Origin of the sequence: Caballeronia choica, from assembly GCF_001544535.1 — a bacterium.
GTDB classification, from domain to species: domain Bacteria; phylum Pseudomonadota; class Gammaproteobacteria; order Burkholderiales; family Burkholderiaceae; genus Caballeronia; species Caballeronia choica.
In genome coordinates this window covers 1-49,602 of record NZ_FCON02000055.1, presented here as the reverse complement: position 1 = coordinate 49,602, position 49,602 = coordinate 1, and the positions used below count along the sequence as shown (strand labels likewise).

The 49,602-nt window shown below is 64.6% G+C and carries 45 protein-coding genes; 18 read left to right on the top strand and 27 right to left on the bottom strand.

Annotated elements, in window-relative coordinates; genetic code table 11:
• Nucleotides 1-185: 185 nt before the first annotated feature.
• The 6 genes from AWB68_RS22910 to AWB68_RS22885 all read right to left on the bottom strand — a co-directional run bounded on the left by AWB68_RS22910 (nucleotide 186) and on the right by AWB68_RS22885 (nucleotide 5,892).
• Entirely contained in the window at nucleotides 186-590 is a 405-nt protein-coding gene (locus AWB68_RS22910) for a VOC family protein (protein WP_087646630.1), read from the bottom strand.
• Between the two features lie 153 nt (nucleotides 591-743).
• Entirely contained in the window at nucleotides 744-1,697 is a 954-nt protein-coding gene (tal, locus tag AWB68_RS22905; protein ID WP_087646629.1) for a transaldolase, read from the bottom strand.
• A gap of 217 nt (nucleotides 1,698-1,914) precedes the next feature.
• Entirely contained in the window at nucleotides 1,915-3,123 is a 1,209-nt protein-coding gene (locus tag AWB68_RS22900; protein WP_087646628.1) for a benzoate/H(+) symporter BenE family transporter, read from the bottom strand.
• A 95-nt stretch (nucleotides 3,124-3,218) separates the two neighbouring features.
• Complete coding sequence (locus tag AWB68_RS22895) at nucleotides 3,219-4,394, bottom strand: vWA domain-containing protein (protein WP_087646627.1); 1,176 nt, start codon at nucleotides 4,392-4,394, stop codon at nucleotides 3,219-3,221.
• 10 nt (nucleotides 4,395-4,404) lie between these two features.
• Nucleotides 4,405-4,995, bottom strand: coding sequence for a GNAT family N-acetyltransferase (locus AWB68_RS22890; protein ID WP_087646626.1), 591 nt, complete (start codon nucleotides 4,993-4,995; stop codon nucleotides 4,405-4,407).
• Nucleotides 4,996-5,049: 54 nt separating this feature from the next.
• Nucleotides 5,050-5,892, bottom strand: a complete 843-nt coding sequence (locus AWB68_RS22885; protein WP_087646625.1) for an AAA family ATPase — start codon at nucleotides 5,890-5,892, stop codon at nucleotides 5,050-5,052.
• A gap of 334 nt (nucleotides 5,893-6,226) precedes the next feature.
• On the opposite strand from AWB68_RS22885, the gene AWB68_RS22880 reads away from it, so the two are divergent.
• Together AWB68_RS22880 and AWB68_RS22875 are read left to right on the top strand one after the other, a co-directional pair.
• Nucleotides 6,227-6,592, top strand: coding sequence for a c-type cytochrome (locus tag AWB68_RS22880; protein WP_062636767.1), 366 nt, complete (start codon nucleotides 6,227-6,229; stop codon nucleotides 6,590-6,592).
• A gap of 84 nt (nucleotides 6,593-6,676) precedes the next feature.
• On the top strand, nucleotides 6,677-7,054 hold the full coding sequence (locus AWB68_RS22875; RefSeq protein WP_087646624.1) for a c-type cytochrome: 378 nt from the start codon (nucleotides 6,677-6,679) through the stop codon (nucleotides 7,052-7,054).
• Nucleotides 7,055-7,190: 136 nt separating this feature from the next.
• Here AWB68_RS22875 and AWB68_RS22870 read toward each other — a convergent pair whose 3' ends face one another.
• Genes AWB68_RS22870 through rsxB form a run of 3 tightly spaced genes read right to left on the bottom strand, consistent with a single transcriptional unit; the run spans nucleotide 7,191 to nucleotide 9,175 of the window.
• Complete coding sequence (locus tag AWB68_RS22870) at nucleotides 7,191-7,622, bottom strand: DUF1841 family protein (RefSeq protein ID WP_087646623.1); 432 nt, start codon at nucleotides 7,620-7,622, stop codon at nucleotides 7,191-7,193.
• 58 nt (nucleotides 7,623-7,680) lie between these two features.
• Nucleotides 7,681-8,325, bottom strand: coding sequence for an endonuclease III (gene nth / locus AWB68_RS22865; RefSeq protein WP_087646622.1), 645 nt, complete (start codon nucleotides 8,323-8,325; stop codon nucleotides 7,681-7,683).
• Between the two features lie 13 nt (nucleotides 8,326-8,338).
• Nucleotides 8,339-9,175, bottom strand: coding sequence for an electron transport complex subunit RsxB (rsxB, locus tag AWB68_RS22860; protein WP_200828767.1), 837 nt, complete (start codon nucleotides 9,173-9,175; stop codon nucleotides 8,339-8,341).
• 323 nt (nucleotides 9,176-9,498) lie between these two features.
• Between rsxB and AWB68_RS22855 the strand changes: the two genes are divergently transcribed.
• Nucleotides 9,499-10,131, top strand: coding sequence for a TetR/AcrR family transcriptional regulator (locus tag AWB68_RS22855; protein WP_087646620.1), 633 nt, complete (start codon nucleotides 9,499-9,501; stop codon nucleotides 10,129-10,131).
• A gap of 98 nt (nucleotides 10,132-10,229) precedes the next feature.
• Here the strand turns inward: AWB68_RS22855 and AWB68_RS22850 are convergent, their stop codons facing one another.
• Complete coding sequence (locus AWB68_RS22850) at nucleotides 10,230-11,501, bottom strand: polyhydroxyalkanoate depolymerase (protein ID WP_087646619.1); 1,272 nt, start codon at nucleotides 11,499-11,501, stop codon at nucleotides 10,230-10,232.
• Between the two features lie 323 nt (nucleotides 11,502-11,824).
• The gene (locus tag AWB68_RS22845) at nucleotides 11,825-13,690 is read right to left on the bottom strand and encodes a glycoside hydrolase family 15 protein (protein WP_087646636.1); all 1,866 of its coding nucleotides are present in this window, start codon (nucleotides 13,688-13,690) and stop codon (nucleotides 11,825-11,827) included.
• Nucleotides 13,691-14,151: 461 nt separating this feature from the next.
• Between AWB68_RS22845 and AWB68_RS22840 the strand changes: the two genes are divergently transcribed.
• Entirely contained in the window at nucleotides 14,152-14,400 is a 249-nt protein-coding gene (locus AWB68_RS22840) for a hypothetical protein (protein ID WP_087646618.1), read from the top strand.
• A 185-nt stretch (nucleotides 14,401-14,585) separates the two neighbouring features.
• On the opposite strand, the gene AWB68_RS22835 is transcribed toward AWB68_RS22840, so the two are convergent.
• Entirely contained in the window at nucleotides 14,586-14,738 is a 153-nt protein-coding gene (locus AWB68_RS22835; RefSeq protein ID WP_087646617.1) for a DUF3096 domain-containing protein, read from the bottom strand.
• 306 nt (nucleotides 14,739-15,044) lie between these two features.
• Between AWB68_RS22835 and AWB68_RS22830 the strand changes: the two genes are divergently transcribed.
• Nucleotides 15,045-16,235 carry a lactonase family protein gene (locus AWB68_RS22830; protein WP_235028457.1) on the top strand — a complete coding sequence of 397 codons (1,191 nt, stop codon included), beginning with the start codon at nucleotides 15,045-15,047 and terminating at the stop codon, nucleotides 16,233-16,235.
• A 91-nt stretch (nucleotides 16,236-16,326) separates the two neighbouring features.
• The gene (locus AWB68_RS22825; RefSeq protein ID WP_235028455.1) at nucleotides 16,327-17,391 is read left to right on the top strand and encodes a transporter; all 1,065 of its coding nucleotides are present in this window, start codon (nucleotides 16,327-16,329) and stop codon (nucleotides 17,389-17,391) included.
• A 37-nt stretch (nucleotides 17,392-17,428) separates the two neighbouring features.
• Here the strand turns inward: AWB68_RS22825 and AWB68_RS51885 are convergent, their stop codons facing one another.
• Complete coding sequence (locus tag AWB68_RS51885; protein ID WP_087646615.1) at nucleotides 17,429-20,947, bottom strand: DNA translocase FtsK; 3,519 nt, start codon at nucleotides 20,945-20,947, stop codon at nucleotides 17,429-17,431.
• A 177-nt stretch (nucleotides 20,948-21,124) separates the two neighbouring features.
• The gene (locus tag AWB68_RS22815; RefSeq protein WP_087646614.1) at nucleotides 21,125-21,709 is read right to left on the bottom strand and encodes an META domain-containing protein; all 585 of its coding nucleotides are present in this window, start codon (nucleotides 21,707-21,709) and stop codon (nucleotides 21,125-21,127) included.
• Between the two features lie 212 nt (nucleotides 21,710-21,921).
• Here AWB68_RS22815 and purT point away from each other — a divergent pair, with 212 nt between their 5' ends.
• The 4 genes from purT (at nucleotide 21,922) to AWB68_RS22800 (ending at nucleotide 25,726) form a co-directional block, all read left to right on the top strand.
• Entirely contained in the window at nucleotides 21,922-23,148 is a 1,227-nt protein-coding gene (purT, locus tag AWB68_RS22810; RefSeq protein ID WP_087646613.1) for a formate-dependent phosphoribosylglycinamide formyltransferase, read from the top strand.
• Nucleotides 23,149-23,192: 44 nt separating this feature from the next.
• Nucleotides 23,193-23,360: a DUF6726 family protein gene (locus AWB68_RS48900; RefSeq protein ID WP_200828764.1), complete on the top strand. Its 168-nt coding sequence runs from the start codon at nucleotides 23,193-23,195 to the stop codon at nucleotides 23,358-23,360.
• 28 nt (nucleotides 23,361-23,388) lie between these two features.
• Nucleotides 23,389-23,760, top strand: coding sequence for an MliC family protein (locus AWB68_RS22805; protein ID WP_200828763.1), 372 nt, complete (start codon nucleotides 23,389-23,391; stop codon nucleotides 23,758-23,760).
• A 451-nt stretch (nucleotides 23,761-24,211) separates the two neighbouring features.
• The gene (locus tag AWB68_RS22800) at nucleotides 24,212-25,726 is read left to right on the top strand and encodes a DEAD/DEAH box helicase (RefSeq protein WP_200828762.1); all 1,515 of its coding nucleotides are present in this window, start codon (nucleotides 24,212-24,214) and stop codon (nucleotides 25,724-25,726) included.
• A gap of 46 nt (nucleotides 25,727-25,772) precedes the next feature.
• Here the strand turns inward: AWB68_RS22800 and gluQRS are convergent, their stop codons facing one another.
• Both gluQRS and AWB68_RS22790 read right to left on the bottom strand, forming a co-directional pair.
• The gene (gene gluQRS / locus AWB68_RS22795; protein ID WP_087646612.1) at nucleotides 25,773-26,648 is read right to left on the bottom strand and encodes a tRNA glutamyl-Q(34) synthetase GluQRS; all 876 of its coding nucleotides are present in this window, start codon (nucleotides 26,646-26,648) and stop codon (nucleotides 25,773-25,775) included.
• Nucleotides 26,645-27,511: a sulfurtransferase gene (locus AWB68_RS22790; protein ID WP_087646611.1), complete on the bottom strand. Its 867-nt coding sequence runs from the start codon at nucleotides 27,509-27,511 to the stop codon at nucleotides 26,645-26,647. The genes gluQRS and AWB68_RS22790 overlap by 4 nt, the downstream gene beginning before the upstream one ends.
• Nucleotides 27,512-27,728: 217 nt before the next feature.
• Between AWB68_RS22790 and dnaE the strand changes: the two genes are divergently transcribed.
• Together dnaE and AWB68_RS22780 are read left to right on the top strand one after the other, a co-directional pair.
• Nucleotides 27,729-31,283 carry a DNA polymerase III subunit alpha gene (gene dnaE, locus AWB68_RS22785; protein ID WP_200828766.1) on the top strand — a complete coding sequence of 1,185 codons (3,555 nt, stop codon included), beginning with the start codon at nucleotides 27,729-27,731 and terminating at the stop codon, nucleotides 31,281-31,283.
• Nucleotides 31,283-32,353, top strand: coding sequence for a glycosyltransferase (locus tag AWB68_RS22780; RefSeq protein ID WP_087646609.1), 1,071 nt, complete (start codon nucleotides 31,283-31,285; stop codon nucleotides 32,351-32,353). The genes dnaE and AWB68_RS22780 overlap by 1 nt, the downstream gene beginning before the upstream one ends.
• A 3-nt stretch (nucleotides 32,354-32,356) precedes the next feature.
• Here the strand turns inward: AWB68_RS22780 and AWB68_RS22775 are convergent, their stop codons facing one another.
• Both AWB68_RS22775 and AWB68_RS22770 read right to left on the bottom strand, forming a co-directional pair.
• Nucleotides 32,357-33,118 carry a glycosyltransferase family 2 protein gene (locus AWB68_RS22775; protein WP_087646632.1) on the bottom strand — a complete coding sequence of 254 codons (762 nt, stop codon included), beginning with the start codon at nucleotides 33,116-33,118 and terminating at the stop codon, nucleotides 32,357-32,359.
• A gap of 103 nt (nucleotides 33,119-33,221) precedes the next feature.
• Entirely contained in the window at nucleotides 33,222-34,217 is a 996-nt protein-coding gene (locus tag AWB68_RS22770) for a glycosyltransferase family 2 protein (RefSeq protein WP_235028454.1), read from the bottom strand.
• A 151-nt stretch (nucleotides 34,218-34,368) separates the two neighbouring features.
• Between AWB68_RS22770 and AWB68_RS22765 the strand changes: the two genes are divergently transcribed.
• From AWB68_RS22765 to waaC, 3 genes are all read left to right on the top strand, one after another.
• Entirely contained in the window at nucleotides 34,369-35,643 is a 1,275-nt protein-coding gene (locus AWB68_RS22765; RefSeq protein ID WP_235028453.1) for an O-antigen ligase family protein, read from the top strand.
• A 170-nt stretch (nucleotides 35,644-35,813) separates the two neighbouring features.
• On the top strand, nucleotides 35,814-37,532 hold the full coding sequence (msbA, locus tag AWB68_RS22760; protein WP_200828765.1) for a lipid A export permease/ATP-binding protein MsbA: 1,719 nt from the start codon (nucleotides 35,814-35,816) through the stop codon (nucleotides 37,530-37,532).
• Nucleotides 37,533-37,647: 115 nt separating this feature from the next.
• On the top strand, nucleotides 37,648-38,616 hold the full coding sequence (gene waaC, locus AWB68_RS22755; protein WP_087646606.1) for a lipopolysaccharide heptosyltransferase I: 969 nt from the start codon (nucleotides 37,648-37,650) through the stop codon (nucleotides 38,614-38,616).
• Nucleotides 38,617-38,643: 27 nt separating this feature from the next.
• On the opposite strand, the gene rng is transcribed toward waaC, so the two are convergent.
• The 9 genes from rng to upp all read right to left on the bottom strand — a co-directional run bounded on the left by rng (nucleotide 38,644) and on the right by upp (nucleotide 46,818).
• Entirely contained in the window at nucleotides 38,644-40,113 is a 1,470-nt protein-coding gene (rng, locus tag AWB68_RS22750; protein ID WP_087646605.1) for a ribonuclease G, read from the bottom strand.
• A 7-nt stretch (nucleotides 40,114-40,120) separates the two neighbouring features.
• Nucleotides 40,121-40,750, bottom strand: coding sequence for a Maf family protein (locus tag AWB68_RS22745; RefSeq protein ID WP_087646604.1), 630 nt, complete (start codon nucleotides 40,748-40,750; stop codon nucleotides 40,121-40,123).
• 56 nt (nucleotides 40,751-40,806) lie between these two features.
• Complete coding sequence (gene rlmH / locus AWB68_RS22740; RefSeq protein ID WP_087646603.1) at nucleotides 40,807-41,277, bottom strand: 23S rRNA (pseudouridine(1915)-N(3))-methyltransferase RlmH; 471 nt, start codon at nucleotides 41,275-41,277, stop codon at nucleotides 40,807-40,809.
• 25 nt (nucleotides 41,278-41,302) lie between these two features.
• On the bottom strand, nucleotides 41,303-41,755 hold the full coding sequence (gene rsfS / locus AWB68_RS22735; protein WP_087646602.1) for a ribosome silencing factor: 453 nt from the start codon (nucleotides 41,753-41,755) through the stop codon (nucleotides 41,303-41,305).
• Nucleotides 41,756-41,757: 2 nt separating this feature from the next.
• Nucleotides 41,758-42,450 carry a nicotinate-nucleotide adenylyltransferase gene (locus AWB68_RS22730; RefSeq protein ID WP_235028456.1) on the bottom strand — a complete coding sequence of 231 codons (693 nt, stop codon included), beginning with the start codon at nucleotides 42,448-42,450 and terminating at the stop codon, nucleotides 41,758-41,760.
• Nucleotides 42,451-42,484: 34 nt separating this feature from the next.
• The gene (gene hemF / locus AWB68_RS22725; protein ID WP_087646600.1) at nucleotides 42,485-43,408 is read right to left on the bottom strand and encodes an oxygen-dependent coproporphyrinogen oxidase; all 924 of its coding nucleotides are present in this window, start codon (nucleotides 43,406-43,408) and stop codon (nucleotides 42,485-42,487) included.
• A 116-nt stretch (nucleotides 43,409-43,524) separates the two neighbouring features.
• A complete protein-coding gene (gene purD, locus AWB68_RS22720) occupies nucleotides 43,525-44,814 on the bottom strand; it encodes a phosphoribosylamine--glycine ligase (protein ID WP_087646599.1) in 1,290 nt (429 codons plus the stop codon).
• Between the two features lie 242 nt (nucleotides 44,815-45,056).
• A complete protein-coding gene (locus AWB68_RS22715) occupies nucleotides 45,057-45,785 on the bottom strand; it encodes a YebC/PmpR family DNA-binding transcriptional regulator (RefSeq protein WP_087646598.1) in 729 nt (242 codons plus the stop codon).
• Between the two features lie 379 nt (nucleotides 45,786-46,164).
• A complete protein-coding gene (upp, locus tag AWB68_RS22710) occupies nucleotides 46,165-46,818 on the bottom strand; it encodes a uracil phosphoribosyltransferase (protein WP_087646597.1) in 654 nt (217 codons plus the stop codon).
• Nucleotides 46,819-47,096: 278 nt separating this feature from the next.
• Here upp and AWB68_RS22705 point away from each other — a divergent pair, with 278 nt between their 5' ends.
• Genes AWB68_RS22705 through AWB68_RS22695 form a run of 3 tightly spaced genes read left to right on the top strand, consistent with a single transcriptional unit; the run spans nucleotide 47,097 to nucleotide 49,326 of the window.
• Nucleotides 47,097-47,876, top strand: a complete 780-nt coding sequence (locus tag AWB68_RS22705) for an SDR family oxidoreductase (RefSeq protein ID WP_087646596.1) — start codon at nucleotides 47,097-47,099, stop codon at nucleotides 47,874-47,876.
• 53 nt (nucleotides 47,877-47,929) lie between these two features.
• A complete protein-coding gene (locus AWB68_RS22700) occupies nucleotides 47,930-48,319 on the top strand; it encodes a methylglyoxal synthase (protein ID WP_087646595.1) in 390 nt (129 codons plus the stop codon).
• Between the two features lie 32 nt (nucleotides 48,320-48,351).
• The gene (locus tag AWB68_RS22695) at nucleotides 48,352-49,326 is read left to right on the top strand and encodes a quinone oxidoreductase family protein (protein ID WP_087646594.1); all 975 of its coding nucleotides are present in this window, start codon (nucleotides 48,352-48,354) and stop codon (nucleotides 49,324-49,326) included.
• Nucleotides 49,327-49,602 lie beyond the last annotated feature (276 nt).

The window sequence follows — 49,602 nt, the reverse complement described above, 5'->3', positions numbered from 1 at the left end:
CTAGCGGCGCATGGCAAGGATTGGCGTTGGAAAGCTGCTTTCTTTGCTTACTTTCTTTGCAGCAGCAAAGAAAGTGAGTCCCGCCCCGGACAGGGGCAGAGCAAATAAACCAAAACCAATACAAATTCCATAGAAGCCTGAGCGCATCAAACGGCGTAAACCCCACACCCCCCAAGCGCCAGCGATCACCCCACGCTGACCATCCACGGCACGCCGAAGCGGTCGGTGAGCATGCCGTAGCCTTTCGTCCAGAACGTGGCCTGCCAGGGAATCAACGCCTGACCGCCTGCGCTCAAGGCGGTGAATAGCTTCTCGCCGGCTGCGAAATCGTCGACCGCCAGCGACAGGCTGAAGCCCGCGAAGCCCTTCGGCTTCGCGCCCGCCATACCGTCGGAGGCCATGAGCTCGCGGTCGCCGACGCGAAACGTCGCGTGCATGACCTTGTCCTGCCAGTCGGACGGCGTGTCGGCGGCTTCGGCCGAGTCCTTGAAGCGCAGCAGGAACAGCGTTTCGGCGCCAATCGACTCGCGATAGAACTCAAGCGCCGCTTCGCACTGGCCGTTGAAGAAAAGATAAGTTTCGAGACGCATCACAGACTCCTTTGCGGCGGACCGGCCGCCAGTGCGGGAAGTCTAGTGCAGCGCCGGTGCGCTCGGCACGCGCCGAATCATCAACAAATGTAAAACGGCTCCGAAACGATGAAGTCTCGGAGCCGCTTTCCGGAGCCGGTGAAGCCGCGCGGTTTACTGCAGCGCCGCGATCACCTTTTCGAGTTTGATCGCATCGGCGGCGAAGGTGCGGATGCCTTCGGCGAGCTTTTCGGTCGCCATGGCATCGTCGTTGACGGCGAAGCGGAAGCTCGGTTCATCGACGGCGATCTTTTCGACCGCACCGTTCACGACCGCGTCCGGCGAGAGCTTGCGCTCGATCTTGTCGTTGCTGTCGGCGAGCTTCTTCAGCAAGTCCGGGCTGATCGTGAGCAGGTCGCAGCCGGCGAGTTCCGTGATCTGGCTCACCGTGCGGAAGCTCGCGCCCATGACTTCGGTCTTGTAGCCGAACTTCTTGTAGTACGCGTAGATCTTGCGCACCGACTGCACGCCCGGATCGTTCGCGCCGCCGTTTTTCACTTCGTCCCACTCGGCGCCCGCCGACTTCTTGTACCAGTCGTAGATGCGGCCGACGAACGGCGAGATCAGTTGCGCGCCCGCATCGGCCGCCGCGGCCGCCTGGGCGAGCGAGAACAGCAGGGTCATGTTGCAGTGGATGCCTTCCTTCTGCAGCACTTCGGCCGCGCGCACGCCTTCCCAGGTGGAAGCGAGCTTGATCAGCACGCGCTCGCGTCCGATGCCGGCATCTTCGTACAGCTTGATGAGTTCGTGACCCTTCGCAATCGACGCCTTGGTGTCGAACGAGAGGCGCGCATCGACTTCGGTCGACACGCGGCCCGGGATGATCTTGAGGATTTCCGTGCCGAACGCGATCAGCAGGCGGTCGATGACTTGGTCCACCGGCTTGCCCGCGTGTTCCTTCACGGTTTTTTCGAGCAACGGCTTGTAGTCGTCCTTCTGCACGGCTTTCAGGATCAGCGACGGATTGGTCGTCGCGTCGCGCGGCTTGAATTGCTCGAGTTGCTGGAAGTCGCCCGTATCGGCGACGACGATGGTGTATTGCTTGAGCTGGTCGAGAGCGGTAGTCATGTCGAGTCGTCGGCGCGGTGGCGCCTTGTCAAATGCGGATGCCCGCGTTGAACCTCAGTCGCGACGCCGTCTGGTGTTTTCCACCGGCGGCTCGCCCCTCGCTGTCATTCTATTCCTGCGCGCGCGGTTCGCGCAGATACCCGTGGCGCGGGCATCGGTTCGACCTGCGGTGTCAGCATGCGTGCGCCGTGTGAAGATTCGGCGACAGGGCGTGCTTTCAGGCGCGGCGGGCGTTCAGCACGACCTGCGTGACCACGCCCGCGACCAGTCCCCAGAACGCCGGGCCGATCGAAAGCAGCGTGAGGCCCGACGCCGTCACCATGAACGTGACGAGCGCGGCTTCCCGCTGGCGGATGTCCTGCATCGCGTTGGCGAGTCCGCTCATGATCGAGCCGAACAGCGCGAGCGCAGCCACCGACACCACCAGCGCCTTCGGAAAGGCCGCGAACAAAGCGGCAATCGTGGCGCCGAACACGCCCGCGAGCAGATAAAAGATGCCGCACCAGACCGCCGCCATATACCGCTTCGAGCGGTCATGGTGCGCTTCGGCGCCGGTACAGATCGCCGCCGTGATCGCCGCGAGATTCACGCCGTGCGAGCCGAACGGCGCGAGCACGAGCGACGCGAGCCCGGTTGTCGCGATCAGCGGCGCCGAGGGCGTGGTGTAGCCGTCCGCGCGCAGGACGGCGACGCCCGGCACGTTCTGCGACGCCATCGCGACGACGAAAAGCGGAATGCCGATGCTGATCGTTGCCGCGACGGAAAAAACGGGCATCGTGAAGACGGGCTGCGCGAGCGCGACGTGAAAGCGGCTGAAATCGAGCAGCCCGAGCGCGCCCGCGACCGCGATGCCGACGGCGAGCGTCGCGGGAATTGCGTAGCGCGGCACGAGCCGCTTGGCGAACAGGTAGGTGAAGAACATCGCGAGGACGAGCGCCGTCTGGAACTGCGCGGCGCGGAAGATCTCGATGCCGATTTCGAACAGGATGCCCGCGAGCAATGCGGCGGCGATGCCGCCGGGGATCTTTCTCATCAGCGTGTCGAAGAGACCGGAGAGGCCGACGACGGTCAGGAGCACCGCGCAGACGACGAACGCGCCGATCGCCTCCCCGTACGCGACGTTCGGCAGCGACGTGACGAGCAGCGCCGCCCCGGGCGTCGACCACGCGATGACGATCGGCGCGCGAAAGCGCAGCGAAAGGCCGATCGTGCAGACCGCCATGCCGATCGAAAGGGCCCAGATCCACGAGGAAATCTGCGCGTCGGTGAGATGCGCCGCGCGGCCGGCCTGGAACATCAGCACGAGCGAGCTCGTGTAGCCCGTCATCATCGCGACGAAGCCCGCGACGAACGCGGAGACCGAGGTATCGGAGAACGGGCGCAGCGGCTGCGGCGAGAGGGCGGGGGAGGTCGACGGCGGGTTCATGCTACAGATCGGCTCAAAGGAAGCGCGAATGTTACGCGCTCGCCGCAAGCGTTCGCAATATGAACGCGATTAACGTGAACTGAACGCAAGCCCGCCTACTTCGACAGCGCTCGCATCGCGCTTTCGAGCCCGGCCATCGTGAGCCCGTACATGCGGTTGCCGAGCACCTGCCGGATCACCGAAATCGACTGCCGGTATTCCCACAGCCGCTCCGGCTCCGGATTGAGCCACGCGTGATGCGGAAACTGGTCGGCGAGGCGCCGCAACCACACCGCGCCCGCCTCGGCGTTGTTGTACTCCACCGAGCCGCCCGGCTGCAGCACTTCGTACGGGCTCATCGTCGCATCGCCGACGAAGATCAGCTTGTAGTCGGGCGTGAACTTGTGCAGTACGTCGAACGTGGGCGTGCGCTCGCCGTGGCGCCGCCGGTTGTTCTTCCACAGATAGTCGTAGACGCAATTGTGGAAATAGAAGAACTCCAGGTGCTTGAACTCGGCCTTCGCCGCCGAAAACAGTTCCTCGACGCGCTTGATGTGATCGTCCATCGATCCGCCGACATCCAGCAGCATCAGCACCTTCACGTTGTTGTGCCGCTCGGGCACCATCTTCAGGTCGAGCCAGCCGGCATTCGCGGCGGTGCTGCGGATCGTGTCGGGCAAATCGAGCTCTTCGGCCGCGCCTTCGCGCGCGAAGCGGCGCAGGCGCCGGAGCGCAATCTTGATGTTGCGCGTGCCGATCTCGACCTGATCGTCGTAGTCGCGGTACGCACGCTCGTCCCACACCTTCACCGCCGTGCGATTGCCCGACGACTCGCCGCCGATGCGAATCCCTTCCGGGTTATAGCCGCCATGCCCGAACGGCGACGTGCCGCCCGTGCCGATCCACTTGCTGCCGCCTTCGTGGCGCCCGGTCTGTTCGTCGAAGAGTTCCTTTAGGCGCTCCATCAGCTTGTCGAGGCCGCCGAGCGCTTCGATCTGCTTCTTCTCCTCGGGCGTGAAATCGCGCTCCATACGCTTCTTCAGCCAGTCGAGCGGGATGTCGAACGCGGCTTCGTCGAGCTTCGCCACGCCGTGGAAGTACGCGCCGAACGCCTGGTCGAACTTGTCGAAGTACTTCTCGTCCTTGACGAGCGTCATGCGCGCGAGGAAGTAGAACTCGTCGAGCGACGGCGCGATCACCTGCGCCTTCAGCGCTTCGAGAAGCGTCAGGTATTCCTTCACCGAAATCGGCAGCTTCGCGCCGCGCAACGAGTAGAAGAAGTCGATCAGCATGGTTCGAGTCTCAGCCTTCCAGCCGGTGCTTGAGATGCGCGCGCACGGCCGGCCATTCCGATTCGATGATCGAGAACACGACGGTGTCGCGATACGCGCCGTCCTTCCCGATCTGGTGATTGCGCAGGATGCCGTCCTGCTTCGCGCCGAGCCGCGCGATTGCCGCGCGCGACTGGTGGTTCATGAAATGCGTCCGGAACTCGACGGCGATCGCTTTCAGATTCTCGAACGCGTGCGAGAGCAGCAGGAGCTTGGCTTCGGTGTTGAGCGCGGTGCGCTGCACGCGTTTCGCGTACCACGTATGCCCGATCTCCAGCCGCCGATGCGCCGCCTCGACATTGAAATACCGTGTCGACCCGACGACTTCGCCCGTCTTCGGATCGATCACGGCGAACGGATGCGCGCCGAGGTTGTCGCGCATGGCGAGCGCGGCGTCGATCCAGGCGCGCGTTGCGCCGGGCGCGGGCACGCTCGTGTACCAGAGCTTCCAGAGTTCGCCGTCGGCGGCTGCGGCGGCGATCGGCGCTTCGTGTTCAACGGAAAGTGGGACGAGCTTCACGTGTTGTCCGGACAGCGTGACGGGTTCGATCCAGCGGCTCATGCGTTCGATTCCTTCGGGTTGGCGATCCAGCGATCAACGTTCAGCGATCAACGATCAACGGTTGCTGCGGTTCATGAAGAGCAGCCGCTCGAACAGGTGCAGGTCCTGTTCGTTCTTCAGCAACGCGCCGTGCAGCGGCGGCACGATCTGCTTCTGGTCCGACGAGCGCAGCGCTTCCGGCGGAATGTCCTCGGCGAGCAGCAGCTTCAGCCAGTCGAGCAGTTCGGACGTCGACGGCTTCTTCTTCAGCCCCGACACGTTGCGCAATTCGAAGAAGCTCTGCATCGCGGCGGCGAGCAGTTCCTGCTTGATGCCCGGAAAGTGCACCTCGACGATTTCCTTCATCGTCGACGGCTCCGGGAACTTGATGTAGTGGAAGAAGCAGCGGCGCAGGAACGCATCCGGCAGTTCCTTCTCGTTGTTCGACGTGATGATGACGAGCGGCCGGTGCTTCGCCTTCACGAGCTCATGCGTCTCGTAGACATAGAACTCCATGCGGTCGAGTTCGCGCAGCAGGTCGTTCGGGAATTCGATGTCGGCCTTGTCGATTTCGTCGATCAGGAGCACGGTCTGCTCGTCGGCCTCGAACGCCTGCCACAGCACGCCCTTCACGATGTAATTGCGGATGTCCTTGACGCGCTCGTCGCCGAGTTGCGAGTCGCGCAGGCGCGAGACCGCGTCGTATTCGTAGAGACCCTGCTGCGCCTTCGTCGTCGACTTGATGTGCCATTGCAGAAGCGGCATGCCCAGCGCGGCCGCCACTTCCTCGGCGAGCATCGTCTTGCCGGTGCCGGGTTCGCCCTTGATGAGGAGCGGGCGCTGAAGCGTCATCGCGGCGTTGACTGCGAGCTTGAGATCGTCGGTGGCGACGTATTGCGATGAGCCTTCGAAACGCATGGCAAGGAGTCCGGTGGGGAAAAAATTCCAGTATAAGTCAGATGGGCTATTGTCTTCAGCGCGCGGCGCGTATCGTGTGAACCGGCTCGCCGCGCCCGCCGGACCGCCCGGCGGGCACGGCGCGCACGCCCGCCCGGTGGACGGAGGGTAGGTCGCGCGGTACAATTAGCGCGATTTTTTTGGCCTGCGTGGCTAGAGCAAAAGAGACAGTCGACAGACGAAGCGTCCGGCGACGAGAGTCCCGAGAAGGTTGTGACGAACTCGGCGCGGGCCGTGGCCTTTGGGTCGGACATCGGGCGCGCCGGATTTCCCCTCATGCTAGGTTAGAGAAGCTATGAACAAATTCATCGGCAAATGTGCCGTGATCGCAGCGCTGTCGGGCCTCGCCGGCTTCGCGACCCAGGCGTCGGCCGATGTCGTCGGCAACGCGAAGGCGGCCGAGGGCAAGGTGGCGATGTGTATCGGTTGCCACGGCATTCCGGGGTACCGCACGGCGTATCCCGAGGTCTATAACGTTCCGATGCTTGGCGGCCAGAACGCCAAGTACATCGAAAACGCGCTGCACGCGTACAAGAAGGGCGACCGCCACTTCGACACGATGCGCGCCATCGCCACGACGCTGACCGATCAGGACATCGCCGACATCGCAGCGTACTACGCCGCGCAAACCCCCTCTTCGAAGAACAATCCCGACAAGTGATCCGCGCCCGGATTCAATTCGGCAGCGTGCGGCGCGTCAGCCGCGAATCACTCGGCAATCAAATTTCGCGGGATAGGAGAATTCATGAAGCCCTCTCAGGCACTCCACACAGTGTTCAAGGCAACGTGCGCGGCGGCGCTGGTCGGCCTTGCGTCGATGAATGCGGCGCACGCCGCCGATGCCGGCAACGGCAAGGCGCTGTCCGAAAGCCACAACTGCGCGGCCTGCCACGGCCCGAACCTCAATAACCCGGTGAGCGGGGAATATCCGAAGCTCGCGGGCCAGCATGCGACGTACGTGTACTGGGCGCTGCGCCAGTATCAAATGGGCAACGGCAACCCGAACTTCGGCCGCAGCAACGCGATCATGGCCGCGCAGGTGCAGAACCTGTCGCAAGGCGATCTGAAGGACATCGCGGCTTATATCGAATCGCTGAACGGCAGTCTGGTGCTCAAGAAATAACGCCGGCTTTCGTCGTTCGTCAGGTTCAACGACTACACCCCGCTCGCGCGGGGTGTAGTCGTTTACGGGCTGTGTGAGATGTGGCGCGACGCTAACTTTGCCAAAGGCGGACGGGAACATCGTCCACAAGCCTGATTCAATCCCGCGAAGCGCGCCGTTCGATCAGCGCGAGATAGGCATCGGTGTCGGGCGGCGTGTTGGTGCGCTGTGCGTCCCAGATGATCTGGCCGAGGCATTCCATGATCGCGTGCTGCGCGTCGTGGGTCGAGCCGAGCCGCGCCACGAGTTTGTCGTGGGCGCGTCGAATGCCCGGCGGCTGGTCGATCGACAACTGCTCGCTGATCGCGAGATGCATCGACAGATGCAGGAACGGATTGCTCTGGCCGCGCTCCGGCGAGTAGTCGGCCTGTTTCGCGTCGGGATCGGCGAGTTCACGCTGATATTCCGGATGCTCGCCGATCCAGTCGGCGGCGATGCTTTCCAGCGGCGTCAGGATTTCGCCCGCGCGCTGCTTGCGCCAGGTGTCGGTGAAGAATTGACGAACTTCGTCGCGGCTGGGATTGAACATGCGGCGGGTTTCCAGGGATTGCAGACCGCCATTTTAAGGCGCGGGGCGCGTTCTCCGCTCACAGCACCGGCGCCGGCGTCTTCGGCTTGTACTCGCAGAGCGGCTCGATCGCGCAATGCCAGCACTCCGGCCTGCGCGCCTTGCACACATAGCGGCCATGCAGGATCAGCCAGTGATGGGCGTCGTGCAGGAACTCTTCGGGGATGAATTTCTCCAGCGCCGCTTCGACCGCGCGCACATCCTTGCCGGGCGCGAGCCCCGTGCGATTCGCAACGCGGAAGATATGCGTGTCGACGGCGATCGTCGGATGGCCGAACGCCGTGTTGAGGATCACGTTGGCGGTCTTGCGTCCGACGCCCGGCAGCGATTCGAGCGCCTCGCGGTCGTCGGGCACTTCGCCGCCGTACTGGTCGACGAGCAGGCGGCACGTCGCGATCACATTCTTCGCCTTCGTGCGATAAAGCCCGATCGTTCGGATGTAGTCGGCCACGCCTTCCTCACCGAGCGCGAGCACTTTCGCGGGCGTATTCGCGACGGGGAACATCCGGCGCATCGCCTTGTTGACCGAGACATCGGTGGCTTGCGCGGAGAGCAGCACCGCGATCAGCAACTCGAATGGCGAGGTGTACTCCAGCTCGGTTGTCGGATGCGGGTTGAGACTCTGCAGCGTCTCGAAGATGGCGCGGCGCTTCTTTGGATTCATCGGACGCTTGGGGTCAGTGGTCGGAGTCGTTCTTCTCGGGCGCATCGCCGCGCTTCAGGCCAAGGCGGCGGCGCCGTTCTTCGGCAGCGTCGATTTGCGCCTGCACGTCGGCGCTTACGCGCTCGGTGTTCTTCGGCTCCGCGCCGAGCTTCGCCAGTTCTTCCTTCTTCTTGCGCGCACGTTCGAGCGCAGCCTGAATGATGGCGCGTTTCTTCGCATCGGCGTTATCGGTGGCATCGTCGGTGGCGGGCGCGACCGTGGACGCTTGCACGTTGCTGGCCTCAGTCGGCTGCCGTCCCGCCTGCCGTGCGGCGGCGCGCGCTTCCGCCGCCTCGCGCTCGCTCGCAAGACGCGCTAGGCGCCGGTCATGCCGATCGCGCGCGGCGTCGGCGTCATGCTGGGTCCACGCTTCCCAGCCGGTCTTGTCGCCGGTCACGGGGATCATCGCGATGCAGTCGACGGGGCAGGGCGGCACGCACAAGTCACAGCCGGTGCACAACTCGGGAATGATCGTGTGCATCTGCTTGGCCGCGCCGACGATCGCGTCGACGGGACACGCCTGCATGCACAGCGTGCAGCCGATGCACACGCTCTCGTCGATCACGGCGAGCGGGCGCGGGCGCTCGACGCCGTTCTCCGGATTGAGCGGAATCACGGGCTTGCCGAGCAGGCGGGCGAGCCGCGCGACGCCTTCGATCCCGCCGGGCGGGCACTGGTTATGGCTTGCAACGCCTGCCGCGATGGCTTCGGCGTAGGGGCGGCACGCGGGATACCCGCACTTGGTGCACTGCGTCTGGGGCAGCAGATCTTCGATGCGGTCTGCGAGCGTCTTCGGAGCGGTTGCGGTCACGTTCACGGCTTGAGGTGGCGGCATCGTAGGTCATGCGACCGCCAGGGGGCGACGACCAGGCATCGACGCGCTCATGTTTCGACACCGCGGGGAGCGGCGCGGGTTATGCTCCCGCGCTCGGGCTAAAGGCGCCATTATCGCCCAATTCCCTTTCATTCCCAATTGCCAATAGGCAATCGATGTGCGCATAATCGAAGCGCTTTTCCGATTGACCGCAGGACGGTGTTCCCCAATAACCTTGGCGCGCCCGTTCCACGTCATGTATCCCTCGACACGGGCCGCGTGACGCTATCCGGATAACGCGGCTCTCGAATCATGCGACCATGAATCAGCCGAAAATCAAAAGAGATCCAGAAGGCACCCGCCGGCGCATTTTGCTAGCTGCAGCGGACGAGTTCGCAGCCGGTGGTCTGTTCGGCGCTCGCGTCGACCAGATAGCCCGGCGTGCCGAGACCAACGAGCGAATGCTCTATTACTACTTCGGCAGCAAGGAGCAATTGTTCACCGCCGTGCTTGAACACGCTTTTGGTGCGCTGGTGGACACCGAACGCTCGCTCGACCTCGATGGTGTCGCGCCAGTCGAAGCGATGACCCGTCTCGCGCATTTTGTCTGGGATTATTATCGCGATCACCCGGAATTGCTTCGACTGATTAACAACGAAAATCTGCACGAAGCGAGATATATCAAGGGATCGACACGCATCCGCGAATTGATTTCGCCGGTTGTCGCGACACTTGCGGGAATTCTCGAACGCGGCACAAAGGCCGGACTATTTCGAAACGACGTCGATCCGCTCAAGTTTTACGTGACGCTCTCGGGGCTTGGCTACTACATCGTTTCGAATCGCTTCACGCTTGAAGCGACTTTCGGCCTCGATTTCAGCCAGGCGGAACAGCGCGACGACATGGTGAAGATGAATACGGAGTTGCTGCTCGCGTACCTGATGCGGCGCTGACACGCATCAGTGTCCTGAACGTCCTGAACAAAAACGCCGCGCTCGGAAATCGAAGCGCGGCGTTTTTGTTTGTACGGCTGACTGCTGCTGAATCTACATCAAGCGAGCACCGCTTCCGTCTTCGGCGCCTTGTCGTGTTCGAGGATGAACTCGCGCAGTTGCGGATAAACCATCGTCCGCCAGCGACGGCCCGAGAAAATGCCGTAATGGCCGGCTTTTTCCGCCGTGAAATGCCGCTTGTTCTTCGCCGGAATGCCGGTGCACAGGTCGTGCGCGGCACGCGTCTGGCCGCAGCCGGAGATGTCGTCGAGTTCGCCTTCGATCGTGAAGAGCGCCGTATGCTTGATGTCCTGCGGACGCACGAGTTCGCCGTTCACGTCCCACGTTCCTTCCGCAAGACGGAATTCCTGGAACACGATGCGGATCGTCTCGAGGTAATACTCGGCGGCCATGTCGAGCACGGCGTTGTATTCGTCGTAGAAGCGGCGATGCTGCTCCGCGTCTTCGTCGTCACCGCGCAGCAGGTTCTGATAGAAATCCCAGTGCGCCGTCAGGTGACGCTCCGGATTCATCGCGACAAAGCCCGCGTGCTGCAGGAATCCGGGATAAACCTTGCGGCCGACCCCTGGATAATTTGCCGGTACCGTGTAAATCACGTTGTTCTCGAACCACTCGTACGAGTGCTCGTTGGCGAGCGAATTGACCGATGTCGGGCTGCGGCGCGCGTCGATCGGGCCGCCCATCATCGTCATCGTGCGCGGGGTGTCTTCACCGCGGCTCGCCATCAGCGAGATCGCGGCGAGCACCGGCACGGTCGGCTGGCACACCGAGATCACGTGCAGGTCGTTCGCGCCGATATGGCGGATGAACTCCTGGATGTACTCGACGTAGTCGTCGAGATGGAACGCGCCATCCTCGAACGGCACCATGCGCGCGTCGATCCAGTCGGTGATGTAGACCTTGTGGTCCTGCAGGAGCGTCTTGACGGTATCGCGCAGCAGCGTGGAATGGTGGCCCGAGAGCGGCGCGCAGACCAGCACGACCGGCTCGTCCTTCATGCTTTTCACGGCGGCGCTGTCGTCGGCGTAGCGCTTGAAGCGCAGCAGGCGGCAGAACGGCTTCTCGACGACCGTCTGCTCGACGATCGGGATCTTGTGACCGTTCTTCTCGATCTGGTGGATTTCGAACTCGGGTTTCTCGTAGTCCTTGCCGAGCCGGTAGAGCAGTTCGTAGCCGGCGGCCAGCCGGCTGGAGCCGGGCACATACGCGAGCGGACTGGCCGGATTCACAAACGACTTGGATGCGGCCTGAGCCCAGGCTGTCAGGGGGTACAGCATGGCTCGCTGGAATTCGTGAAATTGATAGAGCATGTTTGCCCCGTGTAAAACCGGTGACGCCGTTTATACCGTGTCTAGCGGTCACGCGCCCGGCGATTAGCCTCTTACGGCAGTCAATGGTTCAGCCTGTTCGGCCTCGCGACTCTGTTCGGAAGCGAAGCGGCGATGCTTTGCTTGATGCTGGCTCCTGGTTATCGGCGGATCGGTCGAAGACTGTGAGTCGGAACGAACTACGCTCACAGCCTACGACCGAACGGCCGGTCGGAATTTCTTTCGCATGATAGCTAACAAAATGTTATTGTGCAATGCAACAATTCATTCAATCAACAGGCAATTTCCCGAACTGAAACATTGCTTTACGATTGGCTTTCCGTTGTTGCACCCGCTTCGGTGGGCCGATCGTGCTGACTGCTGGGCTGGCCCGTCGCGCGGGCGATTTCCTGCTCGTGACGCATCAGATTCATCCCGGTATGGACGAGCGCAACGTGGGAAAACGCCTGTGGGAAATTACCGACAAGACGCTTTGCCACGGTGTCGTATTCCTCCGATAAAAGACCCACATCGTTTGCCAGTCCGATGAGACGCTCGAACATCGCGTGCGCCTCGTCGAAGCGGCCCTGGAGCGCCAGATTGTCGACCAGCCAGAAGCTACAAGCCAGAAACGTGCCTTCTCCGGGCGGCAGGCCATCGGCGACTTCAGTCGTGTGATAACGCTTCACAAGGCCATCATGGGTCAGTTCGGTTTCGATTGCATGTACGGTTCCGGTCACTCGCGCATCATCTGGCGGAAGAAAGCCGAGCAAAGGGATCAAAAGCAGGCTCGCGTCGAGCGCATCGCCGTGATAGGCCTGCACGAACGAATTCATCGGCGCGTTCCAGCTTTTCTCGCAGACGTCGGCATGAATCTGCGCGCGCAGGTCGCGCCAATGGTCGAGCGGGCCTGGAAGGCCGAACTTTTCCGCCGACTTGAGCGCGCGGTCGAATGCCACCCACGCCATCACTTTCGAGAACGTGAAGTGCTGGCGGCCCCCTCGCACTTCCCAGATGCCTTCGTCGGGCTCCTGCCAGACGGTTTCCAGATGCTTGAGCATCGCGCACTGGATCGACCACGCGGTTTCGTCGCTTTGCAGGCCGCCGACGCGCGCGAGATGCAGCGCGTTCATCACTTCGCCGTACACGTCGAGCTGCAGCTGGTTCACAGCGCCATTGCCGATGCGCACCGGTTGCGCGCCCTCATAGCCCGGCAGCCATTCGACGATCCACTCCGGCAGGCGCCGCTCGCCCGCGATGCCGTACATGATCTGCACCTGTTCGGGCGATCCCGCCATCACGCGGCCCAGCCACGCGCGCCAGGCGCGGGCTTCGTCGTAGTAGCCGCCGCGCATCATCGCGAGCAGCGTGATGGTGGCGTCGCGCAGCCAGCAATAGCGATAGTCCCAGTTGCGCGTGCCGCCGAGCTGCTCGGGCAGCGACGTCGTCGGCGCGGCGACGATGCCGCCGGTCGGCTCATAGGCGAGCGCCTTGAGCGTGATCAGGGAGCGGCGGATCGCCGGCGCCCATTTGCCTTTGAGGTCGCTCTGCGCGGACCATTCGCGCCAGTGGTTCTCGGTGCGCGCGAGTTGCGTGTGCGGATCGTGCGCGGGCGGCAGGCGCAGGTGCGATTGCGAGTAGCAAAGCGAGAAGGGCACGCGTTCGCCGGCCTGCACGGTGAAATTGCCGACCGTCTTCATGTTCTCGCCGACGAGGTCGATCGGCGTGCGCAGCACCGCGAGATCCGGTCCGACGACGGCCTTGATGCCGCTGTCGTCGGGCAGGCGGCTCACCCACGGCACCGACGAGCCATAGTCGAAGCGCAGGACCAGTTCCGTCTTCATCGGCACGGCGCCGCGCCGGCCGACCACGATGCGCACGAGTTCCGAGTGGCCGTTTCGCGCGGGCATGAAATCGACGATCGTCACTGCGCCGTCCGGCGTTTCGAAATCGGTTTCCAGGATCAGCGTGTCGCCGCGATACCGGCGTGTGATGGTTGGCGGCGCGGCATCCTCGGGCAGGTCCGGCGCGATCAGCCAGCGGCCGTGCTCGGGCGTGCCGAGCAGCGCGGCGAAGCACGCGCCGGAATCGAAGCGCGGCCAGCAGAGCCAGTCGACCGAGCCGTTGCGGGCGATCAGGGCGGCGGTATGACCGTCGCCGACCATGGCGTAGTCTTCAATCGGTGCGGGCATGGCGGATGGAAACTCTCGTCGTGCGGCGCGCGATGCGGCGCCGCGGATTGTCCGGCACATCGACGCCGCGCGTGTACGCGCGCTCACGGCGTGGTCGATGCGATGAAAACGCCTATCGAGGCGCATTCTGCCGCAATAGTCTGGCCTCGGCAGGAACTTGATCGATGCGCCGCGTGACAAACCGTCACGAAACTGACGCAATGGCCCTTGGAAAATAAATGGTCAGCGCTTTAGAATGAAGATTGGCAGGGACACTTTGTGCGCGCGCTTCTAGATGTTTTTTCATCGTTCATGTTGCCCTTCGCGTGCATCCGGCCTCATCAGAATGGTTTCCTTGTGCGCGTGCCTCCGGGGTTTCATGCAGGTTGTGAAGCAACAACGTGTGGCGGCGCATTGCTGGTCTTCAAATCGTCGTTTGGACAATCCGTCTTCAGCGTATCGTTTTCGAGGAACAGAATCCCATGCTCAACCCGTCGAAAGCCGACTGCATCGCGATACTATCCGCAGCAAGCCGCGTCTCTGACGCCGACTCGCTGCTTCCGCTCGATCACAAGCACCTTGGTCTTTCTCGCAACGCCATGGAAACGGCGGCGGCCTTTCTGACCGAGCGCGCCTGCTTCACGCGCTTCACTTATGGCGTCGGCGGTATTTCCGTCGGTGGCCTGTCGCTGCAGGGACGCCTGCGTCTCGATCAACTCGCGCACGGTTGATCCGGCGGTACCGCACCTCATTCGAATACGACCAGGAACGCAGGATCGACGAGCAGCCGGGCACGGCGCTCGACGATCCTGCTCGTCCGCGTCTTGCCGCGCCTCATTGCCTTGAGCCACGCGCGGAACCCGGCCACGAAATCGGCGTCAGACGCAGGGCGGACGACAGAAACGCCGCTCTCCGCTCAGAAATGCGCTGCCCCCAGCCCGAACAAACCGATGAGGCCGATCACGATCAGGTAAATCGCGACGATGAAGTTGAGCAGCCGCGGCATGATCAGGATGAGAATCCCAGCAATCAGGGATACGAGCGGGCCCAGGCTAACGTGGATGTTCATCGCGACTCCTTTGTTGGTATGACTTCGTGGGTTTGACTGGTGAATGCTTCTTGTCAACCTGGAGAACGAATCTTGCGCGGGTCGACGTTCATCACAGTGGCAAGAATCGCGCCGCGCCGTGACCTGTCATCTCGCCCGTGAAAACAAAACCTGAATAACCTCGAAAAACAAGCCGCAAACAGACGATCAGGAGGTCACATGCATTCCGTTCAGCCGTCGGTCATGGTCGAAACGCCGCGCAACACGGCGCCCCGAGCATCGCACAAGTTCGCTGTCAGGCCCGCTGCATGGGCAAAAGGTTTCGCGATGATTGTTTCGCTGGCAGCGTCTCAGGCGTTCGCGCAGACGCCTTCCGCAACGGCTTCGTCCGTGATGGCGGCGTCCGCGTCCGCCGATGGCGTCTACGATCTGCTGATCGGCACCTATACCGGCAGCGGCAAGAGCGAAGGCATCTACGTGTATCGCTTCGACACGAAGAACGGCGACCTCACGCGCCTGGCGTCGGCGCAGGCGGTGAACCCGTCGTATCTCATCGTGAGCCGTGACCGCCAGTACGTCTACGCCGTCAACGAACTCCCGGGCGACAACGGCCCGGCCTCGCAGCGCGGCGGCATCAGCGCGTTTCACTTCGACCGGCAGAGCGGTCAACTGACGTTTCTCGACAAGGTCTCGTCCGCTGGCAACGATCCCTGCTATCTCGCGATATCGCCCGACGGACGCTACTTGCTGACCGCCAACTATTCGGTCGCCGCGAACCCGGGCGGCAGCTTCGCCATGTTCCCGCTGAAGTCGAACGGCGAGGTCGGGCCCTCGGTGCTGACGGTGCACCACGAAGGCGGCGGTCCGGTGAAGGGGAGGCAGGACAACTCGCACGTGCACTCGACCGTGTTCTCGCCCGACGGACGCTATCTCTTCGCGCAGGACCTGGGCGCGGACAAGGTCTACGCATACCGCTATACGCCCGACGGCAGCCGCGGCCTCCTCGGCCCGACCGACACCCGCTACACGACGATCAAGCCCGGCGCCGGCCCGCGCCACCTGATCTTCGACGCGAGCGGAACCCACGCCTACCTGACGACGGAGATGAACGCGTCGGTCATCGTGTTCGACTATCGCGACGGCAAGCTCACGCCGGTCCAGAGCGTGTCGATGACCGCGCCCGGCTTCAAGGGCAAGATCGGCGGCGGCGCGATCCACTTGTCGCCGGACGGGCGCTTCGTCTACGCGACCAATCGCGGCGACGTCAACGAACTCGTGACCTTCGCCGTCGATGCGTCGAATGGACACCTGAAGCTCGTCGGACGTCACCCGACGCTCGGCAAGACGCCGCGCGAATTCACGATCGACCCGAGCGGGCGCTGGCTGATCGTCGGCAACCAGGATAGCGACAGCGTCTATTTCTTCCGCCGCGATCCGCAAACCGGGGAACTCGCATCCGATCCGAAGCGGCTCGAAATCGGGTCGCCGGTGGACTTCAAGCTGGTGTCGCCGTCGTGAACGCCGGCGCCTGGGATTGGGGTGTATGGTGTACACAGCGCCCCAATCCCCGGCGGTACGCCGTCCCCATGACGCGAAAGGAAACGAAACGTTGAACAGCCGCAATATCGAACTGGACAGCAATCGCGCCCAAGCCGACAAAAACCGCCCCGTCCCCACCGGCTTCATCACCGCGTTTCGCTTCTCCGGCCCCGAGGCGGTGCGACTGTCATGGGACGAGGCGCGCGCCGAGATCGCCGGCGACGGTCCCACGTGGCTGCACCTGAGCGCCAACGACGACACCGTCGAGAACTGGCTGACCGGCGTCACGTCGATGCCCGACATCGCGCGCGAGTTCCTGAACGGCGAGGACAAGCGCCCGCGCGTGCACATGGGTTCGAACTTCGTGTACGGCGTGGTCGCGGATGTCGAGCGCGCGGTAGTGTCGCCGACGGGCAGCGTCGAGGCCGATCCCCAGGTGCGCGCGTCGAGGCGCGCGACCGGCGCGCTGCGCTTCTACGTCGACAGCCACCGGATGATCACCGTGCGCGCGCAGCCGCTGCAATCGACCGACCGGCTGCGTCACGCGGTGCTCGAAGGCGCGTACTTCCGCGATACCGTCGATCTGTTCGCGGGTCTGATCCGCGCGCTCAATGAAACCTTTGCCGATCGCATCGACGAACTCGGCGACCGCCTCGACGACGTGGAGGAGGGCGTGCTCGATGGCCGGCATTCGATCCTGCGCGCGGAACTGGGCGACGTGCGGCGACGGCTCGTCGAGGTGAAGCGCTTCATCGATCCCGAACGCAACGCGCTCACGCAACTCGTTACGCGACGGCTCGACTGGGCCGAGCCGCGCTCGATGGAAGCGCTGATCCAGGCGATCCAGGTGCTGAACGGCCTCGGCTCGGGGCTCGAAGGGCTCTATGAACGGGCCAAGCTGCTGCAGGACGAGATCGCCGCGCAGCTTTCCGAGGACATCAACCGCAAGCTGCTGTGGCTCGCGATCATGTCCGCCTTGCTGATGCCGGCGACGCTCATTTCGGGCATCTTCGGGATGAACGTCGCGGGGTTGCCCGGGACGCACGGGCCGGCTTCCTTCTGGATCGTGATGGGCGTGATGGCCGTATGCGCCGCGATCACGCTGGGGTTGTTGCGCAAGCTGCGGCTCTGGTGAAATCTGCTGAGTTCCAGCGAGACGCGGCTCGCGCGGCTCACTCTGCCGGCCCCGGCGGCGCCAGCACTTCGCGGTTGCCGTTGTTGCCCATCGGCGAGACGAGGCCGGCCGTCTCCATCTGCTCGACGAGCCGCGCGGCGCGGTTATAGCCGATGCGCAACTGTCGCTGCACCGACGAGATCGACGCCCGCCGCGTACGGACCACGAACGATACGGCTTCGTCGTAGAGCGGGTCGGCTTCAGCATCCGGCGCCTCGCCGAACAGGTCCTGCGCCGCCCCCTCCGAAGCCGGTCCCGACAGAATCCCTTCCTCGTATTCCGGCTCGCCGAACTGCTTCAGGTACTCGACCACGCGATGCACTTCGTCGTCGGCGACGAACGCGCCGTGCACGCGCTGCGGATAGCCCGTGCCCGGCGGCAGGAACAGCATGTCGCCCGCACCCAGCAGCGACTCGGCGCCCATCTGGTCGAGAATCGTGCGCGAGTCGATCTTCGACGACACCTGGAACGCCACGCGCGTCGGAATGTTCGCCTTGATGAGGCCGGTGATCACGTCGACCGACGGACGCTGCGTCGCGAGAATCAGGTGGATGCCGGCCGCGCGCGCCTTCTGCGCGAGCCGCGCGATCAACTGCTCGATCTGCTTGCCGGCGACCATCATCAGGTCGGCGAGCTCGTCGATGATCACGACGATCATCGGCAACGTCGACAGCGGTTCGGGCGCATCGGGCGTCAGCGAGAACGGGTTCGTGAGCTTCCGTCCGGCTGCATCGGCATTGCGCACCTTCTGGTTGAAGCCCTGCAGGTTGCGCACGCCGACGGCCGACATCAGCCGGTAGCGTTTCTCCATCTCGCCGACACACCAGTTGAGTGCGTTGGCCGCGAGCTTCATGTCGGTGACGACGGGCGCGAGCAGGTGCGGAATGCCTTCATAGACCGACAGCTCCAGCATCTTCGGGTCGATCATGATGAGGCGCACGTCCTCGGGCTTCGCCTTGTAGAGCAGCGAAAGGATCATCGCGTTGACCGCCACCGACTTGCCCGAGCCCGTCGTGCCCGCGACCAGCATGTGCGGTGCGCGCGCGAGGTCGGTCACGACCGGATTGCCGACGATGTCCTTGCCCATCGCGATCGTCAGGTTCGATTTCGAATTGCGATAGACGTCGTCTTCGAGAATCTCGGACAGGCGGATCATCTGGCGCTTCGCGTTCGGCAATTCGAGGCCCATGCAGGTCTTGCCGGGAATCGTCTCGACGACGCGGATCGACGTGAGGCCGAGCCCGCGCGACAGGTCCTTCATCAGGCCGACGATCTGGCTGCCGCGCACGCCGAGCGCGGGTTCCACTTCGAAGCGCGTGATGACCGGCCCCGCCGACGCGCCGACGACCGTCACCGGGACCTTGAATTCCTGCAGGCGCTGCTCGATCAGCTGGCCGGTTTCGGCGAGGCGTTCCTCGGAGACGGGCTCGATGTCGTCGGATGCGCGTTCGAGCAGGTCAAAGCCCGGTAATTCCACTGCCGAAGCGGCAGGGGCGTGGAACTCGAATTCGGTTGGCGTGAAGCCGCGGATGGGAGCGCGGGGCGTGCCGGGTTGGGTGGCTTCGGGCGGTTCCTCGGCCGATTGCTCGCCGATTGGCGATGCCGTGGGCGCGATCGCTACGCCGGGGAAACGCACCACGTTCGATGCGGGTTGATGCGCGGCGGGGTTGGTGTCGTCGTTTTCGGCTTCCGTATTGCCGATTTGCAGCGGTAGCGGTGGGGCAGGGCGGTGGGCTTCGGGTCGCACGACGGCGGCGAGCCACGGCAGGGTATCGGAGGGTGATTGTGCCGGCGGTGATAGCGGCTGCGTCGGTTCGAGCGCGGCGGCTGGTCGCGGTGTCGTCATCGCCCATGCTGTGCCGGTGAGCGCTGCGCCAGATGCTGCGGCCGCTTGCAATGCCTCCACCCCCGTCGTTTCGCCGGTGAGCGTACCGTCAGATCGGGCGGACCCTTCGGGCGTGGCCGATGCCAGCGAAGTCGCGGTCGTATCGGAGACTAACGGCGTGTTTTGCCCGGGGACCCGCTGTGGCATGGCCTCGGTTTCCCGCAGAGCCGTCGCTGCGGGCGCGCTCTTGAGGGCATCTTCAGGTGCGGCTTCGTCATCACGACGACGCTCGCTGTCGACAGGGGGCGGCGCGACACGCGCTTCCGTCGGCGCATTCCCCGCGCCACTGGCGACATCGCCAGTGATTGCGTGCAGAGCGAACGAAGGCGCACTGCTGCCTGCGGCCGAAATCGCATTCGAACGCACGGCATCACCTATCGGCGGCGCATTCGCGGATTTCGGCGTTTCGCCGGCGGCACGCGTCGCGCCCGAGTGATCCGAGCCGCCTTGCAACCCCGGCTGCCTCTCTTGCGGCTCACGACCGCTTGCAAGACCGGCGCCCGCGAGCGTTGTCCAGCGCGCGGCATTTTCTTCGATTGAGCGCAGCGTTGCCTGGATGGAATCCGGTGCGGGCAGAGGGCCGGGAGGTTCAGCGGGGCGCGAGTGCACGGGCGCACGTGACGTTGCCGCAGACGGTGCCGCAACGCTGCCCGTAGCCGGACGACTCATCGAAGCCGCCGGCCGCTTCACCGAGGATCGCGACGGTTGAACCGCATGCACCGCGCTCGCGGCGACCGTCGTGCGCGGTGCGGCGCTGGGCGCTGCCGCCGGCGCATCAGTGCGCACGAATCCTCGCGATGCCGCGGGTGCGGTGACCGGACGTACCGTACCCGGATTCGCAACCTTCGACGATCCCGCGCCTTCGCGCGACCCCGCGCGCATTCCGGAACCGCTGCCCAGCCAACCAATCGGCGCAACCGGTTCGACGAGGTCTCGCGGTATCGCGCGTCCCGTCGCCGGTGCCGGGTTGCGAGGAGCGTTCGCATTGCGATCCGCAAAGACATCGACTGACGGCGACGCTGCGGCAGTGCTCCGCTTCACATCGCCGCGCTGGATCGCGGGCGGCCGCCAGACGGTCGGCCGCTGATAGCGTCCGCCTTCGCGGCTAGTGGCCGCCGGCATGCCAAGCATCGGAGCATCATGGGCGATGCGTCCCGGGATGCCGCCAGCGCGATGCGCCGGCTCGCCCCGCGCTCTGCGCTTGCGCGACGGCTTTTCGCGCGGCGTCTTTTCACGCGCGTCGAACCACTGCGGGTTGAATCCGAGCCCGAAAGCAACGTTCGCCCAGCCGATCGCCGAGCGCCACTGGAAATCGCACAGCCACGGCAGGCAAACGAGCAGCGCGGCGGCCGCGATCGAACCCCCGCCGACCCTGCCCGCAAGCCCGGCGAGCGCGTTCGCGAGCGCATGCCCGCAACGATTGACGCCCGCCGCCGCCTCGAACGAGCCGAGCAGCGCGCCCTCGAGTGCCATGCTGGCGACCAGCACGCCGACGAAGCCGAGCCACAGCCGGATCGTGCCGGGGCCGCGCAGGCCGTCGCCGCCGGGGAGCATCGATTTGGCGAGTCGCCACAAGAGAGGAACAAACCAGACGACTGACCCGCCGAACCAGCCGAGAACTACCGTGTGCATGCTAGGAACCAACGAATGAGGAAAGCGGCATAGACCGGGCCGCCGAGTTTAACCGGTGAAGCGAGCAATGGACGGCCCGGCCATCGGATCGAGTCGAACAACAAACCCGATATGCAACGCGAGCGGCACGGTGCGCAAACGCATCGCGACACGAGCGCATGGCCGGAGCGCGCAGCATCACTTCCCGCGACGCGTGAATGTCAGCACCTGTCCATCGTCGAGCGTCAATTGAAGCGTTGGCGGCGGATTCATCTGCACGCCCGACTTTGCGATGTGCGCGAGCCCGGTCAGATAGGGCTGCTCGAGCGCGTCGCCCGCGCCCGTACATGCCATGCGCGTGCCGGCGAGCGGGCCGAACGTGAGCTTGCCATCCTTCAGGTCGTAGGCACCGGTGTAGCGATTGCAGCCCGAATACCCGCTCACGCGACGCTTGCCGCTCTCGGTGGAGAAGTCCAGCGTGATCGGCTGGCCGTTGTCGCCGTGCGGGATCGCGCGCGCCCCGCCGTTTGCGTCGGCCCAGCGCGTGAGTTCCCACTGCGTATCGTCGAGCAGTTGCGTGGCGGCGGGGTTGTACGGATCGGTCGGCGGGGCGGCGCTGTCGGGATGTTTCGGCATGGTGCAGGCTCCGAGCAGCGCGGCGAGTGCGAGCCCGGCGCAAGCAGCGGCAAGTCGCGAGGGACGTGACCTGCACGCCGGAGCGGAAGTGTTCGAGTGAGAACGCGATGAAGTACGCGACAAGGAAAGGGAAGGCTGCGTGTGCATCGATGATCCTCGAACTGGCGAAACCGTAAGGGTATCGCACTCGTCCTATGATTTTGTCAGCGTGGTTGTGCAACAACATGCCCGTCGCGTGTGATCGCGGACGCCGTTATCGCTCGCGCAGCGCCTGTCAATATGCCGACCGGACGAGTGTCGAGCGCCGGGTCGTGCGTGTTAACATCGCCGCCAGTTCGGATCAACTTCCTGGAGCACGCATGCAGACCGCCCCTCATGGAGCAAGCACCATCGGCACGCCCTTGTCGTCCCATGCCACGCGCGTGATGCTGCTCGGCGCGGGCGAGCTCGGCAAGGAAGTGATCATCGCGCTGCAGCGGCTTGGCGTCGAGACGATCGCCGTGGACCGCTACGCCGACGCGCCCGGCCATCAGGTCGCGCATCGTTCGCACGTGATCGACATGACCGACGGCGCCGCGCTGCGCGCGCTGGTCGAGAAGGAAGCGCCGCACCTGATCGTGCCGGAGATCGAAGCCATCGCAACCGACACGCTCGCGGAGATCGAAGCGGCCGGACTCGCCGTCGTGATTCCGACCGCGCGCGCAACGCAGCTCACGATGAATCGCGAAGGCATCCGCCGGCTCGCCGCCGAAACGCTCGGGCTGCCGACGTCGCCTTACGCGTTCGCGCAATCGCTCGACGAAATGAAGGCAGCAATCGCGACGATCGGCTTTCCGTGCGTCGTGAAGCCGGTGATGTCGTCGTCGGGCAAGGGACAGTCGGTGCTCAAGCGCGACGCCGATATCGAACCCGCCTGGCAGTACGCGATGGCGGGCGGCCGCGTGAATCGCGGGCGCGTGATCGTCGAAGGGTTCATCGACTTCGAGTACGAGATCACGCAACTGACCGTGCGCGCCACCAACCCGCACACCGGTGCAATTGACACATACTTTTGCGAACCCATCGGCCATTTGCAGGTCGCAGGAGATTACGTGGAATCGTGGCAGCCGCAGCCGATGAGCGCGGCCGCGCTCGACAAGGCGCGCGATGTCGCGGCGAAGGTCACGACGGCGCTCGGCGGGCGTGGCCTCTTCGGCGTCGAGCTGTTCGTGCGTGGCGACGATGTCTGGTTTTCGGAAGTGAGCCCGCGTCCGCATGACACGGGGCTCGTCACGCTCGCGACGCAGCGGTTTTCGGAGTTCGACCTGCACGCGCGCGCGATCCTCGGCTTGCCGGTCGATACGTCGTTGCGTACGCCCGGGGCGTCGGCGGTGATCTACGGCGGGCTCGATGAAGCGGCGATCGCGTTCGAGGGTGTCGCCGATGCGCTCGCGGTGCCCGATTCGGACCTGCGCCTGTTCGGCAAGCCCGAAAGCTTCAACAAGCGCCGGATGGGCGTCGCGCTCGCAACGGGGCGCGACATCGACGAAGCGCGCGAGCGAGCCCGGCTGGCGGCAGCGAAAGTGAAACCCGTCTCGACAAGGTGACGGATCTTGAAGTGCTCTCGCAAGAGAGCGTAAGGAGTGGCAGGGTGAAATTGTGTGTTCTGGCGGCGCTTTGCGCTGCGTGTCTGGGTTTGAGCGGCTGCGGTGTCGCTGCCGCGCCGTGCCGGGTGACTTCGGCGGTTTTGAAGGCGGTGCCGCTGGTCGGGCATGTGGCGGCCGCGCCGACCGATGCCTGTGCGGATATCATCGATTGATGAGCGAGATCCAATAGACGGGGCCGCGATGGCGAATCGAACAATCAGGAAGCTGTGCGCGGCGTTCGCCGCATTCGTCGGCGCTCACGCGGCATCGGCGATGCCGCTGACCGTGCCGCAAATCCAGGAAGGGTCGTCGCAGACGGTCAAATACGACTGCAAGGATGGCAAGAGCGTGAGCGTCCGCTACACCAACACGAAGAATCGGCAGAGCTTCGCGCTCTTGACCGTCGACGGGCGCAAGTTGCTGTTTGTAAACGTGATGTCGGGTTCGGGCTCGCGCTACGTGGCCGACCAGTACACGTGGTGGACGAAGGGCCCGCAAGGGAACCTGTCGAATGGCATGGGCGATCCGAACGGGCCGCCGCTTCTGGCGGACTGCAAGGCGCGCGGTAAATAGGGATGACATGTCGAAGTGACGGCTGATGGCCCTCCGGAATGGGCCGAAGCGAGCGCCCGGACCGTGACGGCGCCAGCCGGACCGTCCGATGGGTACCCGGAACCGTCACGGGCGGAGTGCTACAATGTGCGGCTTTCGGCGGTGGGCCTTGCCGCCAGCCTGATGGGTCACGAAGCGGGCTGAAAGCACGCCTGAAGCAGGCGACGCCGCTGTAAGCCAAGAGGGCCAATCCCGAAGGCGCGGCGCGCAAACATGCATCGAAACGCTGTTTGAAGACAGCGCGAACGGCGCCGAGGGCGCACTGCCCAGCGCATCCGGCAGACTCGACGCGAACGAGCCCCGGGCCGTCCGATCCAGGCGCCCATTTGCCGCGCACCCGAACGAATTCACGCATATTCACCGCTGCACGCGCCGCCTCTGGCGCATTTTTAGCGAAAGCCAGATAGTCACCATGTCCGATTCCGTCTCCACGAACACGTCCGCCGCTGCCCCCGAAGCCGCACCCGGGACCCCCAACGCACCCGCCGCAGCCGCGCCCACGTTCGACCAGTTCGGTTTGTCCGCCGACATCCTGAAGGCGGTGACCGAATCCGGCTACACGATCCCGACGCCGATCCAGGCGCAGGCGATTCCCGTGGTGCTGGCCGGCCGCGACGTGATGGGCGCGGCGCAGACCGGCACCGGCAAGACGGCGAGTTTTTCGCTGCCGATCATCCAGCGCCTTCTGCCGCAGGCGAACACGAGCGCATCGCCCGCGCGCCATCCCGTGCGTGCGCTGATCCTCACGCCGACGCGCGAACTCGCCGACCAGGTCGCCGCCAACGTGCAGGCCTACTCGAAGCACACGCCGCTGCGCAGCACGGTGGTGTTCGGTGGCGTCGACATGAATCCGCAGTCGGAGGCGCTCAGGCGCGGCGTCGAAATCCTGATCGCGACGCCAGGGCGGCTCCTCGACCACGTCCAGCAAAAGACGCTGAACCTCGGCCAGGTGCAGATCCTCGTTCTCGACGAAGCCGACCGCATGCTCGACATGGGCTTCCTGCCGGACCTGCAGCGCATCCTGAACCTGCTGCCGAAGGAACGTCAGACGCTGTTGTTCTCCGCTACGTTCTCGGGCGAAATCAAGAAACTCGCGGCAACCTATCTGCGCAATCCGCAGACGATCGAAGTCGCGCGCAGCAATTCGACCGCGACCAACGTGCGCCAGATCGTGTTCGAAGTGCACGAGAGCGACAAGTCGGGCGCCGTCGCGCAATTGATCCGCGAGCGCGGCTTGAAGCAGGTGCTCGTGTTCTGCAACAGCAAGATCGGCGCGAGCCGGCTCTCGCGGGTGCTGGAACGCGACGGCATCATCGCGACCGCGATTCACGGCGACCGCACGCAGGGCGAGCGCATGCAGGCGCTCGACGCGTTCAAGCGTGGCGAAATCGAGGCGCTGGTCGCAACCGATGTGGCCGCGCGCGGTCTCGATATCGTGGAACTGCCGGCCGTGATCAACTTCGACCTGCCGTTCAACGCCGAGGATTACGTGCACCGCATCGGCCGTACGGGCCGCGCGGGCGCGTCGGGCGATGCGCTGTCGCTTTGCAGCGCAAACGAGAAGAAGCAGCTCGCCGACATCGAGAAGCTGATCAAGCGTCCGCTCGAAGTCCAGACGCTGACGGTCACGACGCCGCTACGCCGTGAAAGCTCGCGCCGCGACGAACGGCCGGCCCGGCCCGAGCGCGGCGAGCATCGCCATGCGCGCGAGGAATCGGGAAGCCGCCGGCGCGCGACATCGTTCGAGCGATCGCATGCGCGTCAGCAGCCGATCGACGAGTTCTTCCTGAAGCCTTATGAACCGTCGCCGTCGTCGGTCAAGCGGCACGACGAAGCCGTCGAACTCGAGCGCAAGAGTACGCCGAAGCAGCCATTGGCGGCATTGCTGGGCGGTTTGGGGATGCCGCGGAAGACGACCTCTTCGTGAGATTGTGAGCAGTGTGAGAAGCGGCAGCGATGCCGCTTTTTTGCGTTTACGGCCCGAATCGTTTCGCCCATTCGGCCGTTGCGGCCGCGTAAAAAGCATCGAGCGAACCCGCGTCGCGAATTTCGATACCCAAATGCCGGGCCGCAACGGCCAGTGTGGCGACGGGGTCGTCGATATCCAGCGCCGTCGCGCCCGTCTGCTTGCTGAGCTTCTCGCCTTCCTCGTTCGTGACGACGGGCACATGCAGATAAGCGGGCGTCGGCACGCCGAGGCATTGCTGCAAATAAATCTGCCGCGCGGTGGAATCGAGCAGGTCGGCGCCGCGCACCACATGCGTAATGCGAGCCTCGGCATCGTCGACGACGACCGCCAGTTGATACGCCCACACGCCATCCGCGCGTTTCAGCACGAAATCGCCGACTTCCGTCGCCAGATCCTGCGCTTGCGCGCCCTGCCAGCGATCGACGAACCTCGCGTGCGCAGCCTCCCCATCGGGCACGCGCAGCCGCCACGCGCGAGGCGCGCGGCCGTGCAGACCGTCGCGACAGGTGCCCGGATAGGCGAGCGTCGCGTGCCGCGCGTGCGCGTTCAAAAGCGAATCGGCGATTTCGCGGCGCGTACAGCCGCATGGATAGATGAGGCCCGTCGCCTGCAGGCGGTCGAACGCATGTTCATACGCGGCCTCACGCTGGCTTTGCCACACGGGCGGCTCGTCCGAATGCATGCCGAATCGTGCGAGGCCCGAGAGAATGTCGCGGGCAGCGTCCGGCACGGTGCGCGGACCGTCGACGTCCTCGATCCGCACGATCCACGCTCCCCGATGCGCTCGTGCATCGAGATAGCTCGCGAGCGCGCTCACGAGCGAGCCGATATGCAGCGGCCCGGTCGGCGAGGGCGCGAAGCGTCCGCGATAGCCGCTCACGCCGCTTGCGACTCCTCGCGAGCTTCCGGATGGCACGACGGGCAGGTCTTGCCCGGCACGTAATACGCTGACTTCTGATCCTCGACGCTCACCACCGCCCGGCAACCGAAGCACTGCGAAGTCGCGGTCGGTTCGAGATTCGGATTGAGCGCCGTGCGGTAATCGAAGACAAAACATTCGCCGTTGTAATGCGCGCCGCCGACTTCCTCGAAGTACTTGAGAATGCCGCCCTCGAGCTGGTACACGTGATCGATGCCGACTTCCTTCATGTGAATCGCTGCCTTTTCGCAGCGAATTCCGCCGGTGCAGAACGACACCACCGTCTTGCCTTCCAGGTCGGCGCGATTCTGCTCGATCACTTCGGGAAACTCGCTGAACTTCGTGATGCGGTAGTCGAGCGCGTTGTCGAACGTGCCGACATCGACTTCGAATGCATTGCGCGTATCCAGCATGACGACCGGGCGGCCTTCGTCATCGTGGCCGCGATCGAGCCACGTTTTGAGCGTCGGCGCATCGACGAACGGCGCGCGGCCGAGTTCCGGCCTGATCGCGGGCTTTTTCATCGTGATGATTTCGCGCTTGAGCTTCACCAGCATGCGGCGAAACGGCTGCTTCTCCGAGAGGCTTTCCTTGAACTGCAAGTCGGCGAATTTGCCCTCGAAGAGCGCGTCGGTGCGAATGTAGTCGATGAACGTGCGGACGTTTTCGATCGCGCCCGCGATAAACAGGTTGATGCCCTCCGGCGCCAGCAGGATCGTGCCTCTCAGGCCAAGCGCGTTGCAACGTTCGGTGACGAGCGGGCGCCACGCGGGGCCGTCGTCGATGGTGACGAATTTGTAGGCGGAGAGGTTGAGGATATTCATGTTCGGGTTGCTTTAAAAACCGGCGCAGCCGGAAAGTCCGGCATTTCGCCAAACCCGTATTATCCCGCAAACCGCGCCGTCACCCGACTCGGCCGATCGGTCAATCCGCCGCACCTTCCGTCGCTTATTTCATCGGCCTATTTTCGGGATGAAGCGAGCCTTGTCCGAACGGCTAACGCGGGCGTCCGCGCGAATTTCGCGAAGAGGCGCATGTACAATATCGCCCATGTCAGATCCTCGTTTCGTTCATCTCCGCGTCCACTCCGAGTTCTCGATTGCCGATGGCATCGTGCGTCTCGACGACGTCGTCAAAGCCGCTGCCAAAGACGGACAGGGCGCGCTCGCGCTCACCGATCTCGGCAATGCGTTCGGTCTCGTTCGCTTCTACAAGGAGGCGCGCGGCAAAGGGGTCAAACCCATTGCCGGCTGCGATGTCTGGATCACGAATCCGGCCGACCGGGACAAGCCTTCGCGTCTCGTCTTGCTCGTGCGGAACAAGACCGGCTATCTCAATCTTTGCGAATTGCTGAGCCGCGCGTGGCTGACGAACCAGTATCGCGGGCGCGCGGAGGTCGAGTTCGAGTGGCTCGATGGCGGTCTCGCCGAGGGCTTGCTGGCGATCTCGGGCGCGCAGCAGGGCGACATCGGCATGGCGTTCGCCGCCGGCAACGACCAGGCGGCGGCGCGCCATGCCGAACGCTGGGCGAAGCTTTTTCCGAACGCGTTCTACATCGAATTGCAGCGCGCCGGGCAGCCTGGCGCGGAGACTTACATCCAGCAGGCTGTCGCGCTCGCGGCGAAGCTGAAGCTGCCGGTCGTCGCGACGCATCCGCTGCAATATATGACCCCCGACGATTTCACCGCGCACGAAGCACGCGTGTGCATCTCGGAAGGCGACATTCTCGCGAATCCGCGCCGTCAAAAGCGCTTCACGACGGACCAGTATTTCCGCACGCAGGACGAGATGTGCGCGCTTTTCGCAGACATTCCGTCGGCTATCGCGAATACCGTCGAGATCGCGAAGCGCTGCAATCTGACACTCGAACTCGGCAAGCCAAAGCTGCCGCTGTTCCCGACGCCCGATGGCATGTCGCTCGACGACTACCTCGTGCAGTTGTCAAAGGACGGGCTGGAAGTGCGGCTCGCGCAGCTCTATCCCGACGAAGCCGAGCGTGAGAAGCAGCGCGAGACTTACTACGCACGGCTCGATTTCGAGTGCGGCACGATCATCAAGATGGGCTTTCCGGGCTACTTCCTGATCGTCGCGGACTTCATCATGTGGGCGAAGAACAACGGCGTGCCGGTTGGCCCGGGGCGCGGTTCGGGCGCGGGTTCGCTCGTCGCGTATGCGCTTGGCATCACCGATCTCGACCCGCTGCGCTACAACCTGCTGTTCGAGCGCTTCCTGAATCCGGAACGCGTGTCGATGCCCGACTTCGACATCGACTTCTGCCAGGAAGGGCGCGACCGCGTCATTCAGTACGTGAAGCAGAAGTACGGCGCGGATGCCGTCTCGCAGATCGCGACCTTCGGCACGATGGCCGCGAAGGCGGCGGTGCGCGACATCGGCCGCGTGCTCGATCTCGGCTATATGTTCACCGACGGCATCGCGAAGCTGATCCCGTTCAAGCCGGGCAAGCACGTCACGATCGCCGACGCGATGAAGGAAGAGCCGGCGCTCCAGGAACGCTTCGACAACGAAGACGAAGTGCATCAGTTGCTCGAACTCGCGCAGCGCGTCGAGGGCCTGACGCGTAACGTCGGCATGCACGCGGGCGGCGTGCTGATCGCGCCCGGCAAGCTCACCGACTTCTGTCCGCTCTACACGCAGGGCGAGGACGGCGGCGTCGTCAGCCAGTACGACAAGGACGACGTGGAAGCCGTCGGGCTGGTGAAGTTCGACTTTCTGGGCCTGACCACGCTCACGATCCTCGACTGGGCCGAGCGCTATATCCGCCGGCTCGATCCGTCGAAGGAAAACTGGAACCTCGCGCAGGTTCCGCTCGACGATCCGGCTTCGTTCTCGATTCTCAAGAAGGCGAACACGGTCGCCGTGTTCCAGTTGGAAAGCCGCGGCATGCAGGGCATGCTCAAGGACGCGCAGCCCGATCGCTTCGAAGACATCATCGCGCTCGTCGCGTTGTATCGTCCGGGCCCGATGGACCTGATCCCGAGTTTCTGCGCACGGAAACACGGGCGCGAGATTGTCGAATATCCGGATCCGCGCGTCGAATCTGTCCTGAAAGAGACCTATGGCATCATGGTCTACCAGGAGCAGGTGATGCAGATGGCGCAGATCATCGGCGGCTACTCGCTCGGCGGCGCCGACTTGCTGCGCCGCGCGATGGGCAAGAAGAAAGCCGAGGAGATGGCGGAGCATCGCGAACTGTTCCGGCAGGGCGCGGCGAAAAACGGCCTGAGCGCCGAAAAAGCCGACGAAATCTTCGACTTGATGGAGAAATTCGCTGGCTACGGATTCAACAAGTCGCACGCGGCGGCCTACGCGCTGCTCGCGTACTTCACGGCGTGGCTCAAGGCGCACCATCCGGCCGAATTCATGGCGGCCAACCTGTCGCTCGCCATGGACGACACCGACAAGGTCAAGATCCTCTTCGAGGATTGCATCGTCAACGGCATGTCGGTGCTGCCGCCGAACATCAACCAGTCGGCATACCGGTTCGAACCGGTCGCGGAAGCCGACGGCAAGCGTTCGAAAACGATCCGCTACGGTCTCGGCGCCGTGAAAGGCAGCGGCCAGAACGCGATCGAGGAAATCCTCCGCGTGCGCGAGGAAGCGCGGTTCACCGACCTGTTCGACTTCTGCATGCGGGTGGACCGGCGCGTGGTGAACCGTCGCACGGTCGAGGCCCTGATTCGCGCCGGCGCGTTCGATTCGCTGCACGAGAACCGCGCGCAGTTGATCGCCTCGGTCCCGCTCGCGATGGAAGCCGCCGAACAGGCCTCCGCCAACGCGATGCAGGCCGGTCTCTTCGACATGGGCGACGAACCGCAGCAGGGCCACGATCTCGTCGACGAACTCGCGTGGTCGGACAAGAAGCGCCTGCAGGAAGAAAAGACGGCGCTCGGCTTCTATCTGTCGGGTCATCTGTTCGACGCCTACAAGTCCGAAGTGCGCCGCTTCGTCCGGCAGAAGATCGGCGAGCTGAAGGAAGGGCGCGACAAGCTCGTCGGGGGCGTCATCACGATGATGCGCACGCAGATGACCCAGCGCGGCAAGATGCTGATCGTCAATCTCGACGACGGCACCGGCCAGTGCGAAGTCACCGTCTTCAACGAACAGTTCGAGGCCAACAAGGCGCTCTTCAAGGAAGACGAATTGCTCGTCGTGCAGGGGCAGGCGCGCAACGACGCGTTCACGGGCGGCATCCGCTTCACGGTGGAATCGGCGATGGATCTCGAACGTGCGCGCAGTCGTTACGCGCAGGCAGTCAAGGTCGAAATGAACGGCAACGCCGATGCGCAGCGCCTGAAGCGCGTGCTCGAAGCGCATTGCGCGGGCCCCGAAGAGCGGGCGCCGGCGGCGGTACAAATGCCGTCACGCGGGCCGCGCGGCGGCGAGCGCGATGGCGGCCGGCCGCAGCGGCAGCCGGTGCATATCCCGAACGGACTGAACGTGAGCATCGTGTATCGCAGCGAGCACGCCGAAGGCGAAGTACGTCTCGGCGATGCCTGGCGCGTCAAGCCCACCGACGATCTGATCACGGCGCTGCGCGGCGAACTCGCCGGCAGCTCGATCGAGATCGTCTATTGATGAAAATCGGCATCTCCGCCAACGCGCTGCGCTTGAGCGGCGGTCTGGAGCGTTACGCGATGGACCTCGTGCGCGGCCTCGCGGACGCCGGTTTCACGGGCAGTCTCAAGCCGGCGTTCTTTGCGCGCAAGATCGACCCGGCGCTTGCGGAGACGAAGCTCGTCGAGGCGCATCGGATCAGCGTCGGCTTCTTGCCCGGCAAGTTGCGCGACACCTGGTTTTCGTGGGTGCTCGAACGCGCGCGTCGCAAGGCAAACGTGGATGTGCTGATCGGCTGCAATCGCGTGGAGTCGTCGGAGATTGCGATTTGCGGCGGCACGCATATCGGCTTTCTCAACGCCACCGGGCGCCGCGAAAAGCCGTCGGACCGGCGCCAGATCGAACTCGAAAGGCGGCAGTACCGCGCGGCGCGCGTGATCGTCGCGCATTCGAAGCTGATGCAGGACGAATTGCGCACGCTCTATGGCGTCGATGAAGCGAAGATCCGCGTGCTTTATCCGCCCGTCGACAGCGCGCGCTTTTCACCCGTCGATGCGTCCGCGCGTGCGGGTTTGCGCAAGCGCTTCGGTTTCGCCGACGACGAAATCGTCCTGCTGTTTCCGTCGAGCAGCCATGTGCGCAAGGGCTTGCCGCTCATCGAGGAGGCGCTGGCGGGTAGCCGTCTGCCGGTGGTGGTCGCCGTCGCCGGGCGGCCGCTCGACCGAGCCTCGGAACGGGTGCGCCATATCGGCTACGTGCCGGACATCGAGAATTGCTACCGCGCCGCCGACTTCACCATTCTTGCGTCGAGCTACGAGCCGTTCGGGCTCGTCGGCGTGGAATCGGTGATGTGCGGAACGCCGGTGATCATCCCGGCAAGCATCGGCTGCTGCGACGCGATTGCGGCGCATGCCAAGCATGTCTTCAAGCCCGGCGACGCGGCGGACCTGCGCCGCGTCATCGCGCGGGCGGTCGAATCGCCGGATTCGCACACGAGCGTCGCGCGTGACGCCGTTCTTTACGACGCGGATGTCTCCGCGCATGTCGCGGAGTTGATCGCGCTCGCGAAGGACATCCACGCGAAGCGCTGATATTCAACGCGTCTTGTTCAGATGGGCGAGCTTCAGGAAACGGTAGTAGACGGTCTGCGCATTGAAGAGCGCGATCATGAAGCCGGTGCGGCCGTCGAGAAAGCCGCGCCGCAGAAAGTAGGTCCTCACAAACGCCCAAAACCCGCGCGACACCGCGACGCCGAAACTGCCGCGCTTGCCCGCGGCATGGCGTTGCAGCGCGCCCGCGGTCGAATAGTCGTCGAGCTTGCGCAATACGGTCTCGAAATCCTCGTACGAGTAATGCATCAGTTGTCCCTTGAGTCGCGCGGTCTGCGCCGAATCGGACAGCACGAGCCGCTCGTGCACGAGATCGTCGGAAAAGCGCGCGGTGCCGCGCTTGAACAGGCGCGGAATCCAGTCGGGATACCAGCCGCTGTGCTTTACCCACACGCCGCAGAAACTCGATAGCCGGTCGAGCAGGTACGCGTCGGCGTGAGGGTCGCGGATTGCCGCGCGGATCGACGCGGCGAGTTCCGGCGAGACGACTTCGTCGGCGTCGATGGAGAGGATCCAGTCGGTCGACAGGGCGTCGAGCGCGCGGTTTTTCTGCGGGCCGAAACCCGGCCAGTCGTGCGCTTCGATGACGCGCGCGCGATGCGCTTCGGCGATGCCGACCGTCGCGTCGGTGCTGCCGCTGTCGACGACGACGATCTCGTCGGCGAAGGAGACGGCCTGCAGGCATTGAGCGAGACGCGCCGCTGCGTTGCGGGTAATGAGGGCGACGCCGAGCGTGGGCTGGTTCATGGGGCGAGTCAGGAGTTCGCGCGGACGCATGGGCGCGCCGCTTGCGGGCAAGGGCCGCCGTTGAGGGAGCGGAGTTCGGCGACCGGACGCGACGTTTCGCGCATCACGCCCGCAAATGCCATTTGACGAAGAAGAACGGGCTCATGAGCCACGGACACGTCGCGTAGACGAACATCCGGATGCGAAATCCCGCGCTCACGCTGCTCGCACTCATGAGCATCGCAAGCTTTCGCGACAGCGGCCGGTCGCTGAATACGGCGGCGACATAGTCCTCGCGGGCCGCCTTTTTTGCCAGCAACGCGCGCATCGCGTCGCCCGCGCCGACCCGGTCCGCGTCACGCTGCAACTGCCGCGTTTCGCCCGTGCCGTTCACGTTCGCGAGCTTGATGCGCGCGACGAAGTCGGCCGGGGTGCGCCAACGGCGCTTTCTCGACAGCCCGCCACGCCGATACTGCACGAGCGGTTCACGCAGCGTGAACGCGCCGCCGCTCATGATCGCGCGAAACACCATGATCTGGTCTTCGCCGTAGATGCCGGGTTCCATCGGGCCGAATTCCGTGAAGAGCCGCCGCGCCCAGGCATGCGCCGCGCCGACGACGTGTGGCCGGTTGCGCGACCAGTCGTCGAAGCTGTGATAGGCGGACAGGTCGGTCACCGTCATGACGTCGTGAAGATTGCCGTCGGCGTCGAGATCCCGCAGGTCGGTCGCGATCAGGTCGTAGCGCTTGCCGCTATCGAGCCACGCGTTCATCACGCGCTCGCAGCGTTCCGGCATCGAGATATCGTCGCCGGCGGCCACGAACAGCATTTCCCCCGACGCCCGGGCCGCCAGCGCACTCAGATGCGCGCTGATGCCGAGGTTCGTCTCGTTGCGATAGAGGCGCACGGCATGCGGGCCGGCGTACTCGCGCACGCATTGCTGCGCGACGGCGAAGGTGTCGTCGGAGGAGGCATCGTCCGAGATGAGAATCTCCAGCGGCGACCAGGTCTGTGACAATGCGCCCCGAATGGCTTCGGCTACGCTATGTTGCTGATTGAACGTGATAAGCATCAGGCTCGCGAGCGGCCGAGCCAGCTCTCGATGAGGCGTTGCGGGCATTTCCGGTCCAGGGGAGTCTCAAGGCCTGCGCAGCCGCGGCTTCGGGCATCTCGCGATGCCGGGCTCCGGTATGCGCCAGGCGGCTGCGGCTATAATAGCGCGGGTTTTTGGGATAAGCGAACGGACCATTTGGTCCACCCACGTGACGTTTATGATTCTGGAAAAAAATCTACGCTTTCTCATTGCCAGCTTGGTTTTTCTGGCGCCGGCGACAACGCTGGTCGTGCGCGGCGGCACCGGCTACTGCTTCTTCCTGTTATTTGCCCTTGCACTGGCGCTCGCCTTCACGAAGCGATATCGGCTGGACTCGAAGCTGTTGTTCAAGGCGTTTCCGTTATACACCATCGGGATGCTCGGTTTCATGGTGCTTTTGCCCGCCCAGCAAGCGATCGACGGATATTACCTGCCGCGCGAATTCGACGGCATGTCGCGTTTGGCGCTCAGTCTGCCGATCTTTCTCCTGCTCGTGAAGGTGCCGGTCAAGTCCCTGAAGGCGCTCGGCTGGGGCTGCGCGTTCGGCGCGATCGGCGCGGGCCTCTGGGCGCTCGACAGCGCCATCCACATGACGGCGTCGGAGGTCGAGCGCCTCGGCAACGACTACACGAACCCGATTCCGTATGGCAATACGGCCCTGCTGCTGGGCTTCCTTTCGGCGATGTCGATACGCTGGGACGACCGCTACAGGCGGCTCGCCATCCCGGTCAAACTGCTCGGGCTGGTGGGCGGCGTCTACGCGTCGTATCTGTCGGGCACGCGCGGCGGCTGGCTCGCGATACCGCTTTTCCTGGTCCTGTGCTCGCTCAACTTCGGCTGGATCAGGCAAAAGCGGCACTGGCTCGCGGCCGTGGCTATCGCCATGATCGCGATGGCGGCGCTGCTCGCGACCCCGAACGGTCGAGGGCGCCTGATGGCCACGCAGGCGGATTTGATGCGCCTCGAACAGGGCGCCCCGGCCGCCGACAGCTCGATCGGCGCTCGTCTGCAATTGTGGCGCGCGTCGCTGCGCCTTTTCGAGGCGCACCCGGCGCTGGGCGTCGGAAAGGGCAAGCTCAAGTCGTCGCTCCAGGAGATGGCGAACGCGGGGGAGGTGTCGCCGCTCGTCGTCAATCAGCGCGCGCACAGCGAGTTTTTCTCGACCATCGCGGAGCTCGGCAGCGCGGGCGTGATGTGCCTCCTGCTGATGTACGTGGGCCCGCTCGTCTATTTTCTCCGCTACCGAAAATCGCCCGACCGCGATGTATCGACCGCTGCATATTGCGGCATCGCCGTTTCCGGCTCGGTTATCATCTTCGGCTTGAGTATCGACGTGTTTACGGTCGTCATGAGCACCGCGCTGATCGCGCTCCTGTGGGCCGTGCTGCTCGCCATCATCACGCACGACGCGCGCACGCCGCTTGGCAAACCGGGCGCGGGGCCCGCCGCCTGACGGGCGCGACGCTGTCCCGTGCGCGGCGCGCACGATTCGAAATGGCGGGCGCGAAACGCAAAACGCGACGTCCCGATTGCTGTACTGCGAAGTGAGGTGCGTTTTTGAATCAACAAGCGGGTTTGAGCAAGACCATCGGCGAAGGCCAGAACACGTCCCCCACGGCCGTGATGAGGCGCCTTTGGCCTTATATCCGGCCGCTGATGGGCATCGTGGCGCTCGGTCTCATCGCGATGGCGTTCGTCGCGGCGAGCGAGGCCGGCATTCCGATGCTGCTCAAGCCGCTGCTCGACCACGGCTTCGGCACCAAGGGCAGCGACAAGGCCCGCTGGGTCGTGCCGGTCGCGGTGATCGGGCTCGCGCTCGTGCGCGGCGTCGCGCAGTACGCGTCGGGCTATCTGCTGTCGTATGTGTCGAACAAGATCCTGCTGCAACTGCGGCTCAAGATGTTCGACCGCATGATCCATACGAGCGCCGGATTTTTCCAGCGCGAGACGGCGAGCACCGTCATCAACGCGATCGTCTTCGAGGTCAACCAGATCCTGCAGGTGCTCTCCAGCGTGATCGTCACGCTGGTGCGCGATTCGCTCACGGTCGTGTTCCTGCTCGGCTATCTCTTCATCCTGAACTGGCGCCTGACGCTGATCGTCGCGGTGATCCTGCCGGGCATCGGCTGGCTCGTGTCCAAGATCAACCGGCGTCTGCGGCGCCTGAACCGCGAGCACCAGATGCTCACGAACGAGCTGTCGTATATCGTCGAGGAGACGGTCGGCGGCTATAAGGTCGTGAAGGTGCACAACGGCGAGCCCTACGAAACCGCCCGCTTCACCGACATGAGCAACCGCCTGCGCGGCTATTCGATGCGCATGCAGGTGTCCGGCGGCCTCGCCCAGCCGCTCACGCAATTCCTCGCGTCGATCGCGCTCGCGATCGTGATCACGATCGCGGTCGTGCAGTCGGCGAGCGACCAGACGACGGTCGGCGGCTTCGTCGCGTTCGTCACGTCGATGCTGCTCGTGATCTCGCCGCTCAAGCACCTGATCGACATCAACCAGCCGCTGCAACGCGGCATGACGGCGGCCGAAATGATCTTCGGCCTGATCGACGAACCGGCCGAGCCCGCGGGCGGCGGCCAGAAGCTTGCGCGCGCCCAGGGCAACATCGAGTTTCGCGAGGTGTCGTTCAGCTATGGTTCGCCCGAGCGGCCGACGCTCGACCGCGTGTCGTTCAAGGTGGCGCCGGGCGAGATGGTCGCGCTCGCGGGGCCCTCGGGCAGCGGCAAGACGACGCTCGTCAACCTGCTGCCGCGCTTCTTCGATCCGACGAAAGGCGAGGTGCTCGTCGACGGCGTGCCGCTCACCGAGTACGACCTGCACGACTTGCGCGGCCAGTTGGCGATGGTGAGCCAGGACGTCGTGCTCTTCAACGACACGATCTCGGCAAACGTCGCCTACGGCGTGGAACCGGATCGCGAACGCGTCCAGGCGGCATTGCGCGCGGCGAATCTCGCCGACGTCGTCGCGGCGATGCCCGATGGCATCGATACGCTGATCGGCGGCAACGGCATGCGCCTGTCGGGCGGCCAGCGCCAGCGTCTCGCCATCGCGCGCGCGATTTACAAGGACGCGCCGATCCTGATCCTCGACGAAGCGACCTCCGCGCTCGATTCCGAGTCCGAGCGTCACGTGCAGTCCGCGCTCGAGACGCTGATGAAGGGGCGCACGACGCTCGTCATCGCGCACCGGCTGTCGACCATCGAGCGCGCCGACCGCATTCTCGTGATGGAGGCGGGACGCATCGCCGAGCATGGCAGCCATGCGGAATTGCTGCAGCAGGACGGGCTGTACGCGCACCTGCATCGCATCCAGTATCAGCAGCAGGCGGCCTGATCCGCTTTGGCTCGTGCATTGCCGCGACGCGCTTCGAATCGAATCGAATCAAATCGAAGCGCGCGCCGGATCCATTGATCAACCGGGCGGCTCCCGCTCGTAACGTGGTTGCAGAATGAAGCGAATCTTGGTTGTGAAGGTCACCTCGCTGGGTGACGTGATCCACGCGCAAGCGGTCGTGGGCGACTTGCACCGGGCGTTTCCCGGCGTGACGATCGACTGGGCCGTCGACGACGCGTTCGCCGACATTCCGCGCTGGAATCCCGGCGTCGCGCGCGTGCTGTGCGCGCCGCTGCGGCGCTTCAAGAAAATGCGCAGCATCAAGGATTTGTCGGCGATCTGGTCGTCGATCTCCGATCTGCGGCAGGAGCGCTACGACGCGGTGCTGGACCTGCACGGCGTCTACAAGAGCGCGATCATCTCCTTTCTCACGCGCTCGAAGCGGCGGTTTGGTTATTCGTCGGTGAACCTCGGCGAGCGCGGCGCCGCGTTTGCCTACACGCACCGGTTTGCGCCGCGTAACGATGCCAACGCGTGGGAAGGCATGCGGCGCACGCTCGGCGAGACCTTCGGATACGCGATCGAAGCCGTTCCGCCGACTGTCTTTTCGATCCCGAAGCCGGCCACCGTGCCGGACGCGGTGAAGGACATGCCCTTCGCGCTACTGTTTCATGCGACGTCGAAGGAGGAGAAGAAGTGGCCAACCGCGAACTGGATCGCCGTTGCACATTCGCTTCGCGAACGTGGCATGACGCCGCTGATTCCATGGGGTTCGGACGCCGAGCGCCGCGAAGCGGAGGCCATCGCGGCGGGCGTGCCCGGGGCGCGCGTGCTGCCGAAACTGACGATCGAGCAGATCGCGCAGCATGTCGACCTCGCTGCGCTCGTCGTGGGGACGGATACGGGGCTCGTGCATCTGGCGACGGCGCTGCGCAAGCCCACGGTGATGATCTTCAGCGCGACGTCGCGGCCGCATTTCGGCGTCAGCATTCCGGGGCTGTGCGCGTCGATCGGCGATGATGGCCGGCCGCCTTCGGTAGAAGAGGCGCTGGAGGCGATTGCGTCGGTGCAGCGGCCGAAATAAGCGATGGGGTGGGTGGGTCGGGGGAAGCTACATCAGCACGATATCGTACTGCTCCTGACTCAAATTCGACTCCACCTGCAGCGACACCGGCTTGCCGATAAAATCCATCAGCATCGCGAGATGCTGCGACTCCTCTTCAAGAAACAGGTCGATCACCTGCTGCGACGCCACCACGCGAAACTCGCGCGGATTGAACTGGCGTGACTCGCGCATGATCTCGCGCAGCACGTCGTAGCACACCGTGCGCGGCGTCTTGACCTGCCCCTTGCCCTCGCACGTCGGACATGGCTCGCACAGCACATGCGCGAGCGACTCACGCGTGCGCTTCCTCGTCATCTCGACAAGCCCCAGTTGCGAGAACCCGTTCACCGTCACGCGCGTTCGATCGCGTGACAGCGCCTTCTTGAGCTCGCCCAGCACCTGGTCGCGATGCTCGACGTTTTCCATGTCGATGAAATCGATGATGATGATGCCGCCGAGATTGCGCAGCCTCAACTGCCGCGCGATCGTGTGCGCGGCTTCGAGATTGGTCTTGAAGATCGTATCGTCGAAATTGCGCGCGCCGACGTAACCGCCCGTGTTGACGTCGATGGTCGTCATCGCCTCGGTCTGGTCGATCATCAGGTAGCCGCCCGACTTCAAATCGACCCGCCGCGACAGCGCCCGCTGAATCTCCGCCTCGATGTTGTACAGGTCGAAGAGCGGCCGCTCGCCGGTGTAGTGATGCAGCCGGGACGCCACCGCCGGCGTGAACTCGGCCGCGAACTCGGCGAGCATCTGGTACGTCTCGCGCGAATCCACCTGGATGCGCGTGGTCTCGTCGTTGACGAAATCGCGCAGCACGCGCTGCGCGAGATTCAGGTCCTGATAGAGCAGCGTGGTCGGTGGCACGCGCTGCGCCTGCGCCACGATCGTCGCCCACGTCTTGCGCAGGTACGCGACATCGCCGGCAAGCTCTTCGCTCGTCGCATCCTCTGCGATGGTGCGCACGATATAGCCGCCTTTCTCGTCGGCGGGCAGCACGGCGGTGAGCCGCGCGCGCACGGCTTCGCGCTCGGCCTCGCTCTCGATCTTCTGCGAAATCCCGATATGCGGTTCCTGCGGCAGATAAACCAGCGTGCGCCCGGCGATGCTCACCTGTGTGGAAAGCCGCGCGCCCTTGGTGCCGATCGGGTCCTTCACGACCTGCACCATCAGCGATTGCCCTTCGAACACGATCTTTTCGATCGGCGTATGCGGCGTGTTCGAATGCGACACGCCCGCGATGCGCGGATGCCAGATATCGGCGACATGAAGAAACGCGGCGCGTTCCAGCCCGATATCGATGAACGCGGACTGCATGCCCGGCAGCACGCGCACGACACGGCCGAGATAGACGTTGCCGACGCGCCCGCGTGAAAGCGTGCGTTCGACATGAAGCTCCTGCACGGCGACTTGCTGAACGAGTGCGACGCGGGTTTCCTGCGGTGTGACGTTGATCAGGATTTCTTCGTTCATGGCCTGTTTAGAAGTCGACGCGCGCCACGCGCAAGAGTGCTGCGGTTTCGAAAAGGGGCAGACCCATGATACCCGAATAGGACCCCTCGATCCGCTCGATGAACGCAGCCGCCCGTCCCTGGATGCCGTACGCGCCGGCCTTGCCGAGCGGCTCGCCGGTGGCCGCGTAACGCTGCAATGCAGCACGGTCGACGCTGGCTACGCGCACCTTCGAGCGCGACAACGCGGGCGGGAGCAACACACCTTCCGCGTCGACGACGGCGAGCGCCGTCAGCACTTCATGCTCGCGGCCGCAAAGGCGTTCGAGCATCGCGACGGCTTCGGCGGCATCGGCGGGCTTGCCCATGATGGCGCCATCGATCGTGACGGTGGTATCGGCGACGAGGATCGGCGCGGCCGCATGATGGCCCGCCACGCGCCGGGCGTGCGCGGCTTCGGCCTTCAACGCGCAGACGCGCACGACATAGGCATCGGGTGCTTCGCCGGGAAGCTCGGCTTCGAGCGCTTCGGCGTCCTCGTCGGGACGCGGCAGCAGCAACTCGAACCGTGCGCCCAGTTGTTGCAGCAACTCCTGCCGTCGCGGACTTTGCGACGCGAGATAGACGAAGGGATGAAGCGGAGAAGAGGGTGTCTGCATCTGGAAGCGGGTCTCGGAAGGCGAGCACGAGGACCGCTTTCGATATGACAGGGCCCTCAAGCGCGATGATAGGGATGATTCTGCGTGATGCTCCACGCGCGGTAAAGCTGTTCGGCGAGCAGGACTCGTACCATCCCGTGCGGCAAGGTGAGGCTGGATACGCGCAGCAGCACTTCGGCGCGCGCCTTCACTTGGGGATCGAGTCCGTCGGCACCGCCGATCACGAAGGCGACGTCGCGCCCGTCCTGCTGCCAGCCGGGCAGGGCGCCCGCAAGCTGCATCGTGGTCCAGTCGCGGCCGCGTTCATCGAGCGCGATCAGGCGCGCGTTCTTCGGCAGCGCGGCTTCGATGCGTTGCCGCTCGGCGGCCATCACGCTTTCGGCATTGCGGCCCGACGACCGTTGTTCCGGCTTGATCTCGCGCAACTCGATGCGCAACTCCGGCGGCATGCGTTTCGCATACTCGTCGAAGCCGGTGGCGATCCAGTCGGGCATCTTGTGGCCGACCGCGAGGATATGCAGTTTCACGACACGCGACGCATGAAACCGCTGGTCAGCGGCGCGTCGTCTTGCGGGCCGGTTTCGCGGCGGGCGCGTCGTCCTCGTCGTCTGCGTCGTCGCTCAGCGGCTCGCTGGCGCGCGCGCCGCCGAACGTGTTCCGGGTCTGCAGCTTGACGCGCACCGGCTTGTCGCCCCAGACCTCTTCGAGGTTGTAGTACTGGCGCAGCGCGGGTTGCAGGATGTGCACGACGGCATCGCCGCAATCGACGAGCACCCACTCGCCGACTTCCTCGCCCTCGGTGGAGATGATGTCGCCGCCCGCTTCCTTGACTTTCTCGCGCACGCTGTTGGCCAGCGCCTTGGTCTGCCGGTTCGACGTGCCGCTCGCGACGACCACGCGATCGAAGAGAGAGGTCAGGTGCGTGGTATTGAACACCTTGATGTCCTGCGCCTTGACGTCTTCGAGACCGTCGACGATCGCGCGTTGAAGTTTTTGAATTTCCATAGTTACCGTTGGTACAGATGATGTTGAACAATATAGTCCCATACGGCGGGCGGGACCTGACTTCTTGCGTCAGGCTGGCCCGCCGGCTGGGCGCGGAGTGTGTTGCGAACCTGTTCGCGGATGGCCGTCGCGGACACTTCCACCGCGAGCGACGCGTCGATCATCAGATGCCCGTGCGGCGTTGTGCGCAACACGTCCGGCTGCGCACTGCGCGCGGCGACCACGGCGGCGACGGCATCGGGCAACGAAGCAATGTCGAAGCCCGGCCGCGTTTCCACGCAGACATGCGCGAAGTCGAAGAGGCGCATCCAGTCGTGCCACGAGTTCAGGTGCACGAGCTGATCGGCGCCGATCAGGAGTGCGAGCGACGCGTCCGCGCCTTCGCGCTCGCGCCACGCGGCGAGCGTATCGACGGTGTAGGTCGGGCCGTCGCGCTCGATTTCATCGGTGGCGACGATCACCTCGACGCCTTCCACGCGCATCGAAGCCGCTGCGGCGCGCGTCATCGCGAGCCGGTGCTGCGGCGCCGAGACGTCCTTCTTTTGCCACGGCTGACCGGCTGGCAGAAGCACGAGTTCGGTCAGTTGCAGCAACTCGACGAAGCGCGCCGCGATCGCGAGGTGTCCGTCGTGGATCGGGTCGAACGTGCCGCCGAGCAGGCCGACGCGTCGAGCGCAAGGCTGGTTCGAATTCAGTGGTCGATCCTTTGTCCGATGAGTGGCATGCCGGTCAGATCCATTCCCTTGGCACCAGGAAGTCGGTATAAAGCCGCGCCTCCGGCGTGCCGGGTTCGGGCTGCCAGTTGTAGCGCCAGTTCGCGACGGGCGGCATCGACATCAGGATCGATTCGGTGCGGCCGCCGCTTTGCAGCCCGAAATGCGTGCCGCGATCGAAGACGAGGTTGAATTCGACGTAGCGGCCGCGCCGGTACGCCTGGAATTCGCGCTGGGCCTCAGTGTACGGCGTGTCGCGGCGACGCTCGATGATCGGCAGGTACGCCTTCAGGAACGCATCACCGACGCTTTTCATCATCGCGAACGAGCGCTCGAAACCGGGCTCGGCGAAATCGTCGAAGAAAATGCCGCCGATGCCGCGCCGCTCGTCGCGATGCTTCAAGTAGAAATACTCGTCGCACCACGTCTTGAAGTGCGGATACAGCTCGGCGCCGAACGGGGCCAGCGCATCGCGGCAGACGCGGTGAAAATGCCGCGCGTCGTCTTCGTAGCCGTAGCAGGGCGTGAGATCCATGCCGCCGCCGAACCAGAAAAGCGGCGCTTCGCCTTCCCGGGTCGCCATCAAGAGGCGCACGTTCATGTGCACCGTCGGGCAGTGCGGATTCAGCGGATGCATGACGAGCGAGACGCCCAGCGCCTCGAAACCGCGCCCGGCCAGTTGCGGGCGGGCGGCGCTCGCGGACGGCGGCAGCGCGTCGCCGGAAACGTCGGAGAAGCCGATGCCGCCGCGCTCGAAGAACTTTCCGCCTTCGAGAATCCGCGTGCAGCCGCCGCCGCGCAGGCGCTCGTCGGGGCCGCGCTGCCACGCGTCGATGGCGAACGTGGCGCCGTCGAACGCGCCGAGCGTCTCGGCGATCTGCGTTTGCAGGCCGGTGAGGTAAGTGCGGACAGCTTGTACGTCGGGAGTCGTGTCGGTCATCGTTGCTGCATTGCGCTAAGCGGATTCGGGCACCTTTCTAAAGCGCCCCCTTAAAAAACGCGCTGCCGGACGCGAAGGTCCGGCAGCGCGAGTGTTGCCTGATCCGTCGGACCGGGTCAGCCGTGGCGATCGTTCTGCTTGCGGTTGACCGCGCGATAACCGATGTCGCGGCGATACTGCATGCCGTCGAAGGAAATCTGGTTGACTGTATCGTAGACCACGGATTGCGCGCCGCGAACCGAATCCGACAATCCGACGACACACAGCACCCGGCCGCCCGAAGTCGTGAGCTTGCCGTCGGCGAGCGTCGTGCCGGCGTGGAAGGTCACGGCGGTCTCGGTTTCGGCGGGAATCCCGCTGATGCGGTCGCCGCGGCGCGGCGTGTCCGGATAGTTGTGCGCCGCGAGCACGACGCCGAGCGCCGTGCGCCGGTCCCATTCGAGCACCGCGCCGTCGAGCGTCCCGGCGATCGCCAGTTCGATCACTTTCGAGAAATCGCCCTTCAGGCGCGCCATGATCGGCTGCGTTTCCGGGTCGCCCATGCGGCAGTTGAATTCGAGCGTCTTCGGATTGCCCTGCGCGTCGATCATCAGGCCGGCGTAGAGAAAACCCGTGTAGCGGATGCCTTCGCTTTCCATGCCGCGCACCGTCGGCTGGATGATCTCGCGCATCACGCGCGCGTGCAGTTGCGGCGTGACGATCGGCGCGGGCGAGTAGGCGCCCATGCCGCCGGTGTTCGGGCCACGGTCGCCGTCGCCGAGGCGCTTGTGGTCCTGGCTCGACGCCAGCGCGAGCACATGCTTGCCGTCGACCATCACGATGAAGCTCGCTTCCTCGCCTTCCAGGAACTCCTCGATCACGACGCGCGCGCCGGCGTCGCCGAGCTTGTTGTCGGCGAGCATCGAATCGACGGCGGCGTGCGCTTCTTCGAGCGAAGTCGCGACGACCACGCCCTTGCCGGCCGCGAGCCCGTCGGCCTTGATCACGATCGGCGCGCCCCTGGCATCGAGATACGCGTGGGCGGCGGCCGCGTCGGTGAAGGTTTCGTACTCGGCGGTCGGAATGCGGTGGCGCTTCATGAACGCCTTCGCGAAGTCCTTCGAGCTTTCGAGTTGCGCGGCTTCCTTCGTCGGGCCGAAGATCTTGAGCCCGCGCGAGCGGAACAGGTTCACGATGCCAGCCGCGAGCGGCGCCTCGGGACCGACCACCGTCAGCGACACGTGCTCCCGCTCGACGAAGTCGGCGAGGGCGGCGGGGTCGGTGATATCGATGTTGCGCAAACGCTCGTCCTGCGCGGTGCCGCCGTTGCCGGGCGCCACGTAGACGATCTGGACGCGCGGCGACTGCGCGAGTTTCCAGGCGAGAGCATGTTCGCGACCGCCGGAACCGACGACGAGTAACTTCATTTGAATCCCCGAATTACTTAAAAAGCCAGTGGCGGCGTCGCGCGAGTCCCGCGCGAGTCGAAAATGCTGCAGTGACCAAGTCTGTGTCTATTGGGAAGGCGGCTCGCGCGGATGTCTGCTGCGTCACGCACCCTTCCGACAGCAATTTCATACGTCGGCACGCTCGCCCGCCTGCATCGAGCTTCATCTCAAGCGAAACCCGTTCCACGCGCGAGGCGGGCGCGCCGTGAGCCTTACGCTTCTTACCCTTCGCCGATCGCCGCGTTTGTATAGACTTCCTGCACGTCGTCGAGATTTTCGAGCGCATCGAGCAGTTTCTGCATTTTCACTGCTTCGTCGCCGCTGAATTCGACTTCCGTTTGCGGCTTCATCGTCACTTCGGCGATTTCCGCCTTGAACCCGGCGGCTTCGAGCGCAGTCTTCACCTTCGGGAAGTCGTTTGCCGGGCAGATCACCTCGATGCTGCCGTCGTCGTTCGTCACGACGTCGTCCGCGCCCGCTTCGAGCGCCGCTTCCATCAGCTTGTCTTCCGCCGTGCCGGGCGCAAACAGGAACTGGCCGACGTGGTCGAACATGAACGACACCGAGCCGTCCGTGCCCATGTTGCCGCCGAACTTCGAGAACGCGTGGCGCACTTCCGCGACGGTGCGCGTGCGGTTGTCCGTCATCGTATCGACGATGATGGCCGCGCCGCCGATGCCGTAGCCTTCGTAGCGGATTTCCTCGTAGTTCGCGCCATCGACGCCGCCCGTGCCGCGCTGGATCGCGCGGTTGATGTTGTCCTTCGGCATGTTGGCGTCGTACGCCTTGTCGACGGCGAGCCGCAGGCGCGGGTTCGTGTCGGCGTCGCCGCCGCCCATGCGGGCTGCGACCTGGATTTCCTTGATGAGACGCGTCCAGACCTTGCCGCGCTTCGCATCGGTCGCTGCTTTCTTATGCTTGATGTTGGCCCATTTCGAATGACCCGCCATTACCTTTCTCCGTCCCGCGCGCGGATTTGGCTGCCGCGCGCCTGTGTTTCAGTGTGTCCGCCCGGGCCGACTGTGGCGAGCGGTGATCGATGCGTGCTGCTTGCCTTGACTGACGTTGTTGGTACGCGTCTTCTGGCTTCGCGCCAATGCGCCTGTGCGACGGAACGCCCGTGATGAAAGGCGAAGAGCCGGCGGCGCCCGCCTTCCAGTTGCGCGCTGTAGAGACGCTAAGCAGACAAGAATTTTATCATGGCGCCGGAAGCCGGCAGCGGCCGGGCGGCGGGAAAAGCGCGGGCGGAAGGGCGGGAAGCGTCGAGAGTCGGCGATTTTCCGGCGCGGGTCGAAAACCTCCGCGCCGAAACTGCGTTCACAAGAGCGTTCAGTTCTTCGTGCCGAACAACCGGTCGCCGGCGTCGCCGAGACCGGGCACGATATAAGCATGGTCGTTCAGGTGCGAATCCAGCGACGCGACATACAGCTTCACGTCCGGATGCGCATCCGAGAACACCTTCACGCCTTCCGGCGCCGCGACGAGCGCCACGAACATGATGTTCTCGCCCTGCACCTTGCGCCGCTTCATCACGTCGACGGCGTGGACCGCCGAATAACCCGTCGCGACCATCGGATCGCACAGGATGAACACGCGCTCCTCGAGATCCGGCGGCAGGCGCACGAGATACTCGACCGGCCGGTGATCCTCGGCGCGATACACGCCGATATGGCCGACCCGCGCCGATGGCACGAGATCGAGCAAGCCGTCCGACATGCCGATTCCCGCGCGCAGCACCGGCACGATGGCGAGCTTCTTGCCGGCGATGACGGGCGCGTCGATCTCGACGAGCGGCGTTTCCACGCGTTTGGTCGTGAGCGGCAGGTTGCGGGTGATTTCGTAGCCCATCAGCAGCGTGATTTCGCGGAGCAATTCGCGGAAGGTGCGCGTGGACGTGTCCTTGTCGCGCATGTGCGTGAGCTTGTGCTGGATCAGCGGGTGGTCGAGGATGAAGAGATTGGGAAAACGGCTGTCCTGTTTCATGGGATTCGCGCGCGTGGCGCCGTGAGTGTTATTCGGCCGACGGCGCTCGTGCCGCGTCGTTTTCGAGGCGCTTCGACGCGGAGCGGGCAATCTGTTGCGCCGGGCTGGGACAATGCCGCCAGTTTACCGAAATCGGGATGAGGATTTGCGAACATTCATCGGGCGTTCGCGGACGTCCCCAACGTACGCGTCCCGATTCTTCTAGAATTGCGCGGAAAGCATCCGCAGCGATTTTTCCGAAGCCACGGATCGACCCAACGCAACCGAAAGGAGCAACGATGGACATGGGAATCGCGGGCCGCACGGCCCTGGTGTGCGCCGCCAGCAAGGGACTCGGGCGCGGCTGCGCCGAAGCGCTCGCCGCCGAGGGCGTCAATCTCGTGATCGTCGCGCGCACGCAGGCGACGCTCGAAGCCACCGCCGCCGAGATCCGCGCCAAATACGGCGTCGACGTGAAGGCGGTGGCGTGCGACATCACCCGCGCAGAAGGCCACGCCGCGGCGCTCGCGGCCTGTCCTTCGCCCGACATCCTCGTGAACAACGCGGGCGGCCCGCCGCCGGGCGACTTCCGCGAGTTCACGCGCGACGACTGGATCAAGGCGCTCGACGGCAACATGCTCACGCCGATCGAACTCATCAAGCAGACCATCGACGGCATGATCGGTCGCGGCTTCGGGCGGATCGTGAATATCACGAGCTCATCGGTGAAGGCGCCGATCGACGTGCTCGGATTGTCGAACGGCGCGCGCTCGGGGTTGACGGGTTTCGTCGCGGGCGTCGCGCGCAGGGTTGCCGCGACCGGCGTCACGATCAACAACCTGCTGCCGGGCACGTTCGACACCGATCGCATCGCGGTGACGATCGAGGCGCAGGCGAAGGCACAGAACATCTCGCTCGACGAAGCGCGCGCCCTCCGCGCCAAGACGCTGCCCGCGGGACGCTTCGGCACGCCGGACGAGTTCGGCCGCGCCTGCGCGTTCCTGTGCAGCGTGCACGCGGGCTACATCACGGGACAAAACTGGCTCATCGACGGCGGCGCCTATCCGGGCACGTTCTAGGCGCGTCGCGGTCATCACAACCTTACTTGCAGCAACGACAGGAGCCACACCTCATGAGCACACGCGTCGCGCTGATCGCGCACGACATGAAGAAGGACGACATCGTCGCCTTGGCCGGCGAATACGTCGATACGCTCGCGCGCTGCCAGTTGCTCGCGACGGGCACCACCGGCTCGCGGATCGCGGCGGCGCATGGGCTCGAAGTGGAGCGCAAGCTTTCGGGCCCGCACGGCGGCGACCTGCAGATCGGCGCGGAACTGGCGGAAGGGCGCGTGGACGTCGTGATCTTCCTGCGCGACCCGATGACGCCGCAGCCGCACGAACCCGACATCAATGCACTCGTGCGCGCCTGCGACGTGCACAACGTCCCGTGCGCAACCAACATCGCGACGGCGCGCATGATCCTCGACGACCTCAAGCTGCGCTTCTCGCGCGCGGCCTGAACGACCAGCAAGGCGCTACGAACGGAGACACCATGACAAAGGCAATTCGATTCGACAAGGCAGGCGGCCCCGAGGTGATGAAGTGGGTCGACGTGGACGTCGGCGAGCCGGGCAAGGGCGAGATTCGCGTGAAGCACCACGCGGTGGGCCTGAACTTCATCGACGTGTATTTCCGCACCGGGCTGTATCCGATGCCGTTGCCGGGCGGCCTCGGCATGGAAGCGGCGGGCGAGGTGACGGCGGTCGGCGAGGGCGTCACGCGCTTCGCGCCGGGCGATCGGGTGGCGTATGCGTCGCGTCCGCCGGGCGCGTATGCGGAGGAGCGCGTGATGTCGGCGGAATACGTCGTCGCGTTGCCCGACGCGATCGGTTATGAGGATGCCGCCTCGATCATGCTGCAGGGGCTCACTGCGCAATATCTGTTGCGGCGGACCTATCGCGTGAAGGCCGGCGACACGGTGTTGATTCACGCGGCGGCGGGCGGCGTCGGGATGCTCGCGTGCCAGTGGGCGAAGGCGCTCGGCGCGACGGTGATCGGCACGGTCGGCTCGGATGAGAAGGCTGAGCTTGCGAAGGCGCACGGCTGCGATTATCCGATCGTGTACACGCGCGACAATTTCACGAAGCGAGTGCGCGAGATCACGAACGGCGCGGGCGTGCCGGTCGTCTACGATTCGATTGGGAAGGACACGTATACGGCTTCGCTTGATTGCCTTGAGCCGCTGGGGCTTTTCGTGAGTTTCGGGAATTCGTCGGGGCCGCTGCCGCCGATCGATTCGTCGGAGTTTGCCGGGCGCGGTTCGCTCTACTTCACGCGGCCGACGCTGTTCAGCTATATCGCGAAGCGGAGCGATCTCGATGCGATGGCGGCGGAACTGTTCGAGGTGATCGAGTCGGGGAAGGTGAAGACGAACGTGCGGCAGCGGTATACGTTGGCGGAGGCCGGGCGCGCGCACGAGGATCTGGAAGCGCGGAGGACGACGGGGTCGACGGTTCTATTACCGTAGGTTTGCCGCTGGCGCTTGGGGAGGGTGGGGTTTACGCCGTTTGATGTTTTTGCGCTTCTATGGAACTTGTTTTCTTAGTGGTTTATTAGCTCTGCCCCTGTCCGGGGCGGGACTCACTTTCTTTGCTGCTGCAAAGAAAGTAAGCAAAGAAAGCAGCTTTCCAACGCCAATCCTTGCCATGCCCCGCTAGACCGGCCCCTCGGAGTGGTCCAACCGGGGGAGTGTCGTTAGCGGGGTTTCATCGTTGTTGGCATGTAGAAAAGGCGCGCACGTCGC

Bases quoted from the DNA above. Each gene is read 5' to 3' on its own strand.
- AWB68_RS22910 (WP_087646630.1), bottom strand. From the start codon at position 590: ATGCGTCTCGAAACTTATCTTTTCTTCAACGGCCAGTGCGAAGCGGCG.
- tal (WP_087646629.1), bottom strand. From the start codon at position 1,697: ATGACTACCGCTCTCGACCAGCTCAAGCAATACACCATCGTCGTCGCC.
- AWB68_RS22900 (WP_087646628.1), bottom strand. From the start codon at position 3,123: ATGAACCCGCCGTCGACCTCCCCCGCCCTCTCGCCGCAGCCGCTGCGC.
- AWB68_RS22895 (WP_087646627.1), bottom strand. From the start codon at position 4,394: ATGCTGATCGACTTCTTCTACTCGTTGCGCGGCGCGAAGCTGCCGATT.
- AWB68_RS22890 (WP_087646626.1), bottom strand. From the start codon at position 4,995: ATGAGCCGCTGGATCGAACCCGTCACGCTGTCCGGACAACACGTGAAG.
- AWB68_RS22885 (WP_087646625.1), bottom strand. From the start codon at position 5,892: ATGCGTTTCGAAGGCTCATCGCAATACGTCGCCACCGACGATCTCAAG.
- AWB68_RS22880 (WP_062636767.1), top strand. From the start codon at position 6,227: ATGAACAAATTCATCGGCAAATGTGCCGTGATCGCAGCGCTGTCGGGC.
- AWB68_RS22875 (WP_087646624.1), top strand. From the start codon at position 6,677: ATGAAGCCCTCTCAGGCACTCCACACAGTGTTCAAGGCAACGTGCGCG.
- AWB68_RS22870 (WP_087646623.1), bottom strand. From the start codon at position 7,622: ATGTTCAATCCCAGCCGCGACGAAGTTCGTCAATTCTTCACCGACACC.
- nth (WP_087646622.1), bottom strand. From the start codon at position 8,325: ATGAATCCAAAGAAGCGCCGCGCCATCTTCGAGACGCTGCAGAGTCTC.
- AWB68_RS22855 (WP_087646620.1), top strand. From the start codon at position 9,499: ATGAATCAGCCGAAAATCAAAAGAGATCCAGAAGGCACCCGCCGGCGC.
- AWB68_RS22850 (WP_087646619.1), bottom strand. From the start codon at position 11,501: ATGCTCTATCAATTTCACGAATTCCAGCGAGCCATGCTGTACCCCCTG.
- AWB68_RS22845 (WP_087646636.1), bottom strand. From the start codon at position 13,690: ATGCCCGCACCGATTGAAGACTACGCCATGGTCGGCGACGGTCATACC.
- AWB68_RS22840 (WP_087646618.1), top strand. From the start codon at position 14,152: ATGCTCAACCCGTCGAAAGCCGACTGCATCGCGATACTATCCGCAGCA.
- AWB68_RS22835 (WP_087646617.1), bottom strand. From the start codon at position 14,738: ATGAACATCCACGTTAGCCTGGGCCCGCTCGTATCCCTGATTGCTGGG.
- AWB68_RS22830 (WP_235028457.1), top strand. From the start codon at position 15,045: ATGATTGTTTCGCTGGCAGCGTCTCAGGCGTTCGCGCAGACGCCTTCC.
- AWB68_RS51885 (WP_087646615.1), bottom strand. From the start codon at position 20,947: ATGCACACGGTAGTTCTCGGCTGGTTCGGCGGGTCAGTCGTCTGGTTT.
- AWB68_RS22815 (WP_087646614.1), bottom strand. From the start codon at position 21,709: ATGCACACGCAGCCTTCCCTTTCCTTGTCGCGTACTTCATCGCGTTCT.
- purT (WP_087646613.1), top strand. From the start codon at position 21,922: ATGCAGACCGCCCCTCATGGAGCAAGCACCATCGGCACGCCCTTGTCG.
- AWB68_RS22805 (WP_200828763.1), top strand. From the start codon at position 23,389: ATGGCGAATCGAACAATCAGGAAGCTGTGCGCGGCGTTCGCCGCATTC.
- AWB68_RS22800 (WP_200828762.1), top strand. From the start codon at position 24,212: ATGTCCGATTCCGTCTCCACGAACACGTCCGCCGCTGCCCCCGAAGCC.
- AWB68_RS22790 (WP_087646611.1), bottom strand. From the start codon at position 27,511: ATGAATATCCTCAACCTCTCCGCCTACAAATTCGTCACCATCGACGAC.
- AWB68_RS22780 (WP_087646609.1), top strand. From the start codon at position 31,283: ATGAAAATCGGCATCTCCGCCAACGCGCTGCGCTTGAGCGGCGGTCTG.
- AWB68_RS22775 (WP_087646632.1), bottom strand. From the start codon at position 33,118: ATGAACCAGCCCACGCTCGGCGTCGCCCTCATTACCCGCAACGCAGCG.
- AWB68_RS22770 (WP_235028454.1), bottom strand. From the start codon at position 34,217: ATGCCCGCAACGCCTCATCGAGAGCTGGCTCGGCCGCTCGCGAGCCTG.
- AWB68_RS22765 (WP_235028453.1), top strand. From the start codon at position 34,369: ATGATTCTGGAAAAAAATCTACGCTTTCTCATTGCCAGCTTGGTTTTT.
- msbA (WP_200828765.1), top strand. From the start codon at position 35,814: ATGAGGCGCCTTTGGCCTTATATCCGGCCGCTGATGGGCATCGTGGCG.
- waaC (WP_087646606.1), top strand. From the start codon at position 37,648: ATGAAGCGAATCTTGGTTGTGAAGGTCACCTCGCTGGGTGACGTGATC.
- rng (WP_087646605.1), bottom strand. From the start codon at position 40,113: ATGAACGAAGAAATCCTGATCAACGTCACACCGCAGGAAACCCGCGTC.
- AWB68_RS22745 (WP_087646604.1), bottom strand. From the start codon at position 40,750: ATGCAGACACCCTCTTCTCCGCTTCATCCCTTCGTCTATCTCGCGTCG.
- rsfS (WP_087646602.1), bottom strand. From the start codon at position 41,755: ATGGAAATTCAAAAACTTCAACGCGCGATCGTCGACGGTCTCGAAGAC.
- hemF (WP_087646600.1), bottom strand. From the start codon at position 43,408: ATGACCGACACGACTCCCGACGTACAAGCTGTCCGCACTTACCTCACC.
- purD (WP_087646599.1), bottom strand. From the start codon at position 44,814: ATGAAGTTACTCGTCGTCGGTTCCGGCGGTCGCGAACATGCTCTCGCC.
- AWB68_RS22715 (WP_087646598.1), bottom strand. From the start codon at position 45,785: ATGGCGGGTCATTCGAAATGGGCCAACATCAAGCATAAGAAAGCAGCG.
- upp (WP_087646597.1), bottom strand. From the start codon at position 46,818: ATGAAACAGGACAGCCGTTTTCCCAATCTCTTCATCCTCGACCACCCG.
- AWB68_RS22705 (WP_087646596.1), top strand. From the start codon at position 47,097: ATGGACATGGGAATCGCGGGCCGCACGGCCCTGGTGTGCGCCGCCAGC.
- AWB68_RS22700 (WP_087646595.1), top strand. From the start codon at position 47,930: ATGAGCACACGCGTCGCGCTGATCGCGCACGACATGAAGAAGGACGAC.
- AWB68_RS22695 (WP_087646594.1), top strand. From the start codon at position 48,352: ATGACAAAGGCAATTCGATTCGACAAGGCAGGCGGCCCCGAGGTGATG.